The sequence below is a fragment of the Qipengyuania qiaonensis genome (assembly GCF_019711515.1).
Classification (GTDB): Bacteria; Pseudomonadota; Alphaproteobacteria; order Sphingomonadales; family Sphingomonadaceae; genus Qipengyuania; species Qipengyuania qiaonensis.
Genome location: NZ_JAIGNO010000009.1, coordinates 1 through 57,671, shown reverse-complemented (window position 1 = coordinate 57,671; position 57,671 = coordinate 1). Strand labels below are relative to the sequence as shown.

The following is a 57,671-nucleotide window of genomic DNA, read 5'->3' as shown; positions in this document are numbered from 1 at the left end:
CTGGAGGATGATGACAATCGTGTCGAATGCTCCGCCGAGATTGGTCAGGTCGCCGAACATCAGCGTGATCGTGACTGCCCAGCCAACCAGCATGAGGAGGATTGCAAGCGCCGCAATCCGCGACAGGCGATAGCCCAGTAGTTCGCGCCCTTCGAATCCCAGCACCCCGGAATAGTGCCGCCGGACCAGCGCACGGGTGGGCCATAGCAGCGCCGTCAGCAGCAGGACGAGAAGGCTCGCATAAAGCAGCGGCATCAGGAGCGAGGCGTCCTTGTACCAAGGAACCCTCTCGAATACGGTGAAAGCCGACATGATCGAGAGGCTAAAGCGCGTCACTTCGCCATCCACCACTTCCGCGCCCAGCTTCTGATGGCTGTTGATATCCTCCCAAAGAAAGGGCTCGACCTCGACCCAGTTCGCCGGCCGCCCCGTTAGGCCGAGTCCGGGGGGCAACACGAGGTCACCATCCGCGTCAACGCCCACCGACGTCTGGCCTAGAAGCTGGGTCAGGTTGAGAAAGGTCGAATCCGCGCGGCGCGACGCCATCCAGTTCCCGGCGAGCATTTGTGCGTGCTGGGCGGAGGTTTTGGCATCGACCCTGCGCGTCTCCGGCTCGCCGGGAAAATAGCGATCCGCAAATTCGGTGAACAGGTTGATCCGCACGCCGTTGACCGCACCCTCTTCGCCGCCGCTGTTGAACGACGCATACAGGCCCACACCTTCGTCCATGAAGAGGTGAAGCGATGTGTGAAAACCTTGGGTGTCGCCGAGGTGGGCGATCACGTCCTGCCCATTCACGCCGGTTTCGAAGAAACCAAGCAACATCCGGTCAAGACCGGGGATCATGTCGGTCGCGCTGGTGTGCATCTGCTGCGCGGTGTCGGTCTCCAGAATACGGCTGCCATCGAACTCGCCGCCATTGAGGTGTGCCAGCATGAAGCGCGCCATGTCGGCTCCGGTGGAAGTCATCGATCCGGCGGGCGCGGGCCCGATGATTTCGTACGGCACCACCTCGCCAGAGGCCTTGTCATAGCCCGTGGCAAGGTTGCCGCGCATGCTTTCGGGAACCGGTTGGCGGAACGTGGAATCATCCATGCCGAGCGGATCGAAAATATGCCGCTCCACATAATCGTTGAACGGTTCGCCCGAGACGCGCTCGACGATATAGCCCGCAAGCGAGGTACCGTAGTTCGAATAGGCTGGTGTTTCGCCGGCATCGAAGATGCGCTCCGGCACCCACCGCTTCAGCAGGTCGTCATAAGGAGGGATCTCATCGCGATCATGCCCGATGAGATCCTTGATCTGTTCCTCGAAGCCAGCGGTATGGGTCATCAGCTGGCGCATGGTGACCGGCTCGCCGTTGCGCTCCGGAATTTCGAAATCGAGATACTGGTTGACGTTCGCATCGAGATTGATCCGGCCCTGTTCGACTTGCTGCATTACGGCAGTCCAGGTCACCAGCTTCGAGACCGATCCCGGTCGGAACAGCGTGCGTTCGGGGTCCACCGCGATCCGATCTTCGACATTGGCAAGTCCGAAGCCGCGCTGAGTCAGGATCTCACCATCCTTGACCACCACGACCACCGCACCCGCGATGTCTCCGTCACCCAATGCATATGGCATGTACCCGTCGAGCCAAGTATCAAGATCGGACTTGGTCAGATCCGCGCCGGTCGGTCGGTTGCGCGACGCATCGCTGGTGCGGACCGCGGCAGCGGTTTCGGGTTCCGCCGCGACGGGCAGATCAAGTTGCGGCGTTTGGGCAAACCCGCTTCCGCCTGCCCAGAGTAGCAACGCGCCCATCGCTGCGAACGCGGTGAGGATTTCTTTCTTCAAACACATTACTTGTCCCCCGCCCCTGCGGCTTATTGCTTCGATCCGTGTTCATCGCTAGCTTGCTCGAACATCAAATGGCATGATCAGGACATAATGATCCTAATTAGAAAATTGTCAAATCCAGGTCTGCAAGGGCTACGTTTGTGACGGAACGACATCAGACCCTCGGAAGCCTCATGCGCGGCTTGCGCAAGCGCCACGGGTGGACTCTAAGGCGGATGAGCGAAGAGAGCGGCATACCTGTGTCCACGCTTTCCAAGGTGGAGCACGATCGGCTCACGCTGACCTATGACAAGCTGCTCCAGCTGAGCCAGCGACTGGGGATCCGCCTGTCAGAGCTGTTTGCCGAGCCCGAAGAACGCGGCGAACGTTCCGTCACCGCACGTCGCAGTATCGGTCGGCTCGATCGCGCAGTGCGTGTAACGACCGACAATTACGATTACTATTACATGTGCCCGGAACTGCGGAACAAGCGCATGATTCCGATCGTGACGACGATTCGAGCTCGCACGGTAGAGGAATTTGGCAGCCTAGTCCGCCACTCGGGCGAGGAATATATTCACGTTATCGATGGCAGTATCGTCGTTCACACGGAGTTCTACGATCCCGTAACCTTGAATCAGGGCGAAGGAATTTACATCGATTCGGGTATGGGTCATGCCTATGTCGTGGCGGAAGGATATGACGAAGCTCATGTCCTAGGCATTTGCGCGAGTCGCGAACAGGACTTCGCTAAATCACTCATGACGATCCACGGCGACGATGCACTCGATTGAGGCGTTCCACCGCCAGGAGCGAGATACTGCGAAAGAGGGTCGCAAACTCGGTGCAACAAATCTTGGCTGCCGCAATGATGCTCGACGAATAGGGCAAGCGGAGGTCTCTCCTTCGGTCATATAAGCTATTGAAGCAGGCACAGCATTAAAAGCATGCCGGATAGCCGAACTTGAGAGGCCATCGCGATGCTGATGCATCTGGCCGCGTGCGCTGACGATGGCGTGCCTTGTCGAAGAGATCGCCGCCGAACATGGGGAAACCCTGGTCACCGCGCGTCCCTTCCCATTGCGCGATCACACGACCGCGCTGTTCGACAGCGGCGGCGAGAAACCGCCGATGGTCCTGCTGCATGAATTAGGGTTGGACTGGCGCATGTGGTCGCGCGTCATTCCCCGTCTCACGCCGCACCACCGCGTCGTCGCGATTGACCTTAGGGGCTTCGGCGCAGCGGCAGGGGCACCGACCGGTCGGCCCCGCCAGAACTGATGCGACGACTGCCGCAAACATGACTGTCATCCTCGATGCGCCGCACATGTTCGCGCTGACGTATCCCGAGGAACTCGCGCAGGCCATCCTCGCTGGCTGAGCGCGTGCGTGGCTAGAGGGCGTCCACCACGCCGCCATCGACGCGCAGGGATGCGCCGGTGGTGGCGCTGGACAGCGGCGATGCGGCGTAGGCGATCATGTTGGCCACCTCCTCCACGCTTGACGCACGCCGGATGATCGAGGTCGGGCGGTTCTCCATCACGAAGTCGGCGGCAACCTCCTCCAGTGGTTTGTCGCTCTGCGCTGCCCGGTCGGCGAGCATGTCTTCAAGCCCTTCGGACAGGGTCGGCCCCGGCAGGACCGAGTTGACCGTCACCCCGGTCCTCGCGAGCCGTTTCGCGAGACCGCGCGCGAAGGCGACGTCGGCGGTTTTGCTCACGCCGTAATGGATCATCTCGGCCGGAATGTTGAACGCGCTTTCGGAGCCCAGCATCACGATCCGGCCCCAGCCCTTCTCCACCATAGCCGGTGCGTAGGCGCGCGACAGCCGTACCGCGCTCATCACGTTGACCTGCCAGTGGCGATCCCACGTCTCGTCGTCGGTATCGAAGAAATCGACCGGCTCGAAAATTCCGGCATTGTTGACGAGGATGTCGACCGGCCCAGTGGCGGCGTGGATCGCCTTGCACCCGTCCGCCGTGCCGACATCGCCGGCCACGGGCTGCGCGCGCGCTGCTATTAGTCCGGCGGCCTCGGCGGTGCGCGCTTCATCGCGCCCGTTGACGAAAACGCGCGCGCCGCATTCGGCCAGCGCCTTGGCGGCCGCAAAGCCGATCCCGGCGGTGGAGCCGGTCACGAGGGTCGAACGGCCGGATAGATCGAGTTTCAATGTCTGTCTCCTGACTGGATGAGTGTCACCAACGCATCGGCGATCGCACGGTTTCCCTGCGCGCCTGGATGCAGCCGGTCGCCGCTGTCGTAGGCGGGCAGAAGCCGCACAGGATCGGCCGGGTCGGCGAGCAGGCGATCGAGATCGAACACGGTTGCCGGTCCGTGATGGGCGCGCAGCCAGTCGTTGAACGCGCGACGCAGCGCGTCCTTTTCGGCCGTCCAGTAATTGCCCTCCATCGGCGTGCCGGGCAGCGCATCGCCGAAGGGGGCGATGGTGGAGAGGATCATCCGGGTGCCATGAAGGTCCGCCTGTGCGATCAGGCTGCGGATCCCGTACTGCAGCGCTGCCAGCGTAACCATAGACTCGTCGGGCCGGAAGGGCGTGCCGGGCCAAGCGATGTCGTTGGTCCCGATCAGGACCACCACCGTGTCCGCCCTCGGGAGCGCAAAGACCTCGCTCACGACCCGTTCGAGCACCGGCTGCCCCATGCCTAGCGAGAGCAGGCGATTGCCCGATATCCCGGCATTCACCACCGCTAAGTGTCCGTCGTCAGGACATTTGGCATCTTTTCAGCACATCTCGATAAACTCGGAATGACCGACATGAGGGCGCATAGCTGACGGATAACTCCATTTAGATGCTGGCCAGTGGCTGATGACCCTTAAACAGCATCAATACCCTTACGCAGCCAGTACCGATATCGAGAGGTACCGATCGCTACAGCCATGCGATTTTGAGACAAATTGGACGTGCATCGAATTGCCCGAACCTTCGTACCCATTGTGTAGGGAAGGTTTCGGGAGGTGGATTTGAGACAGGCTACGATCATTCAGACTGGGTTGATTTTCTATTGTCTGTGCCAACCAGTGACGGCCATAGCAGCATCAGCCGATGAACAGCGCATCGGGTCTGACGAAGATGACCCAAGCGACGTGTCACAACCCGAAACCGATGTCATAGTTGTATACGGGCGTGCATTGGAACAGATCGGTATTGCCGTTTCCGGCTCGCAGGGCACCGTGGGTTATGCCGATTTCGAAACGCTGCCCATCAGTCGCACGGGTGAGTTGGTAGAGAATGTTCCGGGCGTTATAGCAACACAGCATTCGGGAACAGGAAAGGCGAACCAGTACTTCCTGCGCGGCTTCAATCTCGATCACGGTACAGACTTTGCAGGCTTCGTGGATGGCGTCCCGATCAACATGCGCACCCACGGCCACGGCCAAGGTTATCTCGATTTCAACTTTGTCATTCCCGAGACGATCGAGCGCATCGACTATCGCAAAGGCCCTTATTTTGCCGATGTCGGTGACTTCTCGGGCGCGGGAACAGTGGCCTTCAAGACATACGATACGCTGCGGCCCTTCGCCCAGGTTACGCTGGGCGAGTTCGGCTACTATCGAGGCACGGCGGCAGGCAGTACTCCACTGGCAGAAGGGAATCTGCTGCTCGCGTTCGATGGTACATTCTCGAATGGCCCATGGGTCCGGGACGAAAACCTCGAGAAGTACAACGCACTCCTGAAATATAACCGAGATTTGGGAGACGATCGCTTTTCGGTCCAGCTAAACGGCTATCACGCGCGCTGGGATTCGACCGACCAGATTCCAGAACGCGCCGTGGAAAGCGGACTGATCGACAGATTCGGCTTCATCGACGACGATCTCGGCGGAGAAACGACCCGCTTCGGTCTCGTCGCCAACGGTTCGCTCGGAGGGGCCGAGTTCAATGCTTTTGCGACCTATTACGATCTGGTGCTGACCTCCAATTTCACGTACTTTCTGGACGATCCCGTGGATGGAGATGAGTTCCAGCAGCAGGATCGGCGCTACGTGTTTGGCGGTTCAGCGAGCAAGACCTTCACAGTTACCGCTGCGCCTTTGCCTATGAAACTGACGATAGGTGGCGATCTGCGTTACGACGCGATCGAGAATGTCGGGCTGTTCGAAAGCGTTGGTGCCGTTCCGACGAACACTATACGCCGCGATCAGGTCGACGAGTTCAGTGGCGCGCTTTATCTGGAAGGTGAGTTCGATCTAACCGAGCGGTTCCGGGCTTACCTGGGAGTGCGGGGCGATTTGATGAGCTATGACGTCAACGCTGATCTATCGGCTAATTCAGGCAGTGGCTCGGATACGCTGCTCTCCCCCAAAGCCGCACTCGCCTGGCGCCCTGTCGACAGCCTCGAACTCTATGCCAATTACGGCGAATCTTTTCATTCGAACGACGTGCGCGGAGCCACGATCTCGATCGATCCTGCGAGCGGCGATCCGGCCGACCGGGTGCCGGTATTCGTGCGTGCGCGCGGGGCGGAATTGGGTGCACGGTTCGAGAGGCCGAATTTCACCGCCTCGCTGGTCGGTTTCTATCTCGGCCTCGATTCCGAACTTGTCTTCGTCGGCGATGCGGGAACGACCGAGCCGAACGACGCGACCCGGCGCTATGGGGTAGAAGCCACAGCCTTCTGGCGACCCGCCACGTGGCTGACACTCGACGCCGCCTATGCCTATACGGACGCCGAGTTTCGAGATGTTGCCCCCGGACTGACCGAGATTCCGGGTGCGGTGGCTGACGTACTGTCGGCAGGGATTTCCGCAGCGCCCATGAGAGGACTCGACCTGACGATGCGCCTGCGCCACTTCGGGGAAGCGCCGCTGATCGAGGACGGATCAGTCACCTCCGACCCAACGACTTTGGTCAATCTGGGCGCGTTCTATAGTCTGGGGAGCCTGCGGGCCGGGATCGAAGTTTTCAACCTATTCGATGCGAACGACGCCGATATCACCTATTTCTATGAATCGCAGCTTGCCAGCGAGAACACCCCGGTCGCGGACCGGCATTTCCATCCGGTCGAACCGAGACAATTTCGTTTCAGCCTGCGCTATCGGTTCTAGTCGATCCCACGGGCAGCTTAGGCCTCACGATCGCTGGCGTGTCGTTTGGAGAGCTTACCGCTGATAGTTCCAGCGATATGCCCCGAAACCCCGCATCGAACTGATCTGGTCGAACTCCGGTTTGATGTCGCGAAAACTCGATCGCACGCGCTCGATATATTTGGAGACGGTCTGGTCGTAGATTTCGCCTCCAGCGATGGTTGCCAGAACAGATCGCGTCAGTCCCCGGCCCTGGGCTTTCACCAGAGCTTCTACCATGACGTGCTGGCTTCGTGGTAACTGGAGCGGGCAACCTTCGAAAAGAAGATCGCCGCGCCTGTCTATGGCAATGTTGCCGTAAGTGAATTCTTCGAACTGGAGCAAATTGCATCCACAGTTCGGGCAATAACTTGTCGGGGCCAGGCGGTGCAAGTTCTGGTGGTGGATCATGTGCGGACGCTCCTCGCGCCATAGCCATCGCGGATAAGGCTCTGAGCGATTAGGCCGAGCGCGAGCAAGGCTGCGACAGGTATCAGCCACGCCATATGACTCATCGCCGTTTCCATTGACGCTACGACACCTTCTGCTTGTCCTGTCGTGCGATTGACAATCCAAGCCATTGCTGCCGCAGCACTGAGATAGGCCAGCGCCTGACGCAATCCATTGTAAAAGGAGTGACGAGACAGGACTAGCAATGACGGAACAACGGCAGCAACGATGGCCAATTGAACGAGTTCGATACCGAGATTGAACCCCAACAGTGTCAGCGCGCCGCTTACCATTCCAGCATGCGCTTCTTGAACAAGTGTTGCAAAGGCAAGCCCATGAACCAGCCCGAAGATAAGCGCGACGAGCGGTTCCTTACCGGGCAGAAGTGGGCGCACGGCATGCATCGCGGAGATGAGAACCGATACGGCAATTGCAATTTCGACAGGGGCGGTCGGCAGCGACCATTGCCATACGGTTGCTGCGATCAGCGTGAGGCTGTGACCAATTGTGAAAGCCGTAACAATCTTGGCGAGCTTGATAAGCGTCGCGCCTGTCGGGCGATGCCCTGCCCAGCGTCCGGACCGGGCGACGAGCGGAGCGGGTAGTAGCAGCACCAGAAGGAACAGCAGGTGGTCGTATCCCTCGATTATATGATGTGCGCCAAGCCCGATTGCGCTGGTAAGGGGCTCGAGCGCGCCCTCACGGGCGAGCGTGATATTCAGCGGAGGACTGCCATTCCGCACAGCCCCGATGATTGTCCGTTCGCCGCCGCCCGGACCATCATCGAGGAGAAAAAGCGCAAAATGTCCGGGCAACGTATCGATCAGCACCCGCCATTCCATCGTAAGATCAAGCGGAGACGCCCCGCCCGGAGGCACCAACTCTGCAACGGCGTGCAAATCGGGCGGGCCATCGATTTGGACGAACTCGACACTGCTGATGGACACCTGCCATCGCTGCCCGCTTGGGGTCGCGACATCGATATGATTGAGGAGGTATTCGCGCGCCGCGCGAAGAGAGTGGTCGCTGCTATCAACCGGATTGCCGGTGCCAAAGGCATATTCGCCACGCGGCACGATAATGTCTGCAATCACTGTTTCATCTAACACGCTCAACCGGACCTCCGAATTGGGAGTGGAGTGCGCGGCGAGCGGTGCCGCTATAATGGCCAGCGCCGCAAGCAAGATGAACTGCAAGAACGAGCGCACTTTTTCAATCATCCGTGCGACAGCCAGATCAGAGAAGTTTCCCGTTTGAAGATGTGCGGGTTCAGCGTCTCTGCCTCATCTCGTGCCATTGCTGCCTCTGCTTCCCTTCCCAACAGTTCGAACGCTTGTGCACGAAGCGCATAGAGCGGAGCGCTCCGCCATCCCGACTTTTCGGCCAAAGCCAGTTGATCCAGTGCCTCGTTCATTTCCCCGTTGGAGAGCAGGGCTGATGCAAGCAGGATGCGAGATTCTCCATAAGGTCGAGCAGCCAGATTGCGGCGCGCAAGATCGAGAGCTTTGTCTGGTGAACCGAAAACAAGCTCGTGCTCGACCGCATGTCCGTACGTCGCTTCGGGAAGTTGAGCGAGACGCTCATTCCATATCGCTGCTGCCTTGGCGGCCCACAATTGGCTTTCCTTGGCTTGCCCGTTCGCCCGCAAAAGCATGGCCAACGCGTCAAGCACTTCAGCCGACGGAGCGCGTAGCGCTACATCTCTCATTTGCGCGATTGCACCATCCAGATTGCCTTCCAAAGCCTGAGCCTGCGCCAGATGGGCTTCAATCAACCAGAAACCGGGGAACAAACGATCGGCCTTTTCGAACCATTCTCTCGCAGACTCGTACTCGCCTCGAGCGAGGTTTACGCCTCCGATCTGCATAGCGGTGTTGGCGTTGGCGAAGGGTGTCGTTGCTTGCGGGTCCGGATTGGCATCGGCAAAATGTTGGATCGCGGCATCGAAATCACCGCGTGATTTGGAGAGTATCGCCAACCGATAGGCGACACCTGCACTAGGACCGTAGCGGCCGGCCTCTTCGTAGCGAGTACGCGCGAGGCTCATATCCCCACGGTAGAATGCAATGTCGCCTTTCAGGCTCGCACTCTCGGCGAGTTCCGTAGGCTCGCTTTTTACCGCCCATCCGTCCATCACCCTCAAAGATGCTTCGGCACGTCCGAGCTGGTGGGACATCTGGGCAAAGACGGCATCGGACAACACTGGACCGGAGCCGGCAGGTGCCAAGCGTTTCGCCTCCGACAATGCCTCGCCCGCAGCCGCAAGCTCGTCATATGTGTAGCTCAGGTGCGAGCGCAGCAGATATGCCCGCGCGAGGCTTTCGTGGCGAAGCCATTGATCCCGTCCCTTTCGCACGCGCTCTCCTCCCAGCGCGATGTCGGCCTCGGACCGCGCGATCGCCGCGCTATAGGAAGCAGGTCCGAATCCGGAACGGTGCCAATCGGCCGCACTAAGCCGCGCTTCGGTCTTCTCATTCGCCAACCACTCGACGCCAGTGAGAAGGGCGACGGCAGCGATCGGAACGGCAAGATAGCGAAATTGTCTTAGCGCATCAGGCATAAAGGGCGACGCTCTTGCTGCGGCTCTCAATTTGAAGTGTATTGGCGGACGAGCGCGGCTCGTCCGCCAAATTTGCCACTATTCGGGCGTTGCGCAGGGGGTCAGTCCGGCGCCTGTAAGGTCGTCTGCAAGCGCATTTGTAAGCCCAGTCAGTGTTGCCGCCAGATCAGGTACGAAATCGCCATTGGCGTCCTGCGCCGGCCCTGCATCGTTATAGGCATTCTTCCGGCCAGACGGGATGAGCGCGGTCGAAACGGCTGGCATGCCCATACGGTCGACCCTCACATAACTCGACTCTGGATCGCTTCGGAAGGCGAACATTGCCCCACTATTGTCCGCAATCGGTGGTGATCCTTGCGGCGGCGCCAGATACGGGAACGTATCTCTGAACGAGACATCGTTAGCCGGTGGATTGAGCGGCAGGCCGGCAAGAGTCCCCGGCCCGTTGACAGACAGATCCAGGAAAATGACCGCCAAGGTCACATCGATCACCGGGTTTGTGAGTTGTCGACCGTTCGGGAAGCCAGAAGCAGCTGACAGATCCAGAGTAAGAGTGTCTGGGACGACAGCTTGCGCCACTGTAACGCCGGTTCCCGGGATCATCTGATCGAGGCATGCTTGAACATTGAAGGAAGTTGGAGTTGGTGTCGGCGTTGGTGTTGGCGACGGCATCGCGATAGGATCGTCATCGTCATCGTCGTCGTCCCCATCGAAACATCCGGAAAGTGTACCAAGACAAGCGATGAGCGAGGTCGCCATGGCCAGGCGACGAAGCGGAAGATAGGTCCTAGTGTTCATCAGAGCTGCCCTCCAAATCGTGCGGTTGCTCCCCAGACGTCCACCGGCGCGCCAGTGTCGATGCGATCTTTGGGAATTTCGATGACGACAGCGGTCAGATTCTGACCCGCAAAGAAATCACGATCGGAATCGAAGCTCAACGTTCCCGTACTCAGAGTGTCTCTGAAGCCCTGAAGATCGAAGAAGAAAGGATCGTCGAAAAGGCCGGCCCTGACCCTCACGCCATCCTTTTCCAATGTCGTTTCGACCGAACCTTCGATCGCTCCGGTAACTCCCGGCAAGCCGGTTACGCGAATGCCGAACTGGTCCATCGCGCCCGTTCCGAAACGAAACCGGATCGGTATGTCGGTGGTCGTCCGCGGCGCAGTGTTCGAAACATTTATCGAATAAAGGACGTCGGGATCATAGGTTGCAGGCTGGTCGGTCGCCTGTGGCCCCGAGAAGGTCAGCGCCACAATGACCGATGTGTCCGTGTGCCAGGCATAGATATCGGCGATGTCTGCAGCACGGTCCGGGGTGCTATCCATCGAAGGATCGGTTCGGGCCGGCGGATCGAGGTGGTCGGCAGCAATTATTCCGACCCCTGGCGCAAAAAGGATGGCTGCTGTCGCAAGCGAGAGCCCTCCCAATGCATATGGCAAGGCTTTTGAATATTTCATCGCGATCTCCCCATCTAGGCTCAAATACGGAACCAGTGTCGTTTCCGGGCCTTTCGAGCGCCCTCGCGAGAAGGCACCCTGACAACACTGACGACTCCAAGCCGCAAATCGATGCACATCGCGCCAAGAAAAATTTCCAGCACTCCGAAAGGGCGAAAGCCTACAGACGAGTTTCCGGCTGCAACCCAAGTTTGGACTGTCGCTCAAGAGGATATCCGGCTACGTGATGTTCTGTGCCTGATCCGCAACCCCCGCAAAGCCAGGCAGATCATACCGCACAAGAGAGCTCTGAAACCGAGCTGCTTTCGCGCGATATCGTACTGGTTGGCCGCCTCGACAGAGAGGCGTTTCGGCGTGTGTATGCGCGTTCTGCCAACAAGCTGTTTGCAATCACCCTTGGGGTAACGCGCAACCATGCCGCCGCCGAGGACGTGCTGCAGGAAACATATCTCAAGATTTGGGACCGAGCTGGAGGTTATGATCCCGACCGCAGTAGGCCGCTAGCTTGGCTGTGCGCCATCGCCCGCAATACCGCGATTGACTGGTACCGGACCCAGTCTCGGCATCGCCATGTAGGTGAAGAGCGGCTGGAATTGCACAAGAGTGAAGCGATCGCGGCCGACGACCGTATCATTGCTATGGACCGCGAACGTAGTGCTTTGGCGGCGGTCGAAGAACTCGACACCGAAAGCGAAACCGAATTGAAGTCGATTTTCTTTCTTGGACTGACCTATCCGGAAGCCGCCGAGCGGCTCGATTTGCCCGTCACCACATTCAAGAGCCGGGTGCGCCGAACAATCCTCAAGATTCGCAAGAAGCTGACCGATGACTGATCGCCAGCTTCCCGACGACCTCGAAGTCATGGCGGCCGGCCTTGCACTCGGGCTACTAGGCGAACGCGCGCGCGCGGAGGCCTTGCGCCATCAACTGGAGAACCCAGGCTTCGCGGAACGAGTGTACGCCTGGCAGAAGACTGCCGGTAGCTGGTTGGAAGATGTCGAGCCTATCGAGGCCCCGGCAAATGCGCTCTCTTCAATCGAAGCATTGCTCGATCGACGGGCTATGGGCACAACCCCAGCACAACCGATTGCAAACGACCGGCATTCGGTGAAGCTTTGGCGCACCTGGGCCATTACCGCCACAGCCGCTTCGTTGGCACTGGCTGTCGGTTTGGGTGTGGCGCTGTTTTCTGCCAATCAGGAACCAGATCAAGATGATGCCCCGATCGCTGAGTTAGCTCGACCATCTGCCAACGTCGCGCAAATCAAAGATGCCGAAGGCGTCCCGCTCCTGAGCGCACTCTACGATCCGGGCTCGGGTAGTCTTTCCCTGCGGCTGGCCGATCTACAACAACCGGAATTCGGTCCCGAACTGTGGGTCATCCCAGAAGATGGCACACCACGGTCTCTCGGACTGATCGACAGTGAGCGGTTGACCGTGATTTTGTCGCCGGAACTGCGCTCGTTTCTCCGCGACGGAGCGACGATGGCGATAACCATAGAGCCGCGGGACAGTGCCCCACATGATGCCCCGACCGGCGAAATACTTGGAACTGCGACACTTCAAGAGGTTCCTGGAAACACAATTTAGTAGGGTGAGGATTGGATCCGCCGACAGATCGGTCCCTTCCCCTACGCGCGCACCAAGGACCGGCACTCAACTTTGAGGTTCGGTTTTTGTCACATATAACCCGCAGGCGAATGTCCGCTTCCGAGCACGAAGCGTAACTCGGGCGATGGCCAACCAAGAGGGCGCAAAGTTGCCATCCCTTGGTACTGTCGATTGGACTTGGCGTACGTCTTGAACGCATCAGGCTTGGGGCGAAAGTGTAATCACTGGTCGTAGTAGGAAACTTTTGAAGGCGAGCTCATTTTTCAATCGAAGCGGGGTATTGGTGAGGGAAAGAGATGTAGTGTTGGTTGGACAAAGACCTCATTGCCGGCGGGTTGATGTTCAAGGGTTAACCCCTCCGTCTCCGCCATATCTCACCGTCCTTGGGAAAACCTGGTCCGCCCTGCGCGCTCGACAAGAGCAGTGAGCCATTCGACCTCACACCGAATCCACGAGTGGAATTTACAGCGGAGCCGCAATGCAGTTCACATGCGTCCATCGAAAGCGCATGGCGGATGGCTGATTTTCCTTCATTCTTGCGTAGATGCTGAGTGCAAGGCGGGCAAACCACCGTCACTTTCCCTCCCGGGATGGCCTTTCGCCAATTGCCCGGTTCGGACCAAGTGCCTATTGAAGGCAGCGGATTCCCGAAAGTCACATTATGCTAAACAAGTTAGTCCGCCAAGTCCGTCCACCCAAGCGAGGTGAGGACGGCGATGCCGATACCAAGGGCTACCCGGTCGTCGATCCGTATTTCTGGAAACCGAAAGTCGGATTGAACTTCGGCGACTATCTGGCCTCTGCAATCGTCCAGCGTATGTTGGCCGCCAAAGAATTATTGGTGAATGAGCCCGTCAGCAGGCATCGGCGCCTGTTCAGCGTGGGATCGGTGCTGCATTTTGCCCAGACGGGCGATGCGATCTGGGGAACCGGCCGTAACGGAAAGATGGGGGTCGATCGCCACCGCTTCGAGACGCTTGATATCAGAGCGGTGCGAGGGCCTCTCACGCGACGCTTTCTTGGCGAGTTGGGGCATGCGGTGCCGGATATCTACGGCGATCCCGCCTTGCTCATCCCCAAGCTGTTCCCAAACCGGTTTCGTCGCCGTTCGGGCGAACAGGCCGTGGGAATTGTCCCTAACCTTCATGACACAGGGCTGATCGTGGGCGACAACATAATCGATCCCACATGGCGTTGGGACGCCGTCATTTCCGCTATCTGCGCATGCGACTTTATCGTGTCGAGTTCGTTGCACGGCCTGGTGATCGCGGATGCGTTCGGCATACCCTGCGCCCATCTGCGACTGAGCGATACGGAACCGGACTTCAAATATATCGATTACTGCGAGGGGGCCGGAAGGTCCCAATTTTGGTCCTCGACAAGCGTTGCCGAAGCACTCGATCGTGGTCCGCTGCCGCCAATCGCCCATGATGCCGAAGCACTGATGGCCGCCTTTCCTTACGACTTGTGGGACGCCTGATCAGCGACCGCCGAAGAATTCCCGGCGGATCGAAGCGGTGACACGGCGCAGCCGCGCAAAACGGCGAAGCGTTCCCAGCGGATGGCGTTTCCAGCGACCGGCCAGCACGTATTTCCGGAAGATGCCCGCAGTCTGACTGTGGGAACCTGCATGTCCGACCCTGTACACTGCCGCCCGAAACGGCACTTGCTGGAGGGGCGTTCCTTCGGCTTCCATCCGGCTGTCGACGCCGTGATGGCTGCCCATCATGGCTTTGACGAATTCCATGTCGGCATCCCCGAAATTGTTCGGGAGTTCGTACAGATCGCGCCGGATTATCAGCGAACTTCCGCAGACGTGATTGAAGTCATCATGCTCGTACAGCAGCCGACTGCCATCGTTCCAGACATATCCGCGCCCGATCTTCCATCCGACTGGTCCCGAATTCTCGCGAACCCAACCGGCCAATCGGTTGCTGACGCAATCGTCATCATCGACGATCATGTAGTAATCGGTGTCGCGTCCGGCCAACATGCCGGCGAGTACCCGCCTTCCCTTGTCCAGGCGGAAAGCGTCCAGCACCTGGTCGCGCGAAGCGCTACCCATGTCGTGCAGCTTGTTGGCCGGAAAATCGACCCGCTCGACAGTGAAGCCATCGGGCATTTGCGGCAAGTCAGCACCGTGGTTGGCGACCACCACACCGCGCCAGTTCGAGGATAGCTGTGCTGAGAGCGATGCAAGTGTCTGCTCCAGATTCTCCCTGAGCTTTGGCCAGTCGGATGCGTTGTCCTGATGCCGGACGGGAACGATGAATGTGAGTGCCGGTGTCTCTGCTACCAAGGTCATCAGCTGTCGCTCGATCTCGCCCAGTCATACGCCTCTGCAAGAGAAGTGGCAGCGAAAGTCAGGCCTGCGGGCTCGGGAAACGCCTCTCTGAAGTGCCGGATCTTGCCGTAACTGTTGTCGAGCACCGCATGAGGCTTGCCCATCAGCAAACTGATGATGTGAACGTGAAGGCGATCGGTGATCACTTTCTCCGCCCGCGAGAGCTGGCGGCGCCCACGGTCGAAACGCTGATTGGCCACGGCTTTGTAGCTTGCGAGGCGAATGGCTCCGCGATCCAGAGTGCCCAGGGCGGAAAGGCGACCCAGCCATCGCGCACGCCGTACTGGCCCGGCGGGCTCCTCGATCCAGTCCTCGACCGGAATGGTGTCCGGCAAACCGTCGCCGGACGCGCGGCCGCTCATTTCCTTGTCGGCTCTGAGCATACCAAGCACCGGAAGCTCCGCTTGCCCCAGCGGCTCCACCGGCCCGATCGCAAAAGCCATGTCCGGGCAAAGGGTCGCTTCGCAGCCGAGTGTGTCTCGGGCGCGTTGCTGGGACTGGCGGTCGCGCACAAACAGGTCGAACGCACCGTGCCGAGCGATCGCATCGGCTGCTCTTGCGCACGCTTCTTCCGAAGAGAAATGGATCGACTGCGGCATCTGGATGATCTGCCGGTCGGGGAAATCGGCCATGACTCTTTCCCGAAAGGCCTGGTGGCCCGGCCACAAGTCGCCGAAATTGCCGCCCCCACGCAGGAGGATCGGGCCAGCGGGAACGCGTCGCTTGAGTTCTTCAACGTCATAGCTTCTTATTGTGCTGACATATGCCGGCAAACGCCCACGACGCCGCAGATAGGCCATTTCACCCAGCCAGATCGCAGAGTCGCCCACATTACGGATGTCGGGGAAATCGAGCAGCGCAAACGTGCCATCGAGGGGCTTCGATGAAAGAGCTTGATCGATAAGGGCCGAGTTTGCCGCAACGTAGGAGGCGGAGGGGGATTCAGACATAGAACCTCAAATTAGCATTGCATTGCAGGAAGCGCATCTTGTAGCGGGTCGATACCGTTGATTGTGCAGCACAGCAAAGAAAATCGCTGCACTGCAGCATTCGTGTTCAGGAGCGCCGTTTGACAACCATCGCCAGCCGCATGTTGTCTGGAAGTGCATGGCTTTCCGGCGCCCGTATCGTCACAAATATCCTGTCTTTCGTCAGCACCATAGTCCTGGCACGACTTCTTGCGCCAGCCGACTTCGGTATCGTCGCGCTCGGTACGACGCTGATGGCCATTCTCAGCTCGATTACCGAAATTTCGCTCAGCCAAGCGTTGATTCAACACCGCAATCCGACCGAGGAGCACTTCCATACGGCTTGGACACTAAATGGTCTACGCGGCATTGTGCTCGCACTGATCATGTGTGGCGCGGCGTGGCCGATGGCGATCATTTACGAAGACAATCGGCTGATCCCGGTGGTGTGCGTGATGGCGATCGGGGTGGTTATCAGCGGCTTGGGCAATCCCCGCCGGATCATGTTTCAGAAGAAGCTGATCTTCTGGCAGGAATTCCTTCTGCTAGTGACGAACCGAGTAACGATGGTCGTCAGCACTATCTGGCTCGCAATCGTGTGGGATAGCTACTGGGCGTTGATTGTGGGCGTTCTGCTGGGCCAACTGGTCCAAACCCTGGTGTCCTACGCGATCCTGCCGTTCCTACCGCGCCCGGGCCTCAACCACGCGCGCGAGCTGTGGAGCTTTTCGGTCTGGCTGACTTTGGGGCAGGCAATCAACACCATCAACTGGCGGTTCGATCAGTTATTGGTCGGCGGTCTCCTCGGCAACGCCACGTTGGGGCACTACGCAGTGGGCAGCAATCTTGCTCAGGTTCCGACACGCGAGACCACCAATCCGATCCGACAGACGCTGTTTCCCGCCTTGTCGCAGATTGCGGACGATCCTCCTCGCCTGCGCCAGGGATATCAGCGCGCGCAAGCTCTGATTACGCTGGTCGCTCTGCCGATGGGTATCGGCGTGGCGTTGGTGGCAGATACGCTGGTCCTCGCCGCGATGGGCAGCAAATGGCTGCCGGCGGTACCGATCATCCAGGCGCTGTCGGTGATCTTTGCCGTTCAGACGATCGGTTCCATGGTGTCTTCGCTCGGCATGGCTCGCGGGCACACCAAGCTGCTTTTCGTGCGCGACCTGCAGATGTTCTTCATCCGTCTGCCGATCATTGTCGCCGGCACCCTGATGTTCGGGTTGGCCGGCCTGATCGGAGCGCGAGTTATTTCCGGACTGATCGGCACTTTCGTGAATATGTTGGTCGTGCGTCAGCTTGTACAGCTGGGCGTATGGGAGCAACTCGCCGTGAACATTCGCAGCCTCGTATCGGCCGCAGCGATGGCCGTTGTCGTTCTTCTATTTCAGAGAACCGCCGGACTTGCGGATGGTACGCTGATGCAAGCGGTCCTCGATATCGCAGCAAATGCAGCGCTTGGCGCTGTGGTATACATCGCCGCCAACCTGCTGCTTTGGCGTCTGGCAGGCCGACCGAACGGCCCGGAAACGGAGCTGATAGGCATGGCCGCCAAGGTTATCCGGCGGCTCGTACCAGGTCGCGCGTGATCGGTTCCTCGATGCCTGCCAGCGTCCCGTTGGCAGAGAGTATCCGGCCAGCCGAGCACCGCAAACGTCATCGTCGGCGGGCGAAGCGACAAGCTCCACCCTGGCATTTCCGGTCGGGTTAAACAGCCATTAGTCGTGCTAAAAACCCGGACAGATCTCTTTCGACGCGCTGCCAGCTCAGCTGCTCGAGATCTGGAACGGCAGACGCGGGAATCGTCCGAGCATGACGCGCGAAACCGTCGAGTACATCGACGGTAAGCTCGTCTGCGTAGAGTTGGACCCAACGATCACCCATCAGCTCGGCCAGCTCCGGCATCGCTCCGATCGCGGGAACGAGTACCGGCCGCCCCCGCGACAAGGCGTGGATGGCAGCGCCGGAATGAAGGATGTCGCGGTAGGGCAGGACTACGCCGTGAGAAGCGTCGATCGCCCGGTCGAGATCTTTGTCCGGCACAATGTCATCGCTGAGCGCCATCCGCACGCTATCCAGCCCGGCAGCCGCCCGATCGAGCGTGCGCGCATATTCGCGGTCGTGGCGGCGGCCGCAGATCGTCACCTCTGCGGTCGCGGCATCGAGCTGTCCCGCGGCGCGAACGAGATCGTCCAGGTTCTTGTAAGGCCGTACGAGCCCGAAGTTGAGTAGCCTCACTGGCTCTCTTGCTCCGGGTGGGAGGAATGGCTGCGGAGGCTCGCTCTCGTAAGCGCCGTGAACGGTCACCAGTTCGACAATGCCGCCGGCGGTCGAGTAGGTGCTATGCACAAGGTTCCGCGACGTCTCCGACAAATATACGATTCCGTCGAGATTGCGCACGAGCAAACGTTCCATCAGCGATGGGTCGGCATTGCCCTCGTGCTGGGTAACATTGTGGGCCACCCACACAATGCGCGTATTGCGGCGCCAGCGGGCCATCAGCAAGCGGGTGAGGGTTTTCAGCCGATGCAGGAAGCCTTCGCCCTCGAACAGACGGTGCGGCCAATGATACAGGACAATATCCTGTTGCGCGATGTCCGCCAGCCACGGCTTATACGCTACGACATTGGCCCCGCACCTCTCCAGCGCGTCGCCGAACAGGCCCGTGAAACGATTGAACTTGGCCGACCGCGGCGCCAACGCAATCCGTGGAGAGCGTGACGACGGGTCCATTTGGCGGCCATCTCGGGCTAAGGGCAAGGTCACCTTCACGCGACTGAAATTGCAAGCGGCGGGTGGCAGTGCGCTTAGCCCGGTTGGGTCCTGCCGCCAAGCGATAGGCTCAACGACAGGCTGCGGCTTGTCGACGAAGCCTCACCGTTCGGCCAGTTCCTCCACCAGCGCGGATGCGGGGTAGATCGTTTCGAGCGCTTCCTGCACCGCAGCCGTAGAGACGACCACGGTGCGATTGAGCGTGCCGTCATATCCGTAATTGCCGCCGAGCGAGTGAATGTTACCGTCGAACGCGGCGCCGATCACCGTGCCCGCCTTGTCGATTACCGGCGAGCCCGAGTTGCCGCCGATGATGTCGTTGGTGGTGACGAAGTCGTAGGTGGTGTTCTTGTCGATCTTTGCCTCGTTCGCGGCGAAGGCGGAGGCGACGTCGAACGGAGCATTGCCGGTCGCGCGTTCGAAAGTTCCGCCCATCGTCGTACGGATCGGAACCTCGTTGCCGCGCTCGGTCCATCCCTTCACCTGGCCGTAGCTGATCCGCAGTGTGAAGGTCGCATCGGGATAGAGGCTTTCGCCATAGGCGGCGAAGCGCGCATCGGCGAGCTTGGCGCCAGCGGCCGCGAGCGGGCCCGAATATTGCGCATCGGATAGCGCCTTCAGTTCGCGCTGGCGCTCGACGAGGCGGAGTGCGTACTGGATCATCGGATCGTCCGAAGCCTCTACCGCTTCAATTCCGCCCTCCCACAGCGCCTTGCGCACTTCGGGGTCGGCCAGCGATGTCCCGCCGACGAGTCTTTCGGCGAGTTGCTCGGGACTTTCCTTGCCCAGCAATAGCTGCGAATCGGGATCGTCCACCCCGAGATATTCACGCGCCTTGGAAAGGCTCCACCCCATCGTCAGCTCATCTAGCCAGGGATAGATCGGCCGCTCGTCGAGCAGCCGCTTCTCGGTCAGCGGCAGCGCGCTGTCGGTGTAGCCGGGCAGCCGTTCGGCATTCGGCTTGCCGCGTTCCTGCGCGGCGAAGACGAGCGTCTGAGCGTAGCCGTAGAGATCGCCCGACGGCTGGGTGAAGCGCAGTGGATAATACAGCGCGCGATAGGCGTTCATTGCCTCATCGACCGTGGTCCAGGGGTCGCCGATCTCGGCGTTCCCGGCGCTTTTCTCGCGCAGATCGTCCTGTGCCGCAGCCAGCTTTTCCGTAAAGCCCGGATCGTTCAGCGCCTTGGTACGACCGATATAGACTTTCAGACTGTTCTCGACACCGCCCAGGAGATCGCGGCCTTCGCGATCTTTCTGGTCGCTTTCTTCCATCGCGCGGATCAACCGGCCACGCAATTCGCTCATCGTTGCGACGGTCACAGGGAGGCGCACCTCACGCTCGAACGCAAGCTGACTGTCCGTCCACAACCGGCTGGTCGATCCGGGATTGCCGACGACGAAAGTGATCTCGCCCTCCTCCGGCGCGCGCGGATTCCATTGCAGATGATCGGGCGTCGCCACCGGCTGGCCGTTCTCATAGGCGCGCAGGAAACTGGCATCGAGCGAATAGCGCGGAAAATTGAAATTGTCGGGGTCGCCGCCGAAGGTCGCCGCACGGTCTTCGGGCGCCCAGGCAAGGCGCACATCCGAATATTTGCGGTAGGTATAGAGCTTGTACTGTCCGCCACCGAAAAGTGTGACGACCTGGCAGCGAGTGGCTTCGGTGTCGGGGCAGCCCGCTTTCTCGAGTTCGGCAATTTTGGCGTCGCGCGCTTTGGTCAGCGCTTCGCCGGAAAGACTGCCGATCGCGCCCATAACGTCGCCGGTTACATCGGCAATCGAGGTGACAACTTCCGCCTGCTGGCCGGGGCAGGTCAGTTCGTCCTCGCGCCTTTGCGCCGTGAAACCCTCGGCAAGATAGTCCTTTGCATCGGAAGAATTGTCGAACAGACAGCTCGCAATGCAGTGGTGGTTGGTCAGGATCAATCCGTTGGGCGAAACGAAGCTGGCCGAACATCCGCCGGTCAGTCGAACGGCAGAATTTCGCACTGTATCTAGCCAGGCCTGATCGGGCGCCCAGCCATATTGCTCGCGGACCTGCTCGGCCGGAAACCCGTCGAAGGTCCACATCCCCTCATCGGCCATCGCGGGTTGCGCGGCGAGAGCGCAAAGGGCGGTGGCGGCGGCGAGCGCGTTTCGATCGAACTGCATGTGACTGTTCCTCTTGCACCGGAGATTGTTCCGATTTGCGGCCATCTACACGAAATGGCTGGCCGATTTCGCCGTCTCTACAGGCCTTATCGGCAAAATTGAAGCCGGCCTCGTCAGCTCACGAACTAGGCTACCCACGGACCTGTAATCGCCACAGTGCGGGCTGGCGAATAGGCATTGACGAAGAACCATTTGCCATCGGGCGAGAAGCATCCGCCGGCCAGTTCTGTCTGCATCCGGAGGCGTGCGAAAGGATAGGCTCGACCATCGGGTGTGATGCCGCGCAGATGGTTGTCGACCACATCGGTATACTGATCCTCGCAGACAATCAGGTGGCCGTTCGGTCCTACAGTGAGGTTGTCACCGAAGTTGAACTGCTCCTCGCTCTGGCTTTCGAAAAACAACTCGATGGTGTCGCTGGCCCCATTCCGGCCCGGCACCAGACGGAAGATCTGACCGAGCTTGCGCTGTCCGCCGCTGGTCGAACAGACGAACACCTCGTCCGCGCCCATGTGAATGCCTTCGCCTCGTGCGATGACTGCGGCGCCTCGCGCCGCAGCGCGATTGCGCAGATCGTCCTTCGGAGCCTCGACCTCGTCGCAGTCGATCCAGCGCAAGGGATAGCGCCTGCCGACCGGCATATCCGCTACCGTCCAATTGCGCGTATCGGCAAGGCCTTCGACGACCATGGCTTGCAGGCGACCTCCATCACGGAGACGCCCTGCGGTTGTGGGAACGAAACGATAAAGCACGCCGTCGTCGCGGTCCTCGGTGAGGTACACCACACCCGTCGCCGGATCGACGCATGCAGCCTCGTGATTGAACCGGCCCATGGCCTTGAGAGGAACCGCATCGATCAGTCCGGTCGCATTGGCCGGGACTTCGAATACCCAGCCGTGCTCGACCGCCAGACCTTCGCCATAAGGCTGGCCCGGGCCGGTCGGCGCCTCTTCGCAGGTCAGCCAGCTGCCCCATGGCGTGACGCCGCCCGAACAATTTCGGATCGTGCCTGCGAGCGTGCGGAACTGGCGCTTTACCTGAAGGGTGCGAGCATCGAGCACGATGTTGGTCGTCCCGCCGGGAACGATAGCACCATTGCGCGTGCCGTAGCCATGTGCGGGCGCGCCACCGGCATCGTCGGTCGGCACCAGTTCGTGATTGCGGATCAGCACGATCTCGTCATTGCCGAGCGGCAGGCAGCCCATGCCATCGGCCTTGTCGGGCACGGTACCGCCATCGTCCATGGCGTCGCCCAGGCTGGAGAGCACATTGTAGGAGAATCCGCGCGGCAGATCGAGCATCCCGGCGGGATCAGGTACCAGCGGCCCGTAATCCGCGAACGATGCCGGCAAAGTCGGCCCCGACCGGCCCGTGCACCCGTTGAGTAGCAGCCCGGTGAAAGCTGCACCGGTAACTCCGATGAATCCGCGACGGTCGATATCTGTCTTCAAACCGGGCCTCCTGTTGCCGCCCTGCACATCGACGCGCGGGGACCCGCCGTCTCTTCCGGACATATGACACTATCGCGACAGCCAACGGATTTCACGATCTGCATTTGTCGACTCCTGTGTCTTTTCTGTCGAATTACTGTCGTAGGCGCCCTTGAAAGATGGCCTCGCGAAGCGGTTTCCATCCTTCGATAGCGACGTATGGCGGCTCCCTTCGACATTGACGGCGGTTGCCTTGTCCAACGGATCGCCTTAGACCGCGCGGAATGTTGTAACATTAAAATTTCGGAGTTTGCAGTTTTGAAGAAGTATGCCCTGCTCGTAACCTCGATGCTGGCCAGCCCCGCGCTTGCCCAGACCGCCGACGACAGTGATCGCGGTTCGGTGCACGCGTCCGACGACAGGACAATCATCGTCACCTCCAACTACATCAAGGATCTCGATCTGCTTGCGGGCACCTCGGTTCTCGTGAGCGAGGATATCCTGCGCGAACTGGAGCCTCAGATCGGCGATATCCTGATCAAACAGCCCGGTGTTTCCGCAACCTCCTTCAGCCCCGGCGCATCGCGCCCTGTGCTGCGCGGCCTGCAGGGCGAACGCGTCCGCGTGCTCACGGACGGCATCGGCACACTGGACGTCTCGAACACCTCGGTCGACCACGCGGTGACGATCGATCCACTGGTGACCGAGCGTATCGAGATTCTGCGCGGCCCGGCCGTGCTTCTTTTCGGTAGCCAGGCAATCGGCGGTGCGGTCAATGCGTTGGACCGCCGCATCCCGCGCGAAGTGCCCGAGAACGGATATCACGTCGATGCCATCGGCAGCTATTCATCGGCATTCGATGGGTTCAATGGCGGTGCCGGCTTCGACTTGGCGCTGAGCGACACGTTCGTGGTTCATGTCGACGGCAGCTACAGCAAGACCGAGGACGTAGAAGTCGGCGGTTTCGTTCTCACGCCGGAGTTGCGGGCCGAACAGCTCGAGATCGCCGAAGAGGAATTCGACGAGGGCAACTTCGACGAATCCGACGAAGCGCGCGAACTGGCCGAGCAGCGCGGCGTTCTGCCCAACAGCGCGACCGAAACCTACACGCTTGGCGGTGGTTTTGCCTTCATCAACGAGGGTGGCAGCCTTGGCGCTTCCATCAGCTATTTCGATACCCGCTATGGCGTACCGGCGCGACCCGGAGCCGAGCACGCGCATGGTGAGGAAGGCGAAGAGGAAGAGGGCGAGGAGGAAGAAGGCCCCGTCACCATCGACCTGAACCAGCTTCGCGCGGATCTGCGTGGAGAGGTCTTTACCGGTGGCGACGTGCTGGAATCGATCCGCGTGCGCCTCGGCTATTCGAACTATGAACATACCGAGTTCGAAGGCGACGAGGTCGGCACCGTCTTCAATTCGGACAGTTTCGAAGGCCGTCTCGAGCTCGTCCAGGCCGATCGCAACGGCTGGAAGGGTGTAACCGGCGTCCAGCTGATGACCCGCGATTTTTCGGCGATCGGGGAAGAGGCCTTCGTTCCGCCGAACGAAACCAATCAGATCGGCTTCTTTACCCTTCAGGAGTTCGATTTCGATGGCATCGGTCTGGAATTGTCCGCCCGTTACGAAAGCACCGATGTCAGTTCCGACAGCGTTGCGATAGGGCTGGAAGACGATGCCGTGATCACGGCGATCGACCGTAGTTTCGATGCTTTCTCGATCGCCGGAGGCGTCAGTTACGCGCTCGCTCGCGAAGTGAAGATCGGGGTCAATCTCAGCCGGGTCGAACGCGCTCCGTCAGCCGAAGAACTGTTCTCGAACGGCCCGCATATCGCCACTCAGTCTTTCGAAGTCGGCAATCCCTTCTTCGACAAGGAGGCGGCACTGGGCGTCGAAGCCTATCTTCGCGGCGAGGCCGGACCGGCACGTTTCCAGTTCGCCGGTTATTACACGAAGTTCGACGATTTCATCTACGAAACCGATACCGGTGAAGAGGCGGACGGCTTGCCGCTGTTCCAGTTCCTGCAGGACGATGCCAACTTCTGGGGTTTCGAGGCGCAGGCGGCTTACGACGTCGTCGCGGGTGAAGGATTGACCGTCACGATCGACGGTGTCGCGGACTACACCCGCGCGACGATCGAGGATGGCGGCGGCCCCGTTCCCCGCATTCCCCCGCTCCGCGTTCTCGGGGGCCTGTCGGCCGACACCGGCATTTTCGGAGGTCGCGTGGAAGTCGAACACGTCACCACGCAAGACCGCGTGGCAGAGTTCGAAACGCCCACCAACGACTTCACCCTCGTCAATGCATCGCTGTCCTGGAAGCCCTTCGGGCGCGACAGCGAAACCGTGCTGATGCTGTCGGGTGACAATCTGTTCGATGTCGATGCCCGCCGCCATGCAAGCTTTACGAAGGATTTCGTTCCGCTGGCAGGCCGCAATATTCGGGTCTCGGCACGCCTCGCTTTCTGATCTTTCCGGTCTTGCTCCTCTCGCAACAAGTGCCGCGAGAGGAGCGACACGGAAAAGAACCATCCTTTCGGACACGGGCGCCGGTATCGACCCACCCACCGGCGTGGGCCGGCGTTATGGCGGCAGCTCTTGCTCCGCGAGCGGTAATTGCACCATACCGCTGTCGAGCCGTGCTGCGGGCGCACAGGGCAATCGGAAACCTCAACGAAAGGAAGAATGGTATGATCCGAGGCAAGTTGGCGGCAGGCATCGCGCTCTTGGCATTCCCGATGCAGGCGGCCCTTGCGCAGCAGCAGCAGCAGCCCGAGCCGGAAGAGGCGGCTTCGACCGAGGTGCAGGTCCCGCAGCCAGCACCACCGATGTCGGGTGCCGCGGCCGGTAGAGATCGTGTCGGGCCGGAACGGCGCTTCACCGGCGCCGACCTGTTCGATCTCGCCATTGCCAGCGACCCTCAGATAAGCCCCGATGGACGCTATATCGCCTACGTACGCAGGTCTAACGACATCATGTCCGACCGGGCGGTCGCTTCGATCTGGCTGATCGACACGCGCACCGGCCGGGAAACGCCGCTCGCCGGCCGCAACGGCGATGCTTTCAATCCCCGATGGTCGCCAAGCGGAGACCGGATCGCCTACGCGTCGACCGAAGGCGGAGCGCCGCAATTGTGGGTTCACTGGATGGGTGGCGGTGAAGCGGTGCGCCTGACCGGGCTGCCGACCAGCCCCTCGAGCATTGCCTGGTCGCCCGACGGGCGGTCCATCGCCTACACCATGCTGGTCAAGGACGAAGGCCCCAAACTCGGATCGGCGCCCGCCAACAAGCCCGAAGGCGCCGAGTGGGCCGAACCCCTCGAAATCCGCGATCTGCTGACCTACCGCGCCGACGGGCAAGGCTATATCGAGCCCGGCTTCGAGAAAATCTTCGTCGTCCCGGCCACCGGGGGCGCACCGCGCCAGCTGACCTTCGGCCGATATCACGATGGCGGCCCGCTGAGCTGGTCGCCAGACGGCTCGACCATCTATTTCGGTGCCAACCGACGCCCGGACTGGGAGGACGATCCGGTAGAAGGCGAGGTCTACGCGCTAGACGTTGCGACGGGATCGGTACAGCAGCTGACGGATCGCGACGGCCCCGACGGCAATCCGGTCGTTTCGCCCGATGGCCGGCTGATCGCCTATCTCGGTTTCGACGACGTATCGCGCGCCTACGAAGATAACGACCTCTATGTCATGAACCGCGACGGGTCGAACATCCGCAATCTCACTGCGGACTGGGGCTACAATCCCGACGGGATCGCGTGGGACGCCGACGGACGCGGCATCTACGCGCAATACGATATCGGCGGGGAGACCCGCATCGCGCGCATCGCGCTCGACGGGGCCGTGCGGGACGTGGCCGAAGGTCTGTCCGGCGGCGGTCTCGACCGTCCCTATACCGGCGGCAGCTTCTCGGTATCGGATGACGATGCGATCGCCTTCACCGGCGGCACGGCGACCCGTCCCGCCGAAGTCCAGCTTGCCCGCGCAGGCGGCGCAGCGCGCATGCTGACCGACCTCAACCGCTCGCTGCGGGCGGTCAAATCCTTCGGCGAAGTACGCCGGATTGCCACCCGATCGAGCCATGACGGGCTTGAGATCGAAGGCTGGCTGACCTTGCCCCCCGGCCATGTCGAGGGTCAGCGCGTCCCGTTGATCCTCGAAATACACGGCGGCCCGTTCGCCGCCTACGGCCCGCATTTTTCGACCGACAACCAGCTCTACGCGGCAGCCGGCTATGCCGTGCTGTCCGCCAATCCACGCGGCTCGACCAGCTATGGCAAGGATTTCGCGAACGAGATCGACAAGGCCTATCCCGGCAACGATTATTTCGACCTCATATCCATCGTCGACCGTGCGATCGCGCTCGGTATCGCCGATCCCGACCAGCTCTTCGTTACCGGTGGATCGGGCGGCGGAGTGCTGACCAGCTGGATCGTCGGCAAGACCGACCGGTTCAAGGCCGCGGCGACCCAGAAGCCGGTGATCAACTGGACGACCCAGGCGCTCACCGCCGATGGACCGGCCTTTTTCGGCAAATACTGGATCGGCGCCCAGCCATGGGAAGATCAGGACGCCTACTGGCGCCTTTCGCCGCTGTCGCTGGTCGGAAACGTCGAAACGCCGACACTGGTGGTCGTCGGCAGCGAGGACTACCGCACTCCGGTGAGCGAGTCCGAACAATATTACACCGCACTGCGCCTGCGCGGTGTCCCGACCGCGCTGGTAAAGGTCCCCGGGGCAAGCCATGGCGGCATCGCCGCGCGCCCCTCGCAATCGGCCGCCAAGGCCTCGGCTATCCTGGCATGGTTCGATCGCTACCGAACGGGCTGGACGCGGAGCAGCGCTCCGCAAGAGTGAGTTCGGATCCTCGGAGGCTCAGGGCCTGCGAATATCGGCCTGCGCTCGACAACGGCCCCCTGAAAGGGGAACATCCGACCTCGGCCGACAGGCTTCGAACCGTTTGAATTGCTCCCGCACCCATGCGAAGCGCTTCCTATGGGTGAAGATACCAACACAGGAAGCTGGCGTTTCGCGGTCGATCGGGGCGGTACCTTTACCGATGTCGTAGCGGTAACGCCCGATGGGCGACTGGTGACGGACAAGCTGCTTTCGGAGAACCCAGGCCATTATGCCGACGCCGCCAGCGAAGCGGTTCGGCGCCTGATGAAGCGCCATGGCAGCGCGCCCATTGCCGAGCTGCGGATCGGGACGACGGTTGCCACCAATGCCCTTCTCGAACGCAAGGGCGAGCGGCTGGCGCTGGCGATCACGCGCGGCTTCGGCGACGCGCTCAGGATCGGCAACCAGGCACGGCCCGATATTTTCGCGCGGCATATCGTGCTGCCCGAGCAATTGCCCGCCGAAGTGATCGAGATAGACGAGCGGGTGGGTGCCGATGGCGCAGTCCTGCAACCGCTGGGCGAGGATGCGGCGCGCAGTGCTTTCGCCCGGCTGCGGGCAGCCGGCTTCGATGCGCTCGCCATCGTGCTGATGCATGGCTGGAAATATCGCGATCACGAAGCCCGGCTCGCCGCGCTCGCGCGCCAGGCGGGCTTCGCGCAGGTCAGCGTCAGTCACGAAGTTTCGCCGCTCATCCGGCTGATCCCGCGCGGCGATACGACGGTGGTGGACGCCTATCTCTCGCCGGTGCTGCGGCGCTACACCGATACGCTCCAGGCGGGTCTGCCCGACACCGAAAGCCTCCGCTTCATGCAGTCCAATGGCGGGCTCGCCGAAGTCGGCGCGTTCCGCGGCAAGGATGCGATCCTGTCGGGCCCCGCCGGCGGCGTAGTGGGGATGGTCGCCGCCAGCGAACCGCTCGGCCACCGTAAGCTGATCGGCTTCGACATGGGCGGGACCAGCACCGATGTCGCGCATTATGCGGGCGAATACGAACTGACCGGCGACAGCCTGGTCGCCGGAGTCCGCGTCGCCGCGCCGATGATGCAGATTCATACCGTCGCGGCAGGAGGTGGGTCGATTTGTCAGTACGATGCCGGGCGCTTCCGCGTCGGGCCTGAAAGCGCGGGCGCCGATCCGGGGCCCGCCTGCTATTGCAAGGGCGGTCCGCTGACAGTGACCGACTGCAACCTGTTCCTCGGTCGTATCGACCCGGCTTTCTTCCCCAAAGTGTTCGGTTCGGGCGGAAATCAAGCGCTCGATCCGCAGGCTTCGCGCACGCGACTGGAGGACATCGCGGCCGCGCTGGAGGACCCGGCATCGCTCGAGGAAATCGCCGAAGGTTTCCTCGCCATCGCAGTCGATTCCATGGCCAACGCCATTCGCAAGATCAGCGTCGCGCGCGGGCACGATGTGACGAGCTACGCCCTCGCCTGCTTCGGCGGAGCGGGCGGGCAGCATGCCTGCCGCGTGGCCGATGCGCTGGGGATGGAGACCGTGCTGGTGCATCCGCTGGCGGGGATTCTCTCAGCCTATGGCATCGGCCTCGCTCCGGTTAAGGCGATCCGCGAGGTCAGCCTGGTGCGCCCGCTCGCGGACGATTTCGGACCCGAGTTGACCGTGCTGGAAGACGAGGCGCGCGCAGCGCTGGCTGAACAGGGCATCGCCCCATCCGCCGTCACCCTCGAAAGCCGCGCGCGGCTGCGCTTCGAAGGAAGCGACAGCATGCTGACGATCGCCTGTGCGCCGCGCGAAGAGATGGACCGCGAGTTCCGCACACTGCACCGCCGGCGCTACGGCTATTCCGACGCCGAGGCGCCGATCGTTGTTGAGGCGCTCAGCGTCGAGGCCAGCGGCGCGTCCGGTGGCATCGGCACGGCGCAGGCCGAGCCCGTTGCCGCGAGCGGTGAAGCCTCGGGCAGCTGGCGCACCATCGAGCGTGCCGCGTTGTCGGTCGGAGAGACTGTCGCCGGCCCGCTGCTGGTAATCGATCCCGCCTCGACCACCGTCGTCGAGCCGGGCTGGCGGGCACGGCTTGCGGACGAAGGCAGCCTCGTTCTCACCCGCGCCGAAGCACTGACCCGCACGCGCGCGGCAGGGACCGCAGTAGATCCCGTGCGGCTGGAGATCTTCAACAACCTGTTCATGGCGATCGCCGAGGAGATGGGGGTAGTGCTCCAGTCGACCGCGACCTCGGTCAATATCAAGGAGCGGCTCGATTTTTCCTGCGCGCTGTTCGACCGCGCGGGCGAACTCATCGCCAATGCGCCGCATATCCCGGTTCATCTGGGGTCGATGGGCGACAGCATCGCGCGCGTGATCGAGACCCGTGGGGAAGCGCGCGACGGGAGGGGGTTCAGGCGCGGCGACGCTTATGTCCTCAACGATCCCTATCGCGGCGGCACCCACTTGCCCGACATCACGGTGATCGTGCCGGTATTCTTCGCCGATGACGCGGACGAGCCCGACGCCTTCGTCGCCGCGCGCGGTCACCATTCGGATATAGGCGGCATAGCGCCCGGATCGATGCCGCCCGAAAGCCGCACGATCGAGGAAGAAGGCGTATTGATCGACAATGCCTTGCTGGTCGACGAGGGCCATTTCCGCGAGGCAGAAATGCGCGAACAATTGGCCTCGGCCACCTATCCGGCACGCAATCCGGCGCGCAACATCTCCGACTTGCGCGCGCAGCTTGCCGCCTGCACGCGCGGACAGGAGCTGCTTCACGCCGCCGCGCGCGACCAAGGGGCGGACGTGGTCGCGGCCTATATGGATCACGTTCTCGCCAATGCGGAAGAAAGCGTGCGCGGCCTGCTCGACCGGCTGGAGGACGGCAGCTTCGCCTATCCCATGGACAATGGCGCGGTGGTGAAGGTCGCCATCCGGATCGATCGCGCCAGCCGCTCCGCCGTGTTCGATTTCACCGGCACCAGCGAGCAACTGCCCGACAATTTCAACGCCCCGAAATCGATCACCCGCGCCGCCGCGCTCTATGCCGTGCGCACGCTGATCGACGATGCCATCCCGATGAACGATGGCTGCCTGCGTCCGATCGAACTGGTGGTGCCCGCAGGGTCGATGCTCAATCCCCGGCCCGGCGCGGCGGTGGTGGCAGGCAATGTCGAGACCAGCCAGGTCGTGACCGACGCGCTGTTCGCGGCGACCGGCCGCCTTGCGCCCAGCCAGGGGACGATGAACAATTTCACCTTCGGCGATGGCACCGACCAGTATTACGAGACCATCTGCGGCGGATCGGGCGCCGGCCCCGGCCATCCCGGCACCAGCGCGGTGCAGACGCATATGACCAACTCGCGGCTGACCGATCCGGAAATCCTCGAAACGCGCCTGCCGGTTCGGCTCGACAGTTTCGCCATCCGCGCCGGTTCGGGCGGCAACGGCGAGTATCGCGGCGGCGACGGCGTCGAGCGGCGCATGACCTTTCTCGCGCCGATGCGCGCCAATATGCTCGCCAACCGGCGCGCCATCGCCCCGCGCGGCATTTGTGGCGGCGCCGACGCCCAGCCGGGACGCAACTGGATCGAGCGGGCCGATGGCACGCGCGAGGAACTCGGCGCGACCGGCTCGGCCGAGATGGAACCCGGCGACCGCTTCGTGGTGCTGACTCCGGGCGGAGGTGGCTACGGCCCTCCCCGCCCGGCATGATCGCAGGCGTCAGACCACGGCGTCGCGCTTGACCGTGATGACCTGCGGGTACGTGAATTCCTTCAACCCATCGACGCCGTATTCCGCGCCGAAGCCCGATTGCTTGTGCCCGCCGAAAGGCGCCAGCGGATTGATGTGGAGGAATTCGTTGATCCACACCGTACCGGTCTCGAGCTGTTCGGCGATGGCGACACCGCGATCGGTATCCTTGGTCCAGACCGCGCCGGCGAGCCCGTAATCGGAATTGTTGGCCCGCGCGATCACCTCCTCGTCGGTCGAGAACTTCATCAGCGGCATGACCGGGCCGAACTGTTCCTCGGCGACGATGCGTGCCTCTTCCGGCGGATTGTCGAGAATGGTGATGGGCACGTAATAGCCGGTGCCGGACGGGTCCTTGTCTCCACCGGTCAGGAACTTGTAGCCATTGTCCTTGGCGTCCTGGATCAGTTCGAGCACGCGCTCGTACTGCTTCTTGTTCTGGATCGGGCCGACCCCGGTGCCCTGCTGCGACCCGTCGCCCACGGTCACGCCCTTGGCGTATTCGGCGATCGCTTTGCTGAGATCGTCGTAAATGTCCTCGTGGATGTAGATCCGCTTGGCCGCGACGCAGATCTGCCCGGCATTGGAGAAGCTCGACCAGAACAGCTGTTCGGCGACCTTCTCGACATCGGCATCGGGCAGCACGATCGAGGCGTCGTTGCCGCCGAGTTCGAGCGTGATGCGCTTCAGATCGCCGCTGGCGCCTTCCATGATCTTCTTGCCGGTCGCGGTCGACCCGGTGAAGGTGATCTTGTCGATATCCGGATGCTCGGTGATCAGCGGGCCGAGGCTGTCTTCGCCGGTGATGATGTTCACCGTGCCCGCGGGCACCACATCCTTGATCAGTTCGGCGATGCGCAACGTCGTCAGCGGAGTGAAGGGCGAGGGCTTGAGCACGATGGTGCAGCCCGAGATCAGCGCGGGCACGATCTTCTGGATCGCCATCATCACCGGGAAGTTCCACGGCACGATGCCGCCGACCACGCCCACCGGCACGCGGCGCGTGCGCGACAGGCGGGTGTCGTCGTCCTGGTTGATCACATCGTCCAGCGTCAGCGTCGACTGCGCGGCGGCAAGTCCGGCCGCACCGTAGATCTCCTGCTGCGCCTGCGCGTGAGGCTTGCCCTGCTCGGTAGTCAGCAGGCGAAAGAGTTCGTCGGCATTGTCCTTGATCGCGGCGGCGATCCCCTGAACGACCTTCTGCCGTTCTTCGGGCGTGGTCTTCTTCCACTCCTTGAACGCGCGGCGGGCGGCGGCGACCGCGCGATCCAGCTCGTCCTTGCCGCAGGCGGGGACACGACCCACGACCTGCTCGTTCGCGGGGTTCAGAACCTCCAGCCATTCGCCATTGTCGGCCATCTCGCCGTCGATCAGGTTCTTATAGTCGGCCATCGTCTCTCTCCTTGTCGGAATCTTGGGGGGACTCGTCTCCGGGCAATACAGTGTCGGGATTCGTTGCTCGATGCAACGGGTCTTGCGGCAGGGTGGCAAATTGGTGAGAAAGACGGCGAGAGGAGCGCGATGCAGACCTTCGTTACCGAAGCGGTCGACTGGCCGGATACCGCCCCCGCGCTGCGCGAACGGGTGCGTGCGCTGGTCGCCGAACATGGCGAACGCGATCAGGTGCGCCGTGCCAACAGCTGGACCAAGCCCGACCCGCAATTCAGCCGCAAGCTGGGCAAGGCGGGCCTGCTCGGCATGACCTGGCCGAAGGAATATGGCGGGCACGAGCGCAGCCAGCTCGAACGCTATGTGGCGATCGAGGAACTGCTGGCGGCGGGTGCGCCGGTTGGCGCGCACTGGATCGCCGACCGGCAGAGCGGACCGCTGCTGCTCCGGCTCGGCAACGAGGAGCTGAAACGCCGCTGGGTACCGGCCATCGCGCGGGGCGAAGCTTTCGCCTGCATCGGCCTTAGCGAACCGGGTTCTGGTTCGGACCTCGCCTCCGTCCGCACCGCTGCGCGTCGCGATGGCGATGGATGGGTTCTCGATGGACAGAAGGTCTGGACCACAGGCGCGCATGTCAGCCATTTCATGATCGCGCTGGTCCGCACCGAGGCCGGAAGCGAACGACAGAAGGGCCTGTCGCAACTCGTCGTCCCGATGGATACGCCGGGCGTCACGGTGAAGCCGATCGTCGACCTTACCGGCGCGCATGAATTCAACGAAGTGTTCTTCGACCAGGTACGCCTGCCCGGCAGCGCGCTGCTCGGCACCGAAGGCGAAGGGTGGAAGCAGGCGACGGCGGAACTGTCGCTCGAACGGTCGGGGCCGGAGCGGTATCTGTCATCCATGGTGCTGTTCCTCGAGCTGGTCCGCCACGCCAGCGTGCACCGCAATCCTGAACTGGATATGCTGGTGGGCCGTCTTGCGGCGGAAGCATGGACCCTGCGTCTGATGAGCGCCTCGGTCGCGGCCAAGCTGGCGCGCGGCGAAGACCCGGCGCTGGAAGCGACCATGGTCAAGGATCTCGGCAATTCCTACGAACAGGCGATCCCGCAACTGGTGCAGGCGGCGGTCGATTTCGGCAGTCCGGATAACGAAGTGCTGCGCGCCGTCTGTTTCTACCTGCTGCAGGTCAGCCCCAGCTTCTCGCTGCGTGGCGGAACGCGCGAGATCGTCAAGGGGATCATCGCGCGCGGGCTGGGCCTGCGATGAGCGATACCCGCCGCATGCTGGCCGAAATGGTCGATCCGCTCTTTGCCGAACTGGGGCCTGACGCGACCGAAGCGAAAGACCTTTCGCGTCTGGAACAACTGGGCCTGCCGCTGCTGCTGGTGCCCGAGGACGAAGGCGGTTTCGGCGGCGACTGGATCGATGCGCTGACGGTGTTTCGCCTCGCGGGTTATCACGCGCTCGGGATCGACATTCCGGCGCTGGCGGTGGAGCGAGCAGATGGGGGCCAGTGCGAGCAGACGATGGCCTTCGCCCGGACCTGCCAGATCGCTGGCGCGCTCGACGCGGCCCTTGCGCTATCGGTCGCCTACGCCAACGAACGCCAGCAGTTCGGACGCCCGCTGGGCAAGTTCCAGGCGGTCCAGCAGTCGCTGGCAGGCTTCGCTTGCGAGGCCGCCGCCGCAAACTGCGCAGCGATGGGCGCGGCGCAGGCGCTCGACCGGGGCGACGCCGGGTTCGAGATCGCCGCGGCCAAGCTGCGCGCGAACCGGGCGGTCGAAGTGGGCACCACGGTCGCGCATCAGGTCCACGGCGCGATCGGTTTTACGCAGGAATACGCTCTCCACCATCTCACCCGGCGGCTGTGGCAGTGGCGCTCGGAATACGGCAACGACGCCTATTGGAGCCGCAGGCTGGGCGAGCACGTGATCGAAGACGGCGCGGATGCATTCTGGCCGAACCTGACGGCGCGCACCGACCCATAACAGGTCATTGCGAGGTGCCGCAGGCGACGCGGCAATGATCACGCCAAAGCCAGCACTCCGGTGAGGATATTGCGCACGAGGTCCACCTGCCCGCGCGCACCGGTCTTGGCGTAGATGCGCTTCGAATAGTACCGCGCCGTCTCCACCGTCAGCCCATGCGCTTCGGCCGCTTCCGCAATTGTCAGGCCCTGCGCCAGCGACCAGGCGAGCCGTGCCTCGGCGGGCGTCAGGTCGAACAGGTCGACCAGCTGTTCGTGCCGGTCGGCCGACGACGACCGGTCGCCGCGCAGATAGATCACCGCGACGGCCTTGCTCTCGCCCGCCAGCGCGTCGATCCGCATGGGCACGACGAGAATATCGATCCACGGGTCCTGGCCGATATTGATCGCCTGCGGACGGTGGCGACTATCCGCCGCCATCGCCTTGGCAATGCTCGTCAATTGCCGGTCGACGCTGGGCGATGACGGGATGAGTCGGTTGTAGGGCCCACGGCGCAGGGCACCCGACCGCTGGAGAAAGCTGTCCGCCTGGCCATCGAGATCCACGATCCGGCAGCGCTCGTCCAATGCGATCCAGCCGAAATTCATGCGCCGGAACGCTTCCGCACCGACCGAGGCACGGCCACGTTCGCGGTCGATCGATTCGAGCACTTTCAGCGCGACCTGCAGGTGCGGGACCAGTGCCGAAAGCAGGCTGCCGATCTCCGCACCGGGGGCATCGCGCGCCAGTACGATCAGGGTAAGAGCAAGCGCATCCCCGCGGACGCTGATCGCGCGCAAGGCACTCTCCGGATGGGCCAGGTCGTTGCCCGAATAGACCCGGCCCACGCGCATGTCCGTGCGCGGCGGATCGATGGGCTCGCCTTCACGCAGCATCACGTCCGCCGCCTCGCCGGTGCCCGTCAGCACAATGGCAACCCCGTCGGCCTCGGTGACCAAGCGCAGCAGGCGCAGGAAGGTCTGCCACATGGGTTGCTCGAACATACCCGAATGGAGGGGCACAAGCAGCTCGGTTTCGCCGAGGTTGGGAATACGCATGCATTTCCTCTAACACCTCCCATATGGGAGGTCCATGAGGGATGTCGCCCCCGCATGTGTTTCATCAACTTGAGGACCCGCGAATGACCCTGACCCACCTCCAGCGCCTCGAAGCCGAGAGCATCCACATCATGCGCGAAGTGGTTGCCGAGGCAGAGAAACCGGTGATGCTCTATTCGATCGGCAAGGACAGCGCGGTGATGTTGCATCTCGCCAAGAAGGCCTTCTATCCCTCGCCCCCACCCTTCCCGCTGATGCATGTCGATACCACCTGGAAGTTCCAGGACATGTACGCCCTGCGCGAAAAGGCCGCGCAGGACGCCGGCATGGAACTGATCGTGCATCAGAATCCCGAAGCCGCCGAGCGCGGGATCAACCCGTTCGATCACGGCCCGCTCCACACCGATATGTGGAAGACCGAAGGTCTCAAGCAGGCGCTCGACAAATACGGTTTCGACGCGGCCTTCGGCGGCGCGCGGCGCGACGAGGAAAAGAGCCGCGCGAAAGAGCGCATCTTCTCCTTCCGCACCGCCACGCATGGCTGGGACCCGAAGAACCAGCGCCCCGAACTGTGGAACCTCTACAACGCCCGCAAGAAGAAGGGCGAGAGCATCCGTGTCTTCCCGCTCTCCAACTGGACCGAACTCGACATCTGGCAATACATCATGGCCGAAAACGTCGAGATCGTGCCGCTCTATTTCAGCGCCAGGCGCCCGACCTACGAATATGAAGGCGGGCTGTTCATGGCCGACGATATCGACCGGCTCGAAAAGGTCATGGGCTATCGCCCGGAAATCGCCGAACGCTCGATCCGCTTCCGAACGCTCGGCTGCTTCCCGCTGACGGGCGCTGTCGAAAGCGAAGCGGCGACCTTGCAGGAAGTGGTGCAGGAGATGCTGCTGACCACCACCAGCGAACGGCAGGGCCGCGTGATCGACAAGGACGCAGGCGATGCGTCGATGGAGAAGAAGAAGCAGGAGGGTTACTTCTGATGACCGATCCGATCTACAAGACCGACGCCCTTATCGCCGACGATATCGAGGCCTATCTCGAGCAACACCAGAACAAGTCGATGCTGCGCTTCATCACCTGCGGCAGCGTGGACGATGGCAAATCGACCCTGATTGGCCGCCTGCTTTACGATTCGAAGATGATCTTCGAAGACCAGCTGGCCGCGCTCGAAAACGACAGCAGGAAGGTCGGCACGCAAGGGCAGGAGATCGACTTCGCGCTGCTGGTCGACGGGCTTGCCGCGGAGCGCGAACAAGGTATCACGATCGACGTCGCCTATCGCTTCTTCGCCACCAAGAAACGCAAGTTCATCGTCGCCGACTGCCCGGGCCACGAGCAGTATACGCGCAACATGGTCACCGGCGCATCGACCGCCGATTGCGCCGTGATCCTGATCGATGCACGCAAGGGCGTGCTGGTCCAGACCAGGCGCCACAGCTTCCTGTGCCACAGGCTCGGCATCAAGAACCTCGTGCTGGCCGTTAACAAGATGGACCTGATCGATTACGATCAGGCCAGGTTCGACGCCATTGTTGCCGACTACCGCGCATTCGCCGACAGCATCGGTATCGAAAGCTTCACCGCGATTCCGATGTCGGGCCTCGCAGGCGACAATATCACGACCCGGTCTGACAATACCCGCTGGTACGATGGCCCGATCCTGATCCGCCACCTCGAAACCACGGAGGTGAACAGCACCGCCAATCAGGCGAAACCCTTCCGCATGCCGGTCCAGTGGGTCAATCGCCCCAATCTCGACTTCCGTGGCTTCGCCGGCCAGATCGCCACCGGGACGGTGAGGCCAGGCGACGAATTACGCTCGCTGCCGTCGGGCAAGACGAGCAAGGTGAAATCCATCGTCACCATGGACGGCGATCTGGACGAAGCGGTCGCGGGCCAGTCGGTCACGATCACGCTCGAAGACGAGATCGACAGTTCGCGCGGCGATGTCCTCGCAACCGCTGACGACCCGCCCGAAGTCGCCGACCAGTTCGAGAGCACCATCGTCTGGATGGACGACGAACCGCTGGTGGTGGGCCGCGGCTACTGGCTCAAGCTCGGCACCCAGACGGTCAGCGCCACGGTGGCCGAGCCGAAATACGAGATCGACGTGAACACGATGGAGCACCTCGCCGCGCAGCGATTGCACCTCAACCAGATCGGTGTGTGCGAAGTCACGACAGACAAACGCATCGTGTTCGAACCCTATGTCGACAATCGCACGCTGGGCGGTTTCATTCTGATCGACAAGATCACCAACCGGACGGTCGGTGCCGGGATGCTGCACTTCAGCCTGCGCCGCAGCCAGAACGTGCATTGGCAGCCGACCGACATCACGCGCGGACACCATGCCTCGATGAAGAACCAGACGCCGCGCGTCCTGTGGTTCACCGGCCTGTCGGGATCGGGCAAGTCGACCATCGCCAACGAGGTGGAGAAGAAGCTGGCGCTGATGAACCGCCACACCTTCCTGCTCGATGGCGACAATGTCCGTCACGGTCTCAACAAGGACCTTGGTTTCACCGAAAGCGACCGGATCGAGAATATCCGCCGCATCGGCGAAGTCGCCAAGCTGATGACCGATGCCGGGCTGATCGTACTGACCGCCTTCATCAGCCCCTTCCGCGCCGACCGCCAGCTGGTGCGCGACATGATCGATGGCGGCGAGTTCATCGAGATCCATGTCGACACCCCGCTGGAGGTGGCCGAAGCGCGCGACGTGAAGGGCCTCTACAAGAAGGCCCGCGAAGGCAAGCTGAAGAACTTCACCGGGATCGACAGCCCCTACGAAGCCCCGGAAGATCCCGAAATCCGCGTCAACACGGTGGAGATGACACCCGAAGAAGCGGCCGACTACATCATCGGTAAGATCCTGCCGCTGAAGTGACGGAAACGGCGGGCGCTCTTCTGGCGCGTTCGCTGCTTTGCTTGGTCTAGGAAAGCCGACGGCAGGAAAGGGGCGCAGGTCAGGCTTTGGTACTTTTATCCGCAAGTACCTGCAGCTTCCGGCACCACCCGAGGCAACTTACCAGAAGTTGCATTGGCTATGCTGGAGCTCGTTCAGCCTCAAAGGAGCGCGTGAGTCTCTGACAACGGCACAGCGTTAGTAGTCGTCGCTTTTCCTACGTAGTTCAAACTGGAGCAGCGAGGTGAAATCTTACTTCGCGACTAGCATAGCCAGTTGGCGATTGGGCATCGTCATGCTGCCCGTGCAGACAGACAAGACGTAGCACCGCGCTCGATCAGCATTTACTTGAATTGCCTCCTTCTCGAAACGTACCGATTTGGGACGCGCGCCTAATTCTCTGTTTAGCAAAGCAGAAAGCCGATATCGCCCTTGTTTAGAGATTGTTAACCGGTTGCTTGCGGGCAGTTCCGATGTCGCAGCTGTCGCGATTGAATTTTCCAGTCGTGCCGTCTGGTTGCCAGACTTTTTTGGGGCGGGGGTCAATGTGTAGAAGGTTACTGTGCCAGACGCGGGCGTTCGCGCTGCGTCCAACTTCCGCGATGCTCTCGCTGGTTTTCGCAGTGGTGTTTGCGATTGCCGCACCTGCCTTCGCCCAATCCGAAACCGTGACCGTCGACATCAGCGCGGAGATAGCACCCCGTTGCGGCTTTACCGGTTCCGGCCCTGCAGCGGCGTCGGCACCGGGAGATCTGGAGAATGCGGCGCAGTTGCGCTTCGGGCTCACACTGGATTGCAACACGCCTTTCTCCTTGGGCGTTATGGCAACGAACGGTGAATTGTTGAATCAGGACGCGATGCCCGACGGTTCGGGCTTTGCGTTTGCCAAAACCTATTACCTCACCGTTGGCATAGATACCGACCGCGGCTTCAAAACGTCCGAACGTTGCGCTTCATCCGAGATAGTTGCCGGAGGGCCCTGTAGTTTCGCATCGACTATTTCCGGCGAGGGGTTGAGCTCCGGCGACGGGATAGCAATCGATCACGATGCCATACTTGAGGTCCAATGGCCCGACCAGCGCGAACTGAGTCGTAGGCTGGCCCCGGGTCGCTACCGCGATACCCTAATTCTGGTGGTGGGAGCGCGGACATGACCTGCGCCCTGTCCCGACCGCGAATTGCAGTCTTCCGACCGCAAGTATTGATGGAGTGACATTTACTTCATCGCCTTCCGCCGACGCCACGATCATGCGTCGTCCGGTTTCCACTCTTGATCGATCCCGACCATAAACAGGAGTTAACGATGAAAAAGATTGCAACTGCAGCGGTCGCTGCAGCCCTTTCGATTGGTCTCGCTGGCGCCGCTTCGGCCCAGTCGGTCAACCAGCAGGTTGACATCAATGCCAATGTTGCCAGCAAGTGTGGCATCTCGGCCCAGCAGACCTCGGTCACTCTCGGCGACCTGACCGACGGCAATGCCAAGGTCCGCAGCGCCGTGACGCAAGAAATCGCTACGGCTCTCAACAACGCTCGCATCATCGGGTTCTGCAACGCCCCGAACAGCCAGGTCGAAGTCCAGCGCGCTGTGCTGGCTCGCGTCGGCTCGACCGGCACCGGTCTGGCCGATGGCGGCTTCAGCCAGTTTGTTCGCTACAACCTCGACGCTTCGATCAACGGCCTGGCTCTCGACTCGACTTCGACTGCGGGTTCGTCGACGGTTACCAATCGCTTCGGCGGCCACATCAGCCTGAGCAGCACCGCGACCCATCTGCAGTTCGCCCAGGCGGCCTCGAACGGTCAGGCTGTTGCTAGCTCGAACGGTTCGACTCCGATCGCAACCGACTGGTCGTCGCTGACCGACCGCCGTCTCGCGGCGGGCAACTACACCGGGTACGTTAACGTAATCCTGACGCCCGGCGCATAATGTGATCAAGTTCGAGGGCCGGGGCGTCACGGCGCCCCGGCCCTCTTCTTATCGAGAACGATCTGACATGCTTTCCCTCTTCAAAACCGGCTTGGTTCGCTTTCTGTCGATAGCGCTATCCGCCCAATTCCTGCTTGGCGCGCACCTCGCCAATGCGTTGAATGTGCAGCCGGTCATCATCGACCTCGAGTCCACCGGACGTCAAACATCGGCCATTATAACGCTACAGAATGCGTTTGCCGAAACGGCACCCATCGAGGTGGTCGTTCATCCGGTACGCATCGTCGACGGGGAGTTGGTTGAGTTCGAGGAAGAGGAGGCCGAAAATCTTCTCGTATTCCCATCGCAGGCCACGGTCGAACCGGGCGCGACGCAGGCGTTTCGAGTCCAGTGGATAGGCGACCCCGAACCTGAAAACAGCGAACACTATTTCGTGACGATCGCGCAGCTTCCTGTTGCTTTCGATCCGAACCAGAATGCCATCCAGGTACTTCACCGTTTCCGGGTTCTTGTCAGTGTCGGTCGCACGGACGGCGACGCAGAACTGAACATCGTCTCCACAAGCTTGCGGACCGACGAGAACGGGATCGCGCAGCCAGTGATCGACGTACAGAATACAGGCAACAATTACGCGTATGTCGGTACAAATCGGGTGACCGTCACACAGCGCGATGAGACCGGCGGCGTCATCTTCCGCGAGGTATTCCAGCCCGAAGACATCCAGCACAAGATGGGCCTCGGCCTCGTCCCATCGGGCACTACACGCACCTTGCCGATCGGATTGGAACTGCCGAGCAGCAATGGTGCCGTCACCATCGAAATGGTGCAGCAGGAAAGTGACTAGTCTAGCCTGCATTCTGCTTCCCGCTTCGAGCTCGATCATGGGTTTTCACACGTTCGGTGCTCCTGCATCGATCCTGAGAGAGCGCCCTACTCTCGAGGACGTCCTCCATCCCGTTGCGAGACAAACGGCATCGTCGGGCGCTGTCGGGGATGCCGATCCGGTCCAAACGCCGCCCCTCCAGCCTAACGAGATAAATCCGACCGGGCGCAATGTTCCGCTTGGTGGCCCGCTGATCGACAACGGCTTTGTGATCGGGCAGATCGACTATCTGCTGCGTACCGACGGAGAGATCGAATTCGAAGCTGCGCAGTTTCTAGGACTTGTACTCCCACGCCTGAACACCGAATCAGGACAGAGCGTTGCTCAGAATCTGACCGGCAAGCCAACGGTTACGGCCAGCGAGTTGCGTGCTCTGGGAGTTCCGATTTCCTACAATCCCCAGACTTTCGCGATCGAACTCACCATCGCTGTTGCACAACGGCCGAGGCAGGAGATCAGCGTATCCGGCGCCCCCCCGCTCGCGATCTCGGAAATCACGCCCCCTGCCGGTCTCTCGGGGTACGTGACCATACTTGGCAATCTGGATTACGTTCACCGGGGATTCGACACCGGGCTTCAAAATCCGAACATACTTGTCGACAGTGCCGTACGATTCAACGATTTCGTCCTGGAGAACGAAGCTACCATTCAGGACGATTTTCGGCGTGAGAACACAAGACTTGTGTACGATGACCTGAGACGCTCCATGCGCTTTGCCGGTGGCGATCTACGGCCCGTTTCGCGCGGATTCTCGGGAGCGTCGCCAATCGCAGGAATCTCTGCCGAGCGAATCTATGCGGACCTCGATCCGCAAAGGAACATCCAGCCGCGCGGACAGCGCAGCTTCACCATCACCCAGACCTCGACGGTGGAAACCTTCGTAAATGGCGTTTCCGTCCAGCAGACGCGCCTGCAGCCCGGCACTTACGATATAGGCGATTTCCCCTTCGCCCAAGGTGCCAACGATGTGCGGTTGGTCGTGCGGGCCGATGACGGAAGAGAAAGCGTTGTCAGCTTCTCGATCGCTTTTGATCGCAATCTTCTGGCGAAAGGGCTGTCGGAATTCGGCGTATATGCCGGTGTCGCCACTCCGTTCGACGGTCGTGGTCGGGACTATACCAGTTCCCCCGCCGCCTCTGGCTTCTACCGCCGCGGTATCAGCGAGACGGTAACGGCAGGCGGGAACTTCCAAGTCGGCGAACGCGGCGGCGTCGCGGGAGCCGAAGTGGTTTGGGCTTCCCCCATCGGTACGCTTGGCTTCGATCTCGCCGCATCGAATGTCGACGGGGTCGGTACAGGATATGCACTGAACTTGGGTTTGGAACGGGATTTCGGCACGGCGAGTTCGCACCGCCGATCGCTCGTGGCGACATACCAGTATGTGAGCGAGGATTTCGCGAACGCCGACGCGCGAACCGCAGTCAATCTCTTCAGTCACGAGTTCGGCGCGACCTTTTCGATGGGGATCAGTCGCGATCACTATGTCAGCGCGGACGGGTTCTACTCGGTCGGTCGATCGCGTCCGGATCAGTATACCGCGCGAACCACTTATGGCTGGCGCATCAACACGCGCATGCTCTTCACCGCCGAGGCCAGTTATCAGGACCGCGGCTTTAACCGAGAGTACGGCGTACGTGCTGCCCTGACCATGCGGTTCGGCACTCGGTCGACCGCCACTGCCGAAATAGATACGAGACGTGAAGGAGGGCGGCTGTCCTACCAGACTTCCAGTGGTCGTGGCGTCGGTTCGTTCAATGCGCAGGCCACGGTTGAATATTTCGACCAGCAGCTTGCGGGGAACGGCAACATTACCGCCCTGCTGAACCGCGCGGAAGTAGGCGCGGCCCATAGCACCTCCTATTCGACTGATACGCGGTCTATTGTAGATCAACGGACATCGCTGAGGCTCGGCACCTCGATCGCCTTTGCGGATGGAGAAATCGCTCTGAGCCGCCCGATCTTCAACAGTTTCGCTATTTTCGCTCCGCATCGAACCCTGAACGACGCGCCGGTCTATCTCCAGCCGGACGGTGACGACTATACGGCGCGGTCCGGCGCATTGGGCGGCGCGGTCGCAAGCGATCTGTCCTCCTACACGCCCCAGCTATTCACCTACGACGTCCCGGACGCTCCACTCGGATACGATCTCGGTGCGGGACTAGCAGCCATCGTGCCGCCCTATCGATCGGGCTATATCATCGATGTGGGATCCGATTATTCGATTACCTTCGTGGGCGCGCTACTCAAGCCCAATGGCGAGCCTCTTACGCTTACATCGGCGCTCGTATACGAGGTCGATGCGCCCGATCGTCCGCCGGTCCAGGCATTCACGAACCGGTTCGGCAAGTTCGTTGCGATGGGCTTGCGGCCCGGTCGCTGGCGGGCAGAGGCTGGATTCGGCGATCGTTTGCAAACATATGTTTTCGAGATACCCGCCGCCGCCGAAGGCCTGGTGAGATCCGAACCACTCCTACCGGGAAATGAAGAATGAGAGCATTACTCGGATTCCTGATATTGGCGGCGTCCTGCGCCCCCGCCACCGTCGCTCATGCTCAAGGCCAGTGTGCGGAATTTTCCGCAACGGCAGCCGATCTGCGCGTGACGTATGATCCTTTTCTTCCGGCGATGGTTGATCGCTCCTTCAACATTCAGGTGCGCCGGGTCGATCCGAAGGTTTCCGCAGTCCGCATTCTTCTGGCAGATCCCGACCCGGCGGGCCCGGACCCGCTAATGGGGCTCAACGGTGTCTCGCGCTACGACGTCGTCTGGTCGCGCGATCCCAGCAGGCATGTCTTCGCGATCGGCCCGGAACAGCCGAACGCGACCAATGGCGCTCTGATCGGATTTTCCAGCCGCGGCGGGCAGACCGTGCAGAACGAGAGTTTCCGCCTTCGTATTCCTGCAGGTCAGGATGTCGGCGCTGGAAACTACTACCAGTCGCTGGAGGTCCGCTACCAGTGTCTAATGGGAGATGCAGAAGTCGGAACCCCCGGTTTTCAGTCTGGAGCGCAGCTAGCGATCGATCTTCACGTTCCCGAGCAGATCAGCACGTTCATCGGATCCGCCGGTTTGCAACGCGGTAGGCTCGATTTCGGTGTGGTTCCGGAAACTGGCGGCGCTGTTTCGCGAAGCCTTTCGATCACCGCCCAGTCCACACTACCTTACGATATCGATATCAGGTCGGAGAACGGTGCGCTTCGCCGGTATGCCGAAGACGACCGAAAACTCGACTATTCGCTGTGGCTGTCCGGTGTCCCCGTGAAAACGGGAGCGCGACTGGCATGTAGTCGGGGAACGGCACCAGCGGGGCAGGCTCATCTGCTGAGGGCCGAAATTGCCGCGGAACAAGTCAAGACGGCCGCCGCGGGTACTTACAGCGATGTGGTAACGCTGACTTTCTCGCCTCGTCTTGGGCTTCCGGGCGGGCAAGGTTGTTCGATTATAACTCCGTGACTAAAAGATCACTCCCTTCGGCTCGGCATATAATATCAACGGATCTGCGTTCGACATCGGCTCGGTCAGATAAAGACCAAGTTGCCGTTCTCGGTATGCAGGTATCGAGGAATCGACGAGCACCGTCGTATTCGCTAACTCGCTGATATTGATAGGTTTGTTGTCAAGCGTCCAATATGCTCCGCTCGACATCTCCGAATGCCTGACGACTAGGCGGTAACCATCGACGTTGTTGCACAGTTCGACAATTTCACCAATCAAGTTAAGCCCTTGATCGAAACGCGCAGGTGGCACGCCTGTAATCTGGGCTGTACAGATTGTGTTGACGCGAGCGTTGATTGAAACGGACGCACTCTGTGCGGATGCCGAAGTGCTGACGATACATGTCGCCGCCAAGACTGCTGATAGACACAACTTCCATGCCATCCGACTGCTCCTTAGAGCATGGACCTAGGCTAGGGTGCTGAAAGAGTACCTAACGCACTTAATAAACAGAACGTTAAACTTCGCCTTGAGGGGGTGTTCGTACGACCGTATCACCCGGCATCATCAAAAGACGATAAAAGATCAAACGAAAAACCCGCGAACATCGGCGCTTGCAACACTGCGAGCTCGCCATCTGAGCATCAATTCAGGACGAAGCCCACGCTCCACAACCCTACGTCGCGAGTTGTGCCAAATGTTCTGACAACGGACACCCTGTCGCGATCAGCCCGGCTCGTTGTCGTGACATGCAGCGCTCGCGAAGATCCTATTTACCCCTCCGATTTCGCTGCGAGCAGGCTGCGCCGACCGCTGTACACTATATAAAATGCGAGGCCTGCAATGTTCCACATTGCGAAGCGCGTAAGGGTGTGTGTCGGAAGGCTGATCAGAAGATAGAGGCAGCCAAGCGATGCCAGCGTCCCGATCAGATAAGGTTGTGGACATCGGAAAACACGTGGCAGGTCGGGTGCTCGGCGTCTCAACTCCATCATGCAGACAGCAACCGCGATGAAGGCTACCAGCGTACCTGCATTTGCCAGTTCTGCGATTTCGTCGAGACGAAAGAAGCCCGCTACCAGCGCGACGAACAGGCCGGTGACAGCCGTAATGGTGGTCGGTGCGCCTGAACGCGCAGACACCCGGCTGAGGAATTGTGGCAAAAGCCCGTCGCGGGCCATGACGAAGAATATCCGGCTTTGGCCGTACATCATCACGAGGATGACGGAGGGGAGCGCGATAAGGGCGGCGAGCCCGATCATCCAGGCAGCGTAGGGATGGCCAAGGGCCCGCAGTACGAAAGCAAGAGGCTCCACAGAGCGTCCGAGGTCCAAGTAGGAGACAGCACCGATCGCGCTGATTGCCACAAACATGTAGATCAGCGTGCAGATCAACATCGAACCCAGAATGCCTATAGTCAGGTCCCGCCCGGGTCGCTTGGCTTCTTCGGCCGAGGTCGCCACGGCATCGAAACCGTAAAACGCGAAAAAGACGATTGCGGCTGCGGCCATCACACCACGGGTCTTCCCTTCGATGACCTCGCTGCCGAAGCCGTAGGGCGAGAAGGGGGTCATATTGGCCGGATCGAACGCGGGCAAGGCGAGTAAGACGAAAGCGGTCAGAGCGGCCAGCTTGATGGCCACAAGGATTATGTTGAAGGTTGCGCTTTCGCGGGTGCCAGCGATCAGCATCCCTGCGATGGCGAGAGCCACGAACACTGCAGGCAGGTTAATTACTCCGCCCGCGTATGGCCCAGCGAGAACAGCAGTAGGGAGATCGACGCCCGCGGCTTGTAGCCAACCGACCAGATAGCCCGACCACCCCACCGCGACGGTCGAACAGGCCAGCGAATACTCGAGGATCAAGCTCCAGCCGACGATCCATGCCAGTTTCTCGCCGAGGACCGAATAAGTGTATGTGTAAGCTCCGCCCGATGTCGGCATCATCGTCGCCATCTCTGCATAGGCCAGCGCGGCGCAGGCACAAACGATACCAGCCACCGCAAACGCGACAATTACTGCAGGGCCCGCCCGATCTGCGCCCACTCCGGTCAGCGTATAGATGCCGGTGCCAACGATCGCACCCACGCCAAGGCCGACAAGATGCGGCCAACTCAAAGTCTTGCGCAACCCGCTCACATCTGAAGATGCGAGTTCGAACGGCTTCCGCGGCCCAAGCCAACTCCCTTTCACGCTTCGCCCCTTGTGTTCAACAGAAGAGGTGATCGTACATAGTATACGAAATAGAGCAAGCCCAGATTTGCCTGTGGGCGAAACGGTTGCCACGTTGATCGTTCAGTTTTCCGATTGTCGCGACAGTTCGCGCCGCAGGTCTATGACCGTTTTCCGTATGTGCGCCTGCACCAGTTTACCCACCAAAGTGTCACGATCGAGCCACATCTGGAGGATCGTGCCATGCTCTTCGTTTGCACGTTGATCGCGCCCGAGCGGCTCCAGATGCTTACGAACATAGCGTTCGCTCAATATGTGCAGACGCTCGAGAAACAGTGTTGTGGTCGCCTGGCCGGAGGGTCGGATGAGGGCGAGATGGAAGGTTCGATTGAACGCGCCGACGCCTGCGCCATGGACATTCGTGGCCGCATCGAGTTCCTGACTGGCCTGAATGGCTTGCTGCCGATCGGCATCGTTCGCATGAATCGCCGCGAGCGCCACTGTTTCGGGTTCGAGTTTCAGCCGCAACGCGTAGACTTCTTCCGCTTCATCCGAGCGCAACGATCGTACGACATATCCTCGATTGACCTGGCTCGTGACGAGGCCTTCCTGTTCCAGTCTCGTCAGGGCCTCCCTCAGCGGGATCTTGCTGACCCCGAGTTCCGACGCGAGCGCGTCCTGTCGGATCGGCTGCCCGGGAGGGACCGTTCCATCCAGAATGCGCTCGCGGATCAGGTCGACGAGTTGGTCAGAAAGGTTGCGGACGATTATTCCGGCCATGGTACGCTCAAATTCAGTGACTGATGGCCTTATAGGTGCGCTTCCAAAAGCGAGAGCGCAACTCAAGCGAGGCGCACGCGATCAAATGGTCGCATTTCAAGCGCTGATTTCTCGTCTGACAGAAGTGCGGCCTCACTGATCACCGATCTCTCCGCCGGTACCGATCGGACCGATGGTAGGTCGGCGCGAATTCGACGAGACATGCGGCACTTGGGCTGTATGCAAAACAGGTTACTATCATCGCGCAATGCGCAACGTTGATTGGCTGCATTTTGCCGGGCCGATCCCGACGCCGGGTCCCATGTCATAACCGCTTCGGAGATAATCAGCACCCCGATTCCTAAGGCGATGGGGATGGCTGTTTCGCCTGACACCTGCTGGCCGGGAACCAGGCCAACCAATAGATTTTCTAGCTCAAACCTTCAATTTTCCCCTTGTTGACTCGACCCTTGGGCCAACTACGCTCACCCGCAAATTCGCGATGGCTTGTGTTACTGGGAGCACATTATATGATAAAACTGACCTTGCTGTCCGGCATTTTGCTTGCGGCTGCGGCGATTGCAGGTCCCGCTTTTGCACAGGACGGCGGCCCAGAAGCTCGTCCGATTTACGATCGTTCAGCAGTTCTGCCGGATCACGTCCCGACATCTGATGACGTTCTGCGCATTCCGGTACCTGCCGACTATAACGCACCCGAGGGTTCGTTCGTGCTTGTGGGCGGGCGCCTTTTCGATGGAACGGGCAAACCGGCCCGGCCCGCTACGGTGGTCGTGGAAGGTAAAACGATCACTGCAATACTTGGCCCTGAAGAGACGAACTGGCCGAAAGAAGCGGTCGTTTATGATGTCACCGGGAAGACCGTAATGCCCGGACTCATCGATTTGCACACCCACCTGTCGTTCCTAACTGGCAAAGATCTGGCAAGCGCTTTTAGCAATGCAAATTACAGTAGTGTGGAATCGACAATGCGCGCGTTGTTGCGCATGAAAACCTACCTCCAATCCGGCGTCACGAGCGTACGCGACGTCGGGTCTCATGGCGACGTGCCGTTCGTCCTCAAGGCGAAACAGGCAACAGGTGAAATTCCCGGCCCGCGGATCTTTGCGGCCGGCCAGTTGATTACGCAGACCGGCGGCCACGGCGCGATTCACGCCTTTCAGCCTGGATATCCCGAAGTCGCCGACAAGAATCCCAACGCAATGGTTCGGATTGCTTCTGGCCCGGACGAATGGCGTGAGGCGGTGCGTATCCAGTTTGCGAAAGGTGCCGACCTTATCAAGGTTGCGAGCGAATACACGCAGGACGAGATTACCGCCGCGGTCGACGAAGCGCATTCGCTCGGCCTGCCAGTCACGGTGGATGCCGAAACGCAATACATCGATATGGCGATCAAGGCTGGAGTCGATTCGATCGAACACCCCTTGCCACGCAGCGACACTGCGGTGTCTCTGATGGCAAAGCGTGGCATCGCATCGGTCCCGACACTCGTCGCCTATCGGGTCATCGTACGCGGCTCGGGAGGTTATTTCGGCTCGACGTCGCGGCGGTTCGAGCTCAATGAGGAAATCCACGAGGCAATGGTCGCAAAGATGCGGCGTGCCGGAGTGAAATTGGGGATCGGGCTGGACGTTGTCGCCTTGGCAGGGACGGATTTCCTCCCGGGGTCTTACATCGACGAGCTCGAATCCTTCATGCGGATCGGTTTCACGAAGACCGAAGCGCTTGTGGCTGCGACCAAAACAGGAGCCGAGATTCTTCGCATGGGCGACCGGCTTGGAACGATCGAAACAGGCAAGCTCGCGGACATAATTGTTGTGGACGGCAACCCAGATGAAGACTTGGCAGCGCTTCGCAAGGTGCGGACCGCATTCGTCAACGGTCGCCTAATGTTGCAGGACGGAAGACTATACCAGCCGCCGCACGAAGAAGTACCGTTACCCTGGCAGGATTAGGCTCGGGACTCTCGTTTCACGAGCAAAGGGAGTGGTTTGGCATGAGCAATGAGGTTCTAGGGTCCGAACCCTAATTTCACTCCCGATAACGAATATCAGACATACATGAATAAAAAATATTCGCTTACCCCCCATTCATGATGGGTGCGAATTTTGTTTATATGATAATATATTGCACTATTTTCGACATTTTATTTATATAATCGAAAGTTGTCGATCTATTATACTCTCTATCGCCTTGGTTCGGAGCTGCAATTATGTATTTTCAGAAGATGTTTATCGAAAGAATGAGATAAGCTCCTTCTTCCCTCAATTTTTTTAGTTTGCCTTCGCGAGGGCTTCGCGTGAGTAGTCTGTGGACAGCATGAAACTGTGTTCGGCTTTGAAGCCATCACCTAACGGCGCAGCTTGCTTCACCAGGAGTATGATATGAAGCTTTCGCGTGAGCGTATTGACGAGTTCGAGGAGAATGGGTTTCTGATCCTCCCAGAACTCTTCTCGACAGATGAGGTTGCAGTGATCCGCGACGCGATGGCTCGCGTTTTCGACCGGGACGAACCGGCGAACATCCGCGAGAAAAAGAGCAAGCTCGTCCGCACCGCAACTGGTCTGCACCTTCGCGACGAGGCCTTCTCGCGTCTCGTGCGTCATCCGCGACTGATCGAGCCTGCCAAACAATTGCGCGGTGAGGATCTCTATGTTCAACAGTGCAAGATAAATGTGAAGGCCGCATTTGAAGGTGAGCAGTGGCAGTGGCACCAGGACTTCTCGACTCACAATCAGGAGGACGGTGTCTTAGAACCACTGGCGCTCAATCTTCATATTTTTCTTGATGATGTGAATGAGTTCAATGGCCCACTTTACTTTTTCAAGGGGTCTCACAAATTTGGTCCACTCCGGAACTGGCATGACACTGTCTCGACGAGCTGGGATCTCTGGGTGATCGAGGAAGTTGACGTCCGACGTGTCGCGGAAACCTGCCCGCTGCAGTCAATGACGGGCAAGGCCGGGACAGCATTGATCTTCGGCGACTTGATGTTGCACGGTTCGCCGCCGAACATCTCTCCCTGGAATCGCAGCATCTTCTCGATGATCGCAAATCCGGTGACGAATGCCTACAAGAAGGAGGCTCGGCCAGATCATCAGCATCATCGCGATCTCTCCCCCATACAACCGCTGGCCGACGACTGCCTGCTTGAGCGGATATCCTGAATTCCGCTGCCCGGTCCTTCCGCGCAACATCGCACGATGCGGCGCGATTTCGATCAATTGGAGAGAATCAATGACAATGTTGGCGCGACGTGCGTGGGTAGGCGAGCAAAGCGAGGCTCTTGTACATTCGGTGGCAAGCAAAGTCGCTGAGAGCTCTCCCGATCAGATCGACCGTTTGCTTTCAACCCTGGTCGAAAAGAACCGGCATATCCACGAAGTCGGCTGCATTAATCTGAATCCTGCAACCAACACAATGAACCCGCGTGCCGAAGCTCTGCTTGCCAGCGGACTTGGGACGCGTCCATCGCTCGGCTATCCGGGCGACAAGTACGAGATGGGTCTCGAAGCGATCGAGCAGATCGAAATCTTAGCTGCCGAACTTGCTGCCGAGGTTTTCGGTGCTCGCTTCGCCGAGATTCGTCTTGCCTCCGGCGCCATGGCCAATCTGTATGCCTTTATGGCGACCTGTCAGCCGGGCGACTCGATCATCGTTCCACCCGGACAAATCGGGGGCCATGTTACTCATCACGAACCCGGTGCAGCGGGCCTTTACGGTCTTACGATCTTCGAGGCACCGATCGATCGAGACAACTACACGGTAGACGTTGCCGCGCTATCCACGCTGGCACGCAAAGTGAAGCCAAAGCTCATCACTATCGGTGGCAGCCTCAACTTGTGGCATCATCCCGTGGCGGACATCCGCGCGGTCGCCGACGAGGTCGGTGCTTACGTCCTGTTCGATGCGGCGCACCTTTGTGGCATGATAGCCGGAGGCCAGTGGCGGCAGCCGTTGGAAGAGGGTGCCCATCTTCTTGGATGTAGCACCTATAAGAGCTTGGGCGGCCCACCTTCGGGCCTCTTGATGACCAATGACCCGCGCCTTGCCGAGCGCATTGAAAAGATTGCATTCCCAGGGCTGACCGCCAATTTTGATGTGGCCAAGACCGCCTCGCTCGCTCTCGCACTACTGGATTGGAAGGCCTGCGGCCGAGAATACGCTCGTGAAATGTGCGATACCGCTCTTGCCCTGGCGAAAGCGCTTGCCGATCGGGACGTGCCGGTGTTCGGAGAACAGCGCGGCTTCACGGAAACGCACCAATTGGCAATCCGGGCCGCGACCTATGGAGGCGGTCAAGCCGCGGCAAAGCGGTTGCGGCAGGCAAACATCCTTGCCTCGGGTATCGGTCTGCCGGTCGAGCCGGTGGAGGGCGATGTGAACGGGTTGCGTCTCGGAACTCCTGAGATTGTCCGCTGGGGCATGACTGCGCGCGAGATGCCGGAATTGGCTGACCTTATCGTCGAAGGACTTTCGAGCGAGCGTCCGGAAGAAGCAGCCGAGAGGGTAACGGCATTGCGGAAGCGTTTCGATGAACTTCACTTTGTCCGGGACGAGCCGGCCGACACCGAAGCCCGACAAACGACGCGATCGCTGCCGGTCGGCGTTTAGCCGAAAGCCGGCGTTACGCGTGTGCACATGTCATCAAGGCGCGATGGAAGTTCCCAAGGCTTGCAGACTTACCGGTTCGAATAGCAAGGCTGGGTCCGGGGTTTAGGTATCCGCCGCGGCCTTAAACTGCCAATCTGTCTTAAGTGCTCGGTGCCGCGTCTTGCTTGGCTTGATCGAGCAGCCACGTGACAAACGTTTTGGCCGGAACTGACAACGGCACCGCCGACTTCGTAAGCAGGTAGAATTGGTTGGGGGATGGAACGCGCAACTCCGATAGTGGTACCAGTCGGCCATCAGCAATTTTGTCGCCGATAAGCGCGGTATGCCCGATCATGAAGCCAGCGCCTTGCAGTGTCGCTTCGACTGCCATGGAATAAAGTGAATAAGTCTTCGTAGTGATCGTGGGCGGCGCGTTCTGCCCTGTACGCCCAAGCCAATCATTAAGGTCGTGCTGCCAATAAATATCGACCACTAGGGGCACATCGCGTGGCAAACCACGCTCATCCCTCTCGGCCGTTTCGATCACGTTTTGGCTTGCCACCGGCACGATTTCATCAAAGAAAAGTTCGGTCATTTCGCAGCCAGGGAATGGTGGTCGGCCATGCCGGATCGCTATGTCGAAATTCGATGTTCGCAGGTCAACGACATTGGGGTCAGCCCAAATCTCGACATTGGTGTTGGTGCCCAACGCGTGAAATGCTTCCATTTTCGGCCCAAGCCACAACTGCGCGAGGGCTGGTAGGATTGTGATCCTCACACTCTTGTTGCTCCCGGCAGAAGTGATCTCGCGGGTCGCGTTGATGATCTGGTCCAGTGCAGGCGCCAGGCTCTGAGCATAACGCTGGCCTGCATCGGTCAGTTTCACGCCCTGCGGATACCTCTCGAAGAGACTGACACGAAGAAACGACTCCAGGGCCTTTATCCGCTGGCTCACCGCGCCCGGCGTGACGCCAAGGCGCAATGCCGCGAGTGCGAAGCTCTCGGTTGCTGCGGTTTCCGCAAAAACACGCAACCAATCGAGGTTCGGGGTCTCCCGCATCGTTAGAAAATCCCTCCCATTGACATAGAAATACTAATTATAGGAACCTTTGACATCTTCAGCCCGTGCGCCTTATGAGTTAAAGAAACTATCGCTCAATGCTGGCGACGGCAAGCCAGAATGCACATTCGGCAATAGCGTCGCTCACCTTACAAATCCGAACTCGAGAGCAGTTGCCCAACAAGATGTCTGCTGACCACCATGCCCATTCACATTTTTGAGGTCCGGATGGCTGCTCTACCAATCGTTCGTGAATTATGGCCGACGCGCTTCAAGTGCGAATTCGTACCGCCCTGGGTGGGCTCGATGGCCATGCCGAACCGAAGAGTCACCCTCCCTAAGCTCTCCATGCTGCATTTTGCGATACAGTCGGAGTTTGGCAGCGGGGGGCCATTTCGATGACTCCGCCATTGCGTTCGCCAAGAATGGTCGTTGACCTGTCTGCGTTGCGCGACAATCTGGCGCTTGTCCGGCATTGCGCCGGCCCTCGCGAAGTGATCGCTTCGATCAAGGCAAATGCCTATGGCTTAGGAGTTGTTGGCATCGCCCAAGCGCTAGTCGATGCAGGCGTCGAGAAACTGTGGACAGGCAATCCCGACGAAGCGGTCGCCTTGCGCGAGGCAGGCATAACAGCCCAGATTCTGCTGTTCGGTGGGGTTCGACCCAAGCATTTTCCGGTGCTGCTTGCATATGACTTGCAGCCGACGCTCTTCGAGGATCAATCTGCCGAACTGCTCGCGGCCGCGGCGTTGGCCGCCGGCAAGCGCGCGCGGGTATGGGTGAAGGTTGACGCCGGACTCGGTCGCCTGGGCGTTCCGCTCGAGCAGGCCGGAGCTTTCATTCGGCGACTGGCCAGCGAACCAGCGCTTGAGCTGCGCGGTGTCTATACGCATTTGCCGTTCGCGAGCCAGGATGGGCGGGCTTGGGCGATTGATCGATACAGCGCCTTCAAGCAGCTGACTGTCGATCTGGCGCAGAGTGGGGTCTCTATTCCCGTCACTCAAGCGTGGGGATCTTCTGGATTGCTCTCCGGCGCGCCGGATTCCTCTACTGCCGTCTGCGTGGGCCATGCATTGTACGGTCTTTCACCGCTTACGCCCGAGCTTGCCTCTCGCAAAGAACTAAAGCCGCTGGTCAAATCCCTTTCGGCAGATATTATACGAGTAGATTACGCGACTGAATCAACCTCGCAGGCTGGTGGCTATGCCCTTTCCAAAAGGCGACGGCCAGCGACAGTGGCGATAGGATTGGGCGATGGCCTCCGGCCGGCAGCATCCGGACACTCTGCAAGAGTCATTGCGGGAGGGCGTTGTGTGCCAGTGGCGGCGTTTACGCTCGAACATCTCATGATCGACCTTGGAGGTGAGAACTGTGCGGCCCTATTCGACCAAGCCACGATTGTAGGACGTGTCGGGCATGCAGAGATCACCCTGGACGATTGGGCGCATTGGACCGGTGCGAGCCCGCTAGAGTTGATGATGTCCCTTTCCGGGCGCATCCCGGTTGTTCATGAAGAGTAGATCGCCAGAAGGCCAAAGTCGGGCCGCGAAACCAGACATCCTGCGATGAGGTACGCTCGGTAAGGAGTTCGTCCGGCTTCATGTGAGGCCTCAGTTATCGTCTCCGAGATCAGATAACACCAGACCATGCTCAAGACTCATCGCTTAGAAGGATTGCGGGTTGATATTGCCCCGCTGCGCCCGACAGCATTTGCCAGATCCGGCGCAATGGACGCAGGCTGGGTTGGCGCTGGCTGCGTTGCGCCAAACGTGGTGGTCGGCGACACGACAACGCTCGCGAAGAGGACAGTATCGCAGTTGAACAGTCAGGCGCGATCAACGCCGGCTTCGCATAGCCTTGGCGGATATCCCTTGGTTCCAAGGGTCATGCCGCAAAGCGATCTGTCGCGGTGACAAGTTCGTCAAGGATTTCAGGTTCAGAATAAGCGTGCCCCGCGATGACGAATTTCAGTTCCGATCCAGGCCAGGCATGATGCAGGTCCCATGCGTTGCGCGGCGGGCAGACCACATCATAACGGCCATGCACTATAACTCCGGGGATGCCGCTGAGCTTGCCAGCGTCGCGTATCAGCTGATCAGGCTCAAGCCAGCAGCCGTTCAAAAAGAAGTGGTTTTCGATCCTGGCAATCGCGATGGCGTAGTCATCGGCGGTAAAGGCTGCAGCAAGTTCGGGATCCTGCCTGAGAGTGATTGTTTCAGCCTCCCAACGGCTCCATGACTTGGCTGCGCTGAGTCTGGCTTCCCGATCATCGCTCGTCAGACGCCGGTTGTATGCCGCAATGAGATCGTCTCGCTCCGCTTCCGGAATTGGCGCAAGGAACGCATCCCATTTGTCAGGAAAGATTTCCGAAGCGCCGAAGCTGTAAAGCCAATCAGTCGAGCGACGATCGGCTGGATAGATTCCGCGCAGAATCAGAGCACGCACCCTATCAGGGTGGGTTTGCGCATAGGCTAGCGAAAGTGTCGAGCCCCAGCTTCCTCCAAGCAAAAGCCATTTTTCCACACCGACAAGCGCACGAAGGCGTTCGATATCAGAAACCAGGTGCCAGGTGGTATTGGCTTCGAGCGAGGCATGAGGCGTTGAGCGGCCGCAGCCACGCTGATCGAATAGGAGCACGTCATAGCGTGCCGGATCGAACAACCGTCGATGGGAAGGCGAGCAGGACGAGCCCGGACCGCCATGCACGAAAACCGCCGGTTTACCCCCTGGCGTGCCGACCCGCTCATAGTAGATCCGGTGCCCATCGCCAACATCTAGTTCTCCGGTTTCATAGGGCTCGATCGCGGGATAGAGCCGGTCAGACCAGGTCTCCGGGTACAGGTTTGCAGAGTTGCTCATTGGTCCGATCCTTTTGGCTGCAAGTGCATCTGAGCCTGGAGATGCCGGCACGTGCCGGTCCCAAGCCACACACGATACGACATGCCTAAATGTGCTGACAGATCGGTTGCGTTTCATCCAGCGAGTAAATCTGGCCGACAGCCTTAACCGGGCTCGGGCTGATGCAATCTTCCTTCAACAGAAAGCGAGGTCAGGGCTGGCAATTCTGACGGGAGGTGGCACGTCTACGACACTGAATAAGGCCTGCGAGCTTTGGTTCTTCATCGCTTGTTTGCCGGATAGAGGAGATCTCGCGACAACGTGGAGTGCAGGTACCTGCAGAATAGATCGGCACCATATCCGAAAGGGACCGGCCAGGCTTACGAAAACTGATTCTGCCTGTAAGGATTTATGCGTTTCCATTGCGCGATCGATAGTGCAGGCTTGCCGAGTGACTGAAAGAGACTTTGCTTCGTCGACCGCAGTCCCATGATTGACAGCACGGTGGGAATCCCAGTCACGGCCTTTGGGAGTCATGCCATTTGTTCGTCTGACTGTCTGACCGATCCTGACAGGCGACAACGACTGAGCATGACATATCGAGTTCGTCCGCTTGTTCAGGCGCGCCTTCTCAGACCTCTTGATTATGCTTGGAGTGTTGCGTGATGATTGGACTCGTTCGTTTGGCCGTGTTCGCAAGCATGTTGATGTTGGGCCGACCGATCTTCGCAGAAGATAGCAACAGCATCACCTTAGCCGAAGCAAAGGTCATCGCTGAAGGCGCCCAATCGGCCGCCCTGACAAAGGATGCACAGGTCTCTATAGTTATCGTCAATCGCGAAGGGCGTGTCGTCCTGGCTCAGAGGATGGACGAGACGTCCTTCACATCTCTGGACGTTGCGGAGGGCAAAGCTGTTGCAGCTGCCACCCTGGGGATGCCCAGCGCGGCCATACAGAATGCCATAGATGGCGGTATGCTCTCCCTATTGACGGTGAAGGGTCTTGTCGCGATTGCCGGAGGCCTGCCAATATTGCGGGACGAGCGGGTCGTGGGCGGCATCGGCGTAAGCGGTTCATCACCGACGAACGACGAAAGCTTCGCGCGAGCAGGGCTGGAAGCAGGCACAAGCCTCGCCGAGTGAGTGTCAGAGGCGAGGCTTATCAAGAAGCGATCCAGATTTGACCTTGCCGGTCATGCTCATTGCCGACCAGGTAGGTGCGTTAAGGCACAATTCGCAGCTTTCCGACCCAGCGCAGCCCGTGAGCAGCAAAATCGAGCGTACAGCAACTTCGACATCATCTCGCCTGCCAGTAGGGTTTTTGGTCTGAGCCCCTAGATTTCCTCCAGCGATAAGTAGAGTCCGGCGTTCGACAAGGAGACGGACGAATGAAGCGTAG

General features: G+C 60.5%; 44 protein-coding genes (1 of these 44 running past the window's edge). 24 read left to right on the top strand and 20 right to left on the bottom strand.

Annotation, left to right across the window (positions count from 1 at the left end; all coding sequences use genetic code 11):
• Positions 1-1,842, bottom strand: partial view of a serine hydrolase domain-containing protein gene (locus K3174_RS13060; protein ID WP_247712170.1) — the 5' portion only. The gene continues 183 nt to the left of window position 1, outside the view; 1,842 of the gene's 2,025 nt are visible here — the first part of the coding sequence; its start codon is at positions 1,840-1,842; its stop codon lies off the left edge, out of view.
• A gap of 212 nt (positions 1,843-2,054) precedes the next feature.
• On the opposite strand from K3174_RS13060, the gene K3174_RS13055 reads away from it, so the two are divergent.
• Positions 2,055-2,612 carry a helix-turn-helix domain-containing protein gene (locus K3174_RS13055; protein WP_247712169.1) on the top strand — a complete coding sequence of 186 codons (558 nt, stop codon included), beginning with the start codon at positions 2,055-2,057 and terminating at the stop codon, positions 2,610-2,612.
• 217 nt (positions 2,613-2,829) lie between these two features.
• Complete coding sequence (locus tag K3174_RS13050; protein ID WP_221559253.1) at positions 2,830-3,099, top strand: alpha/beta fold hydrolase; 270 nt, start codon at positions 2,830-2,832, stop codon at positions 3,097-3,099.
• 112 nt (positions 3,100-3,211) lie between these two features.
• Here K3174_RS13050 and K3174_RS13045 read toward each other — a convergent pair whose 3' ends face one another.
• Together K3174_RS13045 and K3174_RS13040 are read right to left on the bottom strand one after the other, a co-directional pair.
• A complete protein-coding gene (locus K3174_RS13045) occupies positions 3,212-3,988 on the bottom strand; it encodes an SDR family NAD(P)-dependent oxidoreductase (protein ID WP_221559251.1) in 777 nt (258 codons plus the stop codon).
• Positions 3,985-4,524 carry a GDSL-type esterase/lipase family protein gene (locus K3174_RS13040; RefSeq protein WP_221559250.1) on the bottom strand — a complete coding sequence of 180 codons (540 nt, stop codon included), beginning with the start codon at positions 4,522-4,524 and terminating at the stop codon, positions 3,985-3,987. The genes K3174_RS13045 and K3174_RS13040 overlap by 4 nt, the downstream gene beginning before the upstream one ends.
• Before the next feature lie 333 nt (positions 4,525-4,857).
• On the opposite strand from K3174_RS13040, the gene K3174_RS13035 reads away from it, so the two are divergent.
• On the top strand, positions 4,858-6,885 hold the full coding sequence (locus K3174_RS13035; protein WP_345719654.1) for a TonB-dependent receptor: 2,028 nt from the start codon (positions 4,858-4,860) through the stop codon (positions 6,883-6,885).
• Between the two features lie 54 nt (positions 6,886-6,939).
• Here the strand turns inward: K3174_RS13035 and K3174_RS13030 are convergent, their stop codons facing one another.
• The 5 genes from K3174_RS13030 to K3174_RS13010 all read right to left on the bottom strand — a co-directional run bounded on the left by K3174_RS13030 (position 6,940) and on the right by K3174_RS13010 (position 11,370).
• Positions 6,940-7,248 carry a hypothetical protein gene (locus K3174_RS13030; RefSeq protein WP_221559248.1) on the bottom strand — a complete coding sequence of 103 codons (309 nt, stop codon included), beginning with the start codon at positions 7,246-7,248 and terminating at the stop codon, positions 6,940-6,942.
• 62 nt (positions 7,249-7,310) lie between these two features.
• Positions 7,311-8,573, bottom strand: coding sequence for a HupE/UreJ family protein (locus tag K3174_RS13025; protein WP_221559238.1), 1,263 nt, complete (start codon positions 8,571-8,573; stop codon positions 7,311-7,313).
• The gene (locus tag K3174_RS13020) at positions 8,570-9,913 is read right to left on the bottom strand and encodes a tetratricopeptide repeat protein (RefSeq protein ID WP_221559236.1); all 1,344 of its coding nucleotides are present in this window, start codon (positions 9,911-9,913) and stop codon (positions 8,570-8,572) included. Before K3174_RS13020 ends, K3174_RS13025 begins: the two co-directional genes overlap by 4 nt.
• Before the next feature lie 78 nt (positions 9,914-9,991).
• The gene (locus K3174_RS13015; protein WP_247712168.1) at positions 9,992-10,672 is read right to left on the bottom strand and encodes a DUF4331 family protein; all 681 of its coding nucleotides are present in this window, start codon (positions 10,670-10,672) and stop codon (positions 9,992-9,994) included.
• Between the two features lie 38 nt (positions 10,673-10,710).
• Positions 10,711-11,370: a DUF4331 family protein gene (locus tag K3174_RS13010; RefSeq protein WP_221559232.1), complete on the bottom strand. Its 660-nt coding sequence runs from the start codon at positions 11,368-11,370 to the stop codon at positions 10,711-10,713.
• A gap of 356 nt (positions 11,371-11,726) precedes the next feature.
• Here K3174_RS13010 and K3174_RS13005 point away from each other — a divergent pair, with 356 nt between their 5' ends.
• The 3 genes from K3174_RS13005 to K3174_RS12995 all read left to right on the top strand — a co-directional run bounded on the left by K3174_RS13005 (position 11,727) and on the right by K3174_RS12995 (position 14,461).
• Positions 11,727-12,203: an RNA polymerase sigma factor gene (locus tag K3174_RS13005; RefSeq protein WP_221559230.1), complete on the top strand. Its 477-nt coding sequence runs from the start codon at positions 11,727-11,729 to the stop codon at positions 12,201-12,203.
• On the top strand, positions 12,196-12,960 hold the full coding sequence (locus K3174_RS13000; protein WP_221559228.1) for an anti-sigma factor: 765 nt from the start codon (positions 12,196-12,198) through the stop codon (positions 12,958-12,960). The genes K3174_RS13005 and K3174_RS13000 overlap by 8 nt, the downstream gene beginning before the upstream one ends.
• A 682-nt stretch (positions 12,961-13,642) precedes the next feature.
• On the top strand, positions 13,643-14,461 hold the full coding sequence (locus tag K3174_RS12995; protein ID WP_221559226.1) for a polysaccharide pyruvyl transferase family protein: 819 nt from the start codon (positions 13,643-13,645) through the stop codon (positions 14,459-14,461).
• Here the strand turns inward: K3174_RS12995 and K3174_RS12990 are convergent, their stop codons facing one another.
• Positions 14,462-15,286 carry a hypothetical protein gene (locus tag K3174_RS12990; protein ID WP_221559225.1) on the bottom strand — a complete coding sequence of 275 codons (825 nt, stop codon included), beginning with the start codon at positions 15,284-15,286 and terminating at the stop codon, positions 14,462-14,464.
• Entirely contained in the window at positions 15,286-16,275 is a 990-nt protein-coding gene (locus K3174_RS12985) for a polysaccharide pyruvyl transferase family protein (RefSeq protein WP_221559222.1), read from the bottom strand. Before K3174_RS12985 ends, K3174_RS12990 begins: the two co-directional genes overlap by 1 nt.
• 119 nt (positions 16,276-16,394) lie before the next feature.
• On the opposite strand from K3174_RS12985, the gene K3174_RS12980 reads away from it, so the two are divergent.
• A complete protein-coding gene (locus K3174_RS12980; protein ID WP_221559221.1) occupies positions 16,395-17,888 on the top strand; it encodes a lipopolysaccharide biosynthesis protein in 1,494 nt (497 codons plus the stop codon).
• A gap of 118 nt (positions 17,889-18,006) precedes the next feature.
• Here K3174_RS12980 and K3174_RS12975 read toward each other — a convergent pair whose 3' ends face one another.
• The 3 genes from K3174_RS12975 to K3174_RS12965 all read right to left on the bottom strand — a co-directional run bounded on the left by K3174_RS12975 (position 18,007) and on the right by K3174_RS12965 (position 22,673).
• Positions 18,007-18,999, bottom strand: a complete 993-nt coding sequence (locus K3174_RS12975) for a glycosyltransferase (RefSeq protein ID WP_221559219.1) — start codon at positions 18,997-18,999, stop codon at positions 18,007-18,009.
• Between the two features lie 174 nt (positions 19,000-19,173).
• Positions 19,174-21,222 carry a S46 family peptidase gene (locus K3174_RS12970; RefSeq protein ID WP_221559217.1) on the bottom strand — a complete coding sequence of 683 codons (2,049 nt, stop codon included), beginning with the start codon at positions 21,220-21,222 and terminating at the stop codon, positions 19,174-19,176.
• 125 nt (positions 21,223-21,347) lie between these two features.
• Positions 21,348-22,673 (bottom strand): alkaline phosphatase PhoX, encoded by a 1,326-nt coding sequence (locus K3174_RS12965; RefSeq protein WP_247712167.1) that lies wholly within the window; start codon positions 22,671-22,673, stop codon positions 21,348-21,350.
• A gap of 297 nt (positions 22,674-22,970) precedes the next feature.
• Between K3174_RS12965 and K3174_RS12960 the strand changes: the two genes are divergently transcribed.
• The 3 genes from K3174_RS12960 (at position 22,971) to K3174_RS12950 (ending at position 31,219) form a co-directional block, all read left to right on the top strand.
• Positions 22,971-25,118: a TonB-dependent receptor gene (locus K3174_RS12960; protein ID WP_247712166.1), complete on the top strand. Its 2,148-nt coding sequence runs from the start codon at positions 22,971-22,973 to the stop codon at positions 25,116-25,118.
• A 359-nt stretch (positions 25,119-25,477) separates the two neighbouring features.
• A complete protein-coding gene (locus tag K3174_RS12955) occupies positions 25,478-27,514 on the top strand; it encodes a S9 family peptidase (protein WP_247712176.1) in 2,037 nt (678 codons plus the stop codon).
• A gap of 138 nt (positions 27,515-27,652) precedes the next feature.
• Positions 27,653-31,219 carry a hydantoinase B/oxoprolinase family protein gene (locus K3174_RS12950; protein WP_221559211.1) on the top strand — a complete coding sequence of 1,189 codons (3,567 nt, stop codon included), beginning with the start codon at positions 27,653-27,655 and terminating at the stop codon, positions 31,217-31,219.
• A 9-nt stretch (positions 31,220-31,228) separates the two neighbouring features.
• On the opposite strand, the gene K3174_RS12945 is transcribed toward K3174_RS12950, so the two are convergent.
• Positions 31,229-32,650 (bottom strand): aldehyde dehydrogenase family protein, encoded by a 1,422-nt coding sequence (locus K3174_RS12945; protein WP_221559209.1) that lies wholly within the window; start codon positions 32,648-32,650, stop codon positions 31,229-31,231.
• Between the two features lie 129 nt (positions 32,651-32,779).
• Here K3174_RS12945 and K3174_RS12940 point away from each other — a divergent pair, with 129 nt between their 5' ends.
• A complete protein-coding gene (locus K3174_RS12940) occupies positions 32,780-33,916 on the top strand; it encodes an acyl-CoA dehydrogenase family protein (protein ID WP_221559206.1) in 1,137 nt (378 codons plus the stop codon).
• Positions 33,913-34,638 carry an acyl-CoA dehydrogenase family protein gene (locus K3174_RS12935; RefSeq protein WP_221559204.1) on the top strand — a complete coding sequence of 242 codons (726 nt, stop codon included), beginning with the start codon at positions 33,913-33,915 and terminating at the stop codon, positions 34,636-34,638. The genes K3174_RS12940 and K3174_RS12935 overlap by 4 nt, the downstream gene beginning before the upstream one ends.
• 38 nt (positions 34,639-34,676) lie before the next feature.
• On the opposite strand, the gene K3174_RS12930 is transcribed toward K3174_RS12935, so the two are convergent.
• Positions 34,677-35,675, bottom strand: coding sequence for a helix-turn-helix transcriptional regulator (locus tag K3174_RS12930; protein WP_247712165.1), 999 nt, complete (start codon positions 35,673-35,675; stop codon positions 34,677-34,679).
• 83 nt (positions 35,676-35,758) lie between these two features.
• Here K3174_RS12930 and cysD point away from each other — a divergent pair, with 83 nt between their 5' ends.
• From cysD to K3174_RS12895, 7 genes are all read left to right on the top strand, one after another.
• Positions 35,759-36,667 (top strand): sulfate adenylyltransferase subunit CysD, encoded by a 909-nt coding sequence (gene cysD, locus K3174_RS12925; protein ID WP_221559196.1) that lies wholly within the window; start codon positions 35,759-35,761, stop codon positions 36,665-36,667.
• The gene (gene cysN / locus K3174_RS12920; RefSeq protein WP_221559195.1) at positions 36,667-38,574 is read left to right on the top strand and encodes a sulfate adenylyltransferase subunit CysN; all 1,908 of its coding nucleotides are present in this window, start codon (positions 36,667-36,669) and stop codon (positions 38,572-38,574) included. The genes cysD and cysN overlap by 1 nt, the downstream gene beginning before the upstream one ends.
• A 563-nt stretch (positions 38,575-39,137) precedes the next feature.
• Positions 39,138-39,746: a hypothetical protein gene (locus K3174_RS12915; RefSeq protein ID WP_221559192.1), complete on the top strand. Its 609-nt coding sequence runs from the start codon at positions 39,138-39,140 to the stop codon at positions 39,744-39,746.
• Positions 39,747-39,895: 149 nt separating this feature from the next.
• Positions 39,896-40,516, top strand: a complete 621-nt coding sequence (locus K3174_RS12910; RefSeq protein ID WP_221559190.1) for a hypothetical protein — start codon at positions 39,896-39,898, stop codon at positions 40,514-40,516.
• A gap of 1 nt (position 40,517) precedes the next feature.
• A complete protein-coding gene (locus K3174_RS12905; protein ID WP_221559188.1) occupies positions 40,518-41,360 on the top strand; it encodes a fimbrial biogenesis chaperone in 843 nt (280 codons plus the stop codon).
• Between the two features lie 37 nt (positions 41,361-41,397).
• A complete protein-coding gene (locus K3174_RS12900) occupies positions 41,398-43,890 on the top strand; it encodes a fimbria/pilus outer membrane usher protein (protein ID WP_221559186.1) in 2,493 nt (830 codons plus the stop codon).
• Positions 43,887-44,852: a hypothetical protein gene (locus K3174_RS12895; protein WP_221559185.1), complete on the top strand. Its 966-nt coding sequence runs from the start codon at positions 43,887-43,889 to the stop codon at positions 44,850-44,852. The genes K3174_RS12900 and K3174_RS12895 overlap by 4 nt, the downstream gene beginning before the upstream one ends.
• Here the strand turns inward: K3174_RS12895 and K3174_RS12890 are convergent, their stop codons facing one another.
• The 3 genes from K3174_RS12890 to K3174_RS12880 all read right to left on the bottom strand — a co-directional run bounded on the left by K3174_RS12890 (position 44,853) and on the right by K3174_RS12880 (position 47,785).
• Positions 44,853-45,278: a hypothetical protein gene (locus tag K3174_RS12890; protein WP_221559183.1), complete on the bottom strand. Its 426-nt coding sequence runs from the start codon at positions 45,276-45,278 to the stop codon at positions 44,853-44,855. It abuts the gene before it with no gap.
• A gap of 329 nt (positions 45,279-45,607) precedes the next feature.
• Positions 45,608-46,972, bottom strand: coding sequence for an amino acid permease (locus tag K3174_RS12885; protein WP_345719653.1), 1,365 nt, complete (start codon positions 46,970-46,972; stop codon positions 45,608-45,610).
• 156 nt (positions 46,973-47,128) lie between these two features.
• On the bottom strand, positions 47,129-47,785 hold the full coding sequence (locus K3174_RS12880) for a GntR family transcriptional regulator (RefSeq protein WP_221559172.1): 657 nt from the start codon (positions 47,783-47,785) through the stop codon (positions 47,129-47,131).
• 509 nt (positions 47,786-48,294) lie between these two features.
• Between K3174_RS12880 and K3174_RS12875 the strand changes: the two genes are divergently transcribed.
• The 3 genes from K3174_RS12875 to K3174_RS12865 all read left to right on the top strand — a co-directional run bounded on the left by K3174_RS12875 (position 48,295) and on the right by K3174_RS12865 (position 52,396).
• Positions 48,295-49,737 carry an amidohydrolase family protein gene (locus K3174_RS12875; protein WP_221559170.1) on the top strand — a complete coding sequence of 481 codons (1,443 nt, stop codon included), beginning with the start codon at positions 48,295-48,297 and terminating at the stop codon, positions 49,735-49,737.
• Between the two features lie 429 nt (positions 49,738-50,166).
• Positions 50,167-50,949 (top strand): phytanoyl-CoA dioxygenase family protein, encoded by a 783-nt coding sequence (locus K3174_RS12870; protein WP_221559168.1) that lies wholly within the window; start codon positions 50,167-50,169, stop codon positions 50,947-50,949.
• A gap of 130 nt (positions 50,950-51,079) precedes the next feature.
• The gene (locus K3174_RS12865) at positions 51,080-52,396 is read left to right on the top strand and encodes a serine hydroxymethyltransferase (RefSeq protein WP_221559167.1); all 1,317 of its coding nucleotides are present in this window, start codon (positions 51,080-51,082) and stop codon (positions 52,394-52,396) included.
• Between the two features lie 139 nt (positions 52,397-52,535).
• Here K3174_RS12865 and K3174_RS12860 read toward each other — a convergent pair whose 3' ends face one another.
• Entirely contained in the window at positions 52,536-53,435 is a 900-nt protein-coding gene (locus K3174_RS12860; protein WP_221559164.1) for a LysR substrate-binding domain-containing protein, read from the bottom strand.
• 398 nt (positions 53,436-53,833) lie between these two features.
• On the opposite strand from K3174_RS12860, the gene alr reads away from it, so the two are divergent.
• Entirely contained in the window at positions 53,834-54,955 is a 1,122-nt protein-coding gene (gene alr / locus K3174_RS12855) for an alanine racemase (protein ID WP_345719651.1), read from the top strand.
• 364 nt (positions 54,956-55,319) lie between these two features.
• Here alr and pip read toward each other — a convergent pair whose 3' ends face one another.
• Positions 55,320-56,294, bottom strand: coding sequence for a prolyl aminopeptidase (gene pip / locus K3174_RS12850; RefSeq protein WP_221559160.1), 975 nt, complete (start codon positions 56,292-56,294; stop codon positions 55,320-55,322).
• 644 nt (positions 56,295-56,938) lie between these two features.
• Here pip and K3174_RS12845 point away from each other — a divergent pair.
• Positions 56,939-57,415 (top strand): GlcG/HbpS family heme-binding protein, encoded by a 477-nt coding sequence (locus tag K3174_RS12845; RefSeq protein WP_221559158.1) that lies wholly within the window; start codon positions 56,939-56,941, stop codon positions 57,413-57,415.
• The last annotated feature ends 256 nt before the right edge of the window (positions 57,416-57,671 follow it).

Coding starts and splice junctions, on each gene's coding strand:
- K3174_RS13055 (WP_247712169.1), top strand. CDS start 2,055: ATGAGCGAAGAGAGCGGCATACCTGTGTCCACGCTTTCCAAGGTGGAG.
- K3174_RS13050 (WP_221559253.1), top strand. CDS start 2,830: ATGGCGTGCCTTGTCGAAGAGATCGCCGCCGAACATGGGGAAACCCTG.
- K3174_RS13025 (WP_221559238.1), bottom strand. CDS start 8,573: ATGATTGAAAAAGTGCGCTCGTTCTTGCAGTTCATCTTGCTTGCGGCG.
- K3174_RS13020 (WP_221559236.1), bottom strand. CDS start 9,913: ATGCCTGATGCGCTAAGACAATTTCGCTATCTTGCCGTTCCGATCGCT.
- K3174_RS13015 (WP_247712168.1), bottom strand. CDS start 10,672: ATGGCGACCTCGCTCATCGCTTGTCTTGGTACACTTTCCGGATGTTTC.
- K3174_RS13010 (WP_221559232.1), bottom strand. CDS start 11,370: ATGAAATATTCAAAAGCCTTGCCATATGCATTGGGAGGGCTCTCGCTT.
- K3174_RS13000 (WP_221559228.1), top strand. CDS start 12,196: ATGACTGATCGCCAGCTTCCCGACGACCTCGAAGTCATGGCGGCCGGC.
- K3174_RS12995 (WP_221559226.1), top strand. CDS start 13,643: ATGCTAAACAAGTTAGTCCGCCAAGTCCGTCCACCCAAGCGAGGTGAG.
- K3174_RS12990 (WP_221559225.1), bottom strand. CDS start 15,286: ATGACCTTGGTAGCAGAGACACCGGCACTCACATTCATCGTTCCCGTC.
- K3174_RS12985 (WP_221559222.1), bottom strand. CDS start 16,275: ATGTCTGAATCCCCCTCCGCCTCCTACGTTGCGGCAAACTCGGCCCTT.
- K3174_RS12970 (WP_221559217.1), bottom strand. CDS start 21,222: ATGCAGTTCGATCGAAACGCGCTCGCCGCCGCCACCGCCCTTTGCGCT.
- K3174_RS12955 (WP_247712176.1), top strand. CDS start 25,478: ATGTCGGGTGCCGCGGCCGGTAGAGATCGTGTCGGGCCGGAACGGCGC.
- K3174_RS12950 (WP_221559211.1), top strand. CDS start 27,653: ATGGGTGAAGATACCAACACAGGAAGCTGGCGTTTCGCGGTCGATCGG.
- K3174_RS12945 (WP_221559209.1), bottom strand. CDS start 32,650: ATGGCCGACTATAAGAACCTGATCGACGGCGAGATGGCCGACAATGGC.
- K3174_RS12940 (WP_221559206.1), top strand. CDS start 32,780: ATGCAGACCTTCGTTACCGAAGCGGTCGACTGGCCGGATACCGCCCCC.
- K3174_RS12935 (WP_221559204.1), top strand. CDS start 33,913: ATGAGCGATACCCGCCGCATGCTGGCCGAAATGGTCGATCCGCTCTTT.
- K3174_RS12930 (WP_247712165.1), bottom strand. CDS start 35,675: ATGCGTATTCCCAACCTCGGCGAAACCGAGCTGCTTGTGCCCCTCCAT.
- cysD (WP_221559196.1), top strand. CDS start 35,759: ATGACCCTGACCCACCTCCAGCGCCTCGAAGCCGAGAGCATCCACATC.
- cysN (WP_221559195.1), top strand. CDS start 36,667: ATGACCGATCCGATCTACAAGACCGACGCCCTTATCGCCGACGATATC.
- K3174_RS12915 (WP_221559192.1), top strand. CDS start 39,138: ATGTGTAGAAGGTTACTGTGCCAGACGCGGGCGTTCGCGCTGCGTCCA.
- K3174_RS12910 (WP_221559190.1), top strand. CDS start 39,896: ATGAAAAAGATTGCAACTGCAGCGGTCGCTGCAGCCCTTTCGATTGGT.
- K3174_RS12900 (WP_221559186.1), top strand. CDS start 41,398: ATGGGTTTTCACACGTTCGGTGCTCCTGCATCGATCCTGAGAGAGCGC.
- K3174_RS12895 (WP_221559185.1), top strand. CDS start 43,887: ATGAGAGCATTACTCGGATTCCTGATATTGGCGGCGTCCTGCGCCCCC.
- K3174_RS12890 (WP_221559183.1), bottom strand. CDS start 45,278: ATGGCATGGAAGTTGTGTCTATCAGCAGTCTTGGCGGCGACATGTATC.
- K3174_RS12880 (WP_221559172.1), bottom strand. CDS start 47,785: ATGGCCGGAATAATCGTCCGCAACCTTTCTGACCAACTCGTCGACCTG.
- K3174_RS12875 (WP_221559170.1), top strand. CDS start 48,295: ATGATAAAACTGACCTTGCTGTCCGGCATTTTGCTTGCGGCTGCGGCG.
- K3174_RS12870 (WP_221559168.1), top strand. CDS start 50,167: ATGAAGCTTTCGCGTGAGCGTATTGACGAGTTCGAGGAGAATGGGTTT.
- K3174_RS12860 (WP_221559164.1), bottom strand. CDS start 53,435: ATGCGGGAGACCCCGAACCTCGATTGGTTGCGTGTTTTTGCGGAAACC.
- alr (WP_345719651.1), top strand. CDS start 53,834: ATGACTCCGCCATTGCGTTCGCCAAGAATGGTCGTTGACCTGTCTGCG.
- pip (WP_221559160.1), bottom strand. CDS start 56,294: ATGAGCAACTCTGCAAACCTGTACCCGGAGACCTGGTCTGACCGGCTC.
- K3174_RS12845 (WP_221559158.1), top strand. CDS start 56,939: ATGATTGGACTCGTTCGTTTGGCCGTGTTCGCAAGCATGTTGATGTTG.